The sequence below is a fragment of the Aequorivita aurantiaca genome, from assembly GCF_030410135.1.
In the GTDB taxonomy this organism is placed as follows: Bacteria; Bacteroidota; Bacteroidia; order Flavobacteriales; family Flavobacteriaceae; genus Aequorivita; species Aequorivita aurantiaca.
This window is the reverse complement of the sequence record NZ_JAUGQQ010000009.1, coordinates 1-57,671: the sequence shown is the minus strand read 5'-3', so window position 1 is coordinate 57,671 and position 57,671 is coordinate 1. Positions and strand designations below refer to the sequence as shown.

Annotated in this window: 37 protein-coding genes and 2 pseudogenes (1 of these 39 running past the window's edge); 25 read left to right on the top strand and 14 right to left on the bottom strand. The window is 39.3% G+C overall.

From position 1 onward, the window contains the following. From QRD02_RS12055 to QRD02_RS12035, 5 genes are all read left to right on the top strand, one after another. Positions 1–417 carry the 3' portion of a GIY-YIG nuclease family protein gene (locus tag QRD02_RS12055; protein ID WP_290255211.1) on the top strand. 177 nt of this gene lie to the left of the window's left edge, so the window shows 417 of its 594 coding nt (coding positions 178–594); its start codon lies off the left edge, out of view; it ends in the stop codon at positions 415–417. A gap of 23 nt (positions 418–440) precedes the next feature. Next, entirely contained in the window at positions 441–3,224 is a 2,784-nt protein-coding gene (locus QRD02_RS12050) for a sacsin N-terminal ATP-binding-like domain-containing protein (protein WP_290255210.1), read from the top strand. Between the two features lie 5 nt (positions 3,225–3,229). Then, on the top strand, positions 3,230–6,196 hold the full coding sequence (locus QRD02_RS12045; RefSeq protein ID WP_290255209.1) for a type I restriction endonuclease subunit R: 2,967 nt from the start codon (positions 3,230–3,232) through the stop codon (positions 6,194–6,196). 636 nt (positions 6,197–6,832) lie between these two features. Then, positions 6,833–8,194: a TIR domain-containing protein gene (locus tag QRD02_RS12040; RefSeq protein ID WP_290255207.1), complete on the top strand. Its 1,362-nt coding sequence runs from the start codon at positions 6,833–6,835 to the stop codon at positions 8,192–8,194. 23 nt (positions 8,195–8,217) lie between these two features. After that, positions 8,218–8,478: an RteC domain-containing protein gene (locus tag QRD02_RS12035; RefSeq protein ID WP_290255230.1), complete on the top strand. Its 261-nt coding sequence runs from the start codon at positions 8,218–8,220 to the stop codon at positions 8,476–8,478. A gap of 231 nt (positions 8,479–8,709) precedes the next feature. On the opposite strand, the gene QRD02_RS12030 is transcribed toward QRD02_RS12035, so the two are convergent. Together QRD02_RS12030 and QRD02_RS12025 are read right to left on the bottom strand one after the other, a co-directional pair. Beyond that, the gene (locus QRD02_RS12030) at positions 8,710–10,866 is read right to left on the bottom strand and encodes a T9SS type A sorting domain-containing protein (RefSeq protein ID WP_290255205.1); all 2,157 of its coding nucleotides are present in this window, start codon (positions 10,864–10,866) and stop codon (positions 8,710–8,712) included. A gap of 127 nt (positions 10,867–10,993) precedes the next feature. Beyond that, a complete protein-coding gene (locus tag QRD02_RS12025; RefSeq protein WP_290255204.1) occupies positions 10,994–12,343 on the bottom strand; it encodes a hypothetical protein in 1,350 nt (449 codons plus the stop codon). A gap of 497 nt (positions 12,344–12,840) precedes the next feature. On the opposite strand from QRD02_RS12025, the gene QRD02_RS12020 reads away from it, so the two are divergent. Then, complete coding sequence (locus QRD02_RS12020; RefSeq protein ID WP_290255203.1) at positions 12,841–13,998, top strand: zinc-dependent alcohol dehydrogenase; 1,158 nt, start codon at positions 12,841–12,843, stop codon at positions 13,996–13,998. A 434-nt stretch (positions 13,999–14,432) separates the two neighbouring features. After that, positions 14,433–14,849 carry a cupin domain-containing protein gene (locus QRD02_RS12015; RefSeq protein WP_290255202.1) on the top strand — a complete coding sequence of 139 codons (417 nt, stop codon included), beginning with the start codon at positions 14,433–14,435 and terminating at the stop codon, positions 14,847–14,849. A gap of 202 nt (positions 14,850–15,051) precedes the next feature. Here the strand turns inward: QRD02_RS12015 and QRD02_RS12010 are convergent, their stop codons facing one another. The 3 genes from QRD02_RS12010 to QRD02_RS12000 all read right to left on the bottom strand — a co-directional run bounded on the left by QRD02_RS12010 (position 15,052) and on the right by QRD02_RS12000 (position 22,392). Further along, entirely contained in the window at positions 15,052–16,782 is a 1,731-nt protein-coding gene (locus QRD02_RS12010; protein WP_290255201.1) for a hypothetical protein, read from the bottom strand. Position 16,783: 1 nt separating this feature from the next. Then, positions 16,784–20,257 (bottom strand): toxin-antitoxin system YwqK family antitoxin, encoded by a 3,474-nt coding sequence (locus QRD02_RS12005; RefSeq protein ID WP_290255200.1) that lies wholly within the window; start codon positions 20,255–20,257, stop codon positions 16,784–16,786. A gap of 800 nt (positions 20,258–21,057) precedes the next feature. After that, positions 21,058–22,392, bottom strand: coding sequence for a GIY-YIG nuclease family protein (locus tag QRD02_RS12000; protein ID WP_290255199.1), 1,335 nt, complete (start codon positions 22,390–22,392; stop codon positions 21,058–21,060). An 88-nt stretch (positions 22,393–22,480) separates the two neighbouring features. Here QRD02_RS12000 and QRD02_RS11995 point away from each other — a divergent pair, with 88 nt between their 5' ends. The 3 genes from QRD02_RS11995 to QRD02_RS11985 all read left to right on the top strand — a co-directional run bounded on the left by QRD02_RS11995 (position 22,481) and on the right by QRD02_RS11985 (position 26,084). Next, on the top strand, positions 22,481–24,526 hold the full coding sequence (locus tag QRD02_RS11995) for an ATP-dependent helicase (RefSeq protein WP_290255198.1): 2,046 nt from the start codon (positions 22,481–22,483) through the stop codon (positions 24,524–24,526). 250 nt (positions 24,527–24,776) lie between these two features. After that, the gene (locus QRD02_RS11990; protein ID WP_290255197.1) at positions 24,777–25,460 is read left to right on the top strand and encodes a site-2 protease family protein; all 684 of its coding nucleotides are present in this window, start codon (positions 24,777–24,779) and stop codon (positions 25,458–25,460) included. Positions 25,461–25,745: 285 nt separating this feature from the next. Continuing rightward, positions 25,746–26,084, top strand: coding sequence for a hypothetical protein (locus QRD02_RS11985; RefSeq protein ID WP_290255196.1), 339 nt, complete (start codon positions 25,746–25,748; stop codon positions 26,082–26,084). Positions 26,085–26,233: 149 nt separating this feature from the next. On the opposite strand, the pseudogene QRD02_RS14430 reads toward QRD02_RS11985, so the two are convergent. Next, positions 26,234–28,158: pseudogene (locus QRD02_RS14430) on the bottom strand (BCCT family transporter). A 341-nt stretch (positions 28,159–28,499) separates the two neighbouring features. Here QRD02_RS14430 and QRD02_RS11970 point away from each other — a divergent pair. Further along, entirely contained in the window at positions 28,500–28,943 is a 444-nt protein-coding gene (locus tag QRD02_RS11970) for a hypothetical protein (protein ID WP_290255193.1), read from the top strand. A 136-nt stretch (positions 28,944–29,079) separates the two neighbouring features. Here QRD02_RS11970 and QRD02_RS11965 read toward each other — a convergent pair whose 3' ends face one another. Then, complete coding sequence (locus QRD02_RS11965; protein WP_290255192.1) at positions 29,080–29,670, bottom strand: DinB family protein; 591 nt, start codon at positions 29,668–29,670, stop codon at positions 29,080–29,082. 392 nt (positions 29,671–30,062) lie between these two features. Here QRD02_RS11965 and gntA point away from each other — a divergent pair, with 392 nt between their 5' ends. The 4 genes from gntA (at position 30,063) to QRD02_RS11945 (ending at position 34,615) form a co-directional block, all read left to right on the top strand. Beyond that, positions 30,063–30,749 (top strand): guanitoxin biosynthesis heme-dependent pre-guanitoxin N-hydroxylase GntA, encoded by a 687-nt coding sequence (gene gntA, locus QRD02_RS11960; protein WP_290255191.1) that lies wholly within the window; start codon positions 30,063–30,065, stop codon positions 30,747–30,749. A 171-nt stretch (positions 30,750–30,920) separates the two neighbouring features. Continuing rightward, a complete protein-coding gene (locus QRD02_RS11955) occupies positions 30,921–31,535 on the top strand; it encodes an FMN-binding negative transcriptional regulator (RefSeq protein ID WP_290255190.1) in 615 nt (204 codons plus the stop codon). Further along, entirely contained in the window at positions 31,525–32,106 is a 582-nt protein-coding gene (locus tag QRD02_RS11950) for a DUF1989 domain-containing protein (RefSeq protein WP_290255189.1), read from the top strand. Before QRD02_RS11955 ends, QRD02_RS11950 begins: the two co-directional genes overlap by 11 nt. A gap of 358 nt (positions 32,107–32,464) precedes the next feature. After that, a complete protein-coding gene (locus QRD02_RS11945; RefSeq protein WP_290255188.1) occupies positions 32,465–34,615 on the top strand; it encodes a peptidoglycan DD-metalloendopeptidase family protein in 2,151 nt (716 codons plus the stop codon). Positions 34,616–34,761: 146 nt separating this feature from the next. Here QRD02_RS11945 and QRD02_RS11940 read toward each other — a convergent pair whose 3' ends face one another. Then, positions 34,762–35,748 carry an aldo/keto reductase gene (locus tag QRD02_RS11940; RefSeq protein ID WP_290255187.1) on the bottom strand — a complete coding sequence of 329 codons (987 nt, stop codon included), beginning with the start codon at positions 35,746–35,748 and terminating at the stop codon, positions 34,762–34,764. A gap of 144 nt (positions 35,749–35,892) precedes the next feature. Further along, positions 35,893–36,021: a hypothetical protein gene (locus QRD02_RS11935; RefSeq protein ID WP_290255186.1), complete on the bottom strand. Its 129-nt coding sequence runs from the start codon at positions 36,019–36,021 to the stop codon at positions 35,893–35,895. 183 nt (positions 36,022–36,204) lie between these two features. On the opposite strand from QRD02_RS11935, the gene QRD02_RS11930 reads away from it, so the two are divergent. The 8 genes from QRD02_RS11930 to QRD02_RS11895 all read left to right on the top strand — a co-directional run bounded on the left by QRD02_RS11930 (position 36,205) and on the right by QRD02_RS11895 (position 47,113). Next, positions 36,205–36,780, top strand: coding sequence for a hypothetical protein (locus QRD02_RS11930; RefSeq protein WP_290255185.1), 576 nt, complete (start codon positions 36,205–36,207; stop codon positions 36,778–36,780). 215 nt (positions 36,781–36,995) lie between these two features. Then, positions 36,996–39,128 (top strand): TonB-dependent receptor plug domain-containing protein, encoded by a 2,133-nt coding sequence (locus tag QRD02_RS11925; protein WP_290255184.1) that lies wholly within the window; start codon positions 36,996–36,998, stop codon positions 39,126–39,128. Between the two features lie 3 nt (positions 39,129–39,131). Continuing rightward, a complete protein-coding gene (locus tag QRD02_RS11920) occupies positions 39,132–40,535 on the top strand; it encodes an HmuY family protein (RefSeq protein WP_290255183.1) in 1,404 nt (467 codons plus the stop codon). A gap of 33 nt (positions 40,536–40,568) precedes the next feature. After that, positions 40,569–41,807: a T9SS type A sorting domain-containing protein gene (locus QRD02_RS11915; RefSeq protein WP_290255182.1), complete on the top strand. Its 1,239-nt coding sequence runs from the start codon at positions 40,569–40,571 to the stop codon at positions 41,805–41,807. A gap of 6 nt (positions 41,808–41,813) precedes the next feature. Then, complete coding sequence (locus QRD02_RS11910; protein WP_290255181.1) at positions 41,814–42,722, top strand: DUF6607 family protein; 909 nt, start codon at positions 41,814–41,816, stop codon at positions 42,720–42,722. Positions 42,723–42,797: 75 nt separating this feature from the next. Beyond that, positions 42,798–44,288: an ankyrin repeat domain-containing protein gene (locus tag QRD02_RS11905; RefSeq protein ID WP_290255180.1), complete on the top strand. Its 1,491-nt coding sequence runs from the start codon at positions 42,798–42,800 to the stop codon at positions 44,286–44,288. Positions 44,289–44,358: 70 nt separating this feature from the next. Continuing rightward, complete coding sequence (locus QRD02_RS11900; RefSeq protein WP_290255179.1) at positions 44,359–44,844, top strand: DUF2271 domain-containing protein; 486 nt, start codon at positions 44,359–44,361, stop codon at positions 44,842–44,844. Between the two features lie 76 nt (positions 44,845–44,920). Beyond that, on the top strand, positions 44,921–47,113 hold the full coding sequence (locus tag QRD02_RS11895; protein ID WP_290255178.1) for a PepSY domain-containing protein: 2,193 nt from the start codon (positions 44,921–44,923) through the stop codon (positions 47,111–47,113). An 80-nt stretch (positions 47,114–47,193) separates the two neighbouring features. Here QRD02_RS11895 and QRD02_RS11890 read toward each other — a convergent pair whose 3' ends face one another. Beyond that, positions 47,194–48,768, bottom strand: a complete 1,575-nt coding sequence (locus QRD02_RS11890) for a T9SS type A sorting domain-containing protein (RefSeq protein WP_290255177.1) — start codon at positions 48,766–48,768, stop codon at positions 47,194–47,196. A gap of 299 nt (positions 48,769–49,067) precedes the next feature. On the opposite strand from QRD02_RS11890, the gene QRD02_RS11885 reads away from it, so the two are divergent. Further along, positions 49,068–49,889 carry a helix-turn-helix domain-containing protein gene (locus tag QRD02_RS11885; protein WP_290255176.1) on the top strand — a complete coding sequence of 274 codons (822 nt, stop codon included), beginning with the start codon at positions 49,068–49,070 and terminating at the stop codon, positions 49,887–49,889. A gap of 313 nt (positions 49,890–50,202) precedes the next feature. Next, complete coding sequence (locus tag QRD02_RS11880; RefSeq protein WP_290255175.1) at positions 50,203–52,479, top strand: hypothetical protein; 2,277 nt, start codon at positions 50,203–50,205, stop codon at positions 52,477–52,479. Positions 52,480–52,582: 103 nt separating this feature from the next. Here the strand turns inward: QRD02_RS11880 and QRD02_RS11875 are convergent, their stop codons facing one another. The 4 genes and pseudogenes from QRD02_RS11875 to QRD02_RS11860 form a co-directional block, all read right to left on the bottom strand. Then, a complete protein-coding gene (locus QRD02_RS11875) occupies positions 52,583–54,526 on the bottom strand; it encodes an OmpA family protein (protein ID WP_290255174.1) in 1,944 nt (647 codons plus the stop codon). 18 nt (positions 54,527–54,544) lie between these two features. Then, a complete protein-coding gene (locus QRD02_RS11870) occupies positions 54,545–55,471 on the bottom strand; it encodes a PorP/SprF family type IX secretion system membrane protein (RefSeq protein WP_290255173.1) in 927 nt (308 codons plus the stop codon). Positions 55,472–55,487: 16 nt separating this feature from the next. Then, positions 55,488–56,855 (bottom strand): T9SS type B sorting domain-containing protein, encoded by a 1,368-nt coding sequence (locus QRD02_RS11865; RefSeq protein ID WP_290255172.1) that lies wholly within the window; start codon positions 56,853–56,855, stop codon positions 55,488–55,490. Positions 56,856–56,909: 54 nt separating this feature from the next. Then, a pseudogene (locus tag QRD02_RS11860) lies at positions 56,910–57,671 on the bottom strand (hypothetical protein); the annotation flags it as partial.

The window sequence follows — 57,671 nt, the reverse complement described above, 5'->3', positions numbered from 1 at the left end:
TTTAATGATATAATTAATACAATTCTTAGCAGTGGTCACAACTTGCTATATATAGGGATGGCCTCAATAAGCTTAAAGAAGAGATTGAATCAGGAATTATACGCAAAAGGTCCTGGCACTTTTTTTAGAACTTTAGGCGCTATTTTAAGATATACCCCGCCAATTGGGTCTTTAATCGGTAAAGCCAATCAAAAAAATTACAGGTTTTCTTATAAAGATCAATCAGAAATTATAGAATGGATTGAAACCAATTTGACAGTAAATTGGATTACAATAGATAATAATTTAAAATTAATTGAATCTACAATAATAGAAAATAATCGTCCTTTTTTAAATACTACTTATAATCCTTCCGCAATTGAAGAATTAACACTATTAAGAAGAGAGTGTAGAAAAATAGCTCTAACAAAATTTTAAATAATAATCACAACGCTAACGATATGGAAGAAAAAATTATTGGAATCGAAAAAATTATTTCATTTGAAGAGCAAATTAAGGAAACGGAAATTGAAAAGAAGTTAAGTATTCCTGCTAAAAGATTGATGGAGAAATTAGAGCCAATTCCTAGTAAAATTCAGTCACTTCAATATAGATGGTTTTGGGAATTAGTTCAAAATGCAAGTGATTTTAATGATGAAGTTGATATTGAATTAGAACTTAAGGAGGACAAGTTGATTTTTAGGCACAATGGTAAGCCTTTTAAATTGGTAGATGTAGAAAATTTAATAACACCAGATTCTGATAAAGATGATGATGATATTGATGAAGATTATATTGGGCGATTTGGGAGTGGTTTTATATCTACACACGTCCTTTCTGCTTTTATAACTGTTGAAGGTTTGGTTAAAGATAAGTATCGGGACACCGAACATTATAGTTTTAAGTTTGAATTAAATAGAAAAGATTATAATTCAAAAAAACTTTTAATTGATTCTATTAAAGAATCTGAAGATCAATTAAAGACTGATTATAAATCAGTGGATTATTTATCAGGATCATTCGACAACAAATTCACTTATGATTTATCCAATAGCTTACCTGGCTTAAATTCAAAAGAATACGCGCTGTCAGGTATTAAGTATGCAATTAAAGTATTGCCTTTAGTCTTTACTTTCTTACCAAAACTTAAATCTGTTAAAATTATACAGCACAAAAATGGTTTGGAAGAAAAATTATTTTATCAAAAAAGTAGAAACGAAGAAATAGGAAAATGTGAAATAGGCTTGAATATTAACTCTAAACCTCAGAATGATATTGAAGTAAGGTATTTTAAAGAAGCAGATGTAATTGTAGCAACAGAAATAGAAAATAATAGGGTAGTAGAGTATCAAGAAGAGATTGCAGTACTTTTTTTATATCTTCCTATGATTGGTTCCGAAAGATTTCCTTTTCCGGTAACAATAAATTCTCCAAAATTTAAACCTGAAACCGAGCGTAATGGAATAAATATATCAGACAATGATATTGAAAACAGAACCAACCTACTGAATGGAGTAAAAGCTTTTAAAAAATTGCTTGAGAACTTGGCTAATGATGAAATTGGAAATCTATATAATTTAGTTCAATTAAAAAGTGATAGGATAAAAGCTCTATCAAGTAATTCTGACTGGTTTCAGAAAAATATTGAAAAAGAAATTAAAATAGTTCTTGATGAAGTAGATTTTATTAATTGTAATGGTAAGTCCATTTCGTATTCCAAACTGAAACTTCCTTTTATACCCGAAAATAAAACTGAGTCAAAGGATTTGGAATTTTATGATATTACCCGTGATTTAATTTTAAATGAAGTTCCCGCCAGAGTAGAATATTTGAAATGGTTAAAAAATATTGACTTTACTATATTTAAATCCGTTCCTTTCAGATTGGAAGCAGCTGTAAAAATGGTTGAGGATAAAAAAAATTTAATACAACTTGCCGATTATATTAATAAAAATGAAGAAGATACAGTTGAGTGGTTAGGAAATTTTATTAAATATGTTAAAGTTAATGATGCCGGATTACTTACTAATTTTAAAATACTCCCCAGTCAGTCAGAAAAAGGTGATTTTGTAAATAGGGATGCTGAAATTTTTACTGATAAAGGAGTTTTTCCTGATTTGATAGAAGTATACAATAAAATGAGAGGTGAGGACTATAGAAATAAGCTTTTAAACAATGATATAAATAAAAAGATTCCTAATCTATTACCTGATAATAAATTTAAGACATGGAAAACTTTAGCAAAGGAAATTGATGATATTTTTAGAATTCGTCTTGATGCAAATTCTAGATTATCAAAACAGGAAATAGAAGGATTGAGCAAACTTTTAAAATGGTTAAAAAGTAAAGGATTTCCAAAATGGGGTGATTTACCAATTTATTTTCCAACTTTTAATAGTTCCTATACAAATTTTTTTCTTGAGAGTTTTGATGAAGAAGAAAGAGTAAAAGCGATAACAATTCGAGATAGTGGTAAGCAAGATACTTTAGTTAAACTTGCAGAATCTGAAGTTACTCAAGAAGAATTAAATAAGGTTTTAGACAATATATCTGAGATAAATCAAATTGTAAGTATAATTGATTCGGGAACAAATCTAACTCAGCTTAAAGAGCTAGCAGATTTATTCCCAAATACCATTCCTATAGCTGTAATGAATATTGCTCGTGAGGAGGGTGAAAAAAAACGTGACTTTGACACAAAGTCTTTGATAGGAAGTGATGTTGAAAAATTGTTTAAGTCAGCATTCGAGAAAATGCATTTAGGTTTAATTGTTGAAAAAGTAGATTTAGATGCAATTGATTTTGTTTATGCTGGGGGAGGGTCATATGATTTTAGGATAACTAATCCTGTAAACGGTAAGTCTTTCTACATTGAGATGAAGTCTGTTCGTCAAGGTAATACTGATTCGATAAAACTTGCCATTTCTCAATTGGAGAGAGCTGTAAATCCAAAATATAAAGAGCATTATTGTATTGCTCTCATTGAGCGCACAAAGGATATTAAAGATATGGACGAGGATTATGTTTTGAAAAATTTGAAGTTTATATCAAAACCAGGGGATTTTTTAGAAACAGTATATGATGATCATAAAAAGGTTGTGGAAAGCACTAGTAGGGCTAAAGAAGCGAAATTATTAATGCTTAATGCAGATTTTAGATGTAGCATAGATTACGAATTTCTGAAGAGTAAATCAAAATCGATTTTAGAGCTTGAAACTGCGATTATAAAAAGTCTAAAAGGATAATAAATATGGCCTTTAACGAGCTAAACAGTGTAGAAAACTACATCATCTACCAACTAAGCGGAAGCAATCTAAATCGACCAGATATTTCAGAGCCCAATGCAGCCTATGGCAAGCAATGGGTTTTTAAAACTGCCCAAGAATTAAAGCGTGGTGTAAATGAAGTGTTGCTGGAAAATGAGTTGAAAGAGTCATTAATCAGATTAAACCCTGAGATCAATCAAAACCCAACTTTGGCAGATGAGGTTATTTATAAACTTCGTGCTATTCTGCTTTCAGTAAACCAAACAGGTTTGGTACGGGCCAATGAGGAATTTTTTAAATGGATGTCTGGCGATAAAACCATGCCTTTTGGGAAAAACAATCGGCACGTTCCAGTAAGGCTAATAGATTTTGAGACCATAGAAAACAACAGCTATATAATTACCAACCAATATAGAATTCACAATAGGGAAACCAAGATTCCGGATATTGTAATGCTAATTAATGGCATACCAATTGTAATTGGGGAGGCAAAGACACCTATAAGACCTGCTGTAAGTTGGTTGGATGGTGCTTATGAGGTTCACGAAATATATGAAAATGCGGTACCACAATTATTTGTACCTAACATACTTTCCTTTGCCACAGAAGGAAAAGAACTTTATTATGGTGCAATTAGAACTCCTTTAGAATTTTGGGCTCCATGGCGCCTGGAGGCAGATAAGATGGATTTGGCACAACAATTAGGATTAGAGGGAATCGGCAAACAGTTGACTGATCTGTTAAGTCCAAAAAGGTTATTAGATATACTACAAAACTTTTCTCTTTTTTCAACCAATAATAAAAAACAGCGAATCAAAATTATCTGTCGCTTTCAGCAGTATGAGGGCGCCAATAAAATAGTGGAGCGTGTTAAAGAAGGATCAATTAAAAAAGGATTGTTGTGGCATTTTCAAGGTTCTGGTAAATCCTTATTGATGGTTTTTGCCGCGCAAAAGTTGCGGAGGGAAGCATCGCTTAAAAGTCCCACAGTTATTATTCTTGTTGACCGAACTGATCTAGACACTCAAATATCTGGAACCTTCAACGCTGCAGATGTAGCCAATGTGGAAACCACCGATAATATTAAAGACTTACAAAGGTTGCTGGAAAGAGATACGCGGAAAATAATTATCTCTATGATTCATAAGTTTCGCGATGCGAAACCTAATATGAATATTCGCGAAAATATTATTGTATTGGTTGATGAGGCACATAGAACCCAGGAAGGAGATTTGGGAAGACAAATGCGTGCAGCTTTACCCAATGCATTTTTATTTGGATTGACTGGAACGCCCGTAAATAAAGCAGATAAAAATACTTTTTGGGCTTTTGGGGCCGAGGAAGATAAAGGAGCCTATATGTCCCGCTATACCTTTCACGATTCTATCAGAGACAATGCCACCCTGCCATTACATTTTGAACCGCGATTGGTAGATGTTCACGTAGATAAGGAAACAATAGATAAAGCATTTAAAGAATTTGCTGAAAGCGCAGCGCTAAGCGATGAAGAAGCCGATGCCTTAAACAAGAAAGCCGCACGTATGGCAGCTTTTTTAAAAGCGCCCGAACGTGTGGAGCGCATTGTGAAGGATATTTCAATTCATTTTAAAGAAAAAGTAGCTCCGCAAGGGTTTAAAGCTATGATTATTACACCAGACCGTTATGCTTGTGTGCAATATAAAGAAGAGCTGGATAAATATTTTATTCCAGAAGCGAGTAGCGTTGTTTTTTCAACCTCTGCTAATGATTCTTTTGAATTTAAACAGCAGTGGGGGATTGATAAAAGTCAGCAAGAAAAAATCATAGATGAATTTAATGATCCGCAAGCGGAACTTAAATTTATTATAGTAACTGCAAAACTTCTTACAGGCTTTGATGCGCCGATATTGCAAACAATGTATCTGGATAAGTCCTTGAAAGATCATACGCTTTTGCAAGCTATTTGTAGAACAAACAGACTATATCCTAACAAAACATTTGGACGTATTGTGGATTATTTCGGAGTCTTTGATGATGCGGCAAAAGCATTGCAGTTTGATGAGGAATCAGTTAAAACGGTAATTACCAATCTATCCTTATTGCGAACTAAATTACCCGAAGCTGTAAAGAATGCTTTATCTCATTTTGAAGGAGTAGATAGAACGATTGAAGGTTTTGAGGGATTGGAAAAGGCGCAAAATGCCATTAAGGATGACAAGAAGAAAGATGCCTTTGCAAAAGATTATAAGTATCTATCCAAATTATGGGAGTCCTTATCACCAGATAGAATGCTCGATATTTATCAAGAAGATTATAAATGGTTATCTCAAGTGTTCGAGTCTGTAAGGCCTGCGGGTGACAATTTGGGTAAATTGTTATGGATAGCTTTGGGAGCACAGACTACAAAATTAATGCATGAAAATATCCACGTTGGCGATGTGCATACTTTGGAAGAATATAGATTGGATGCAGATGTAATAGAAAATATCTTTAATAATCCCGATCCTTCAAATGCTAAAAAGCTTGAAAAAATCCTCGTAAAAAGATTTAAGAGACACGCTGGTGATCCAAAATTTAAAAAGTTAAGTGAGCGGCTGGAAGCACTAAGAGATCAGGCGGAACAGGGGTTAATTACTTCAATTGAGTTTGTAAAAGAACTTTGTAAACTTGCCAAGGAAACAGTACAGGCAGAAAAAGAAATAGAAGAGCTGATACAGGAAAAAACGCCGCAAGCAGCATTAACGGAATTATTTATAGAGCTTAAAACCGATCAAACTCCCGCAGTAGTAGAACGTATCGTAAATGATATAGATGGTATCGTAAGAATGGTAAGTTTTCCTGGGTGGCAAACAACAAGTTCAGGTGAGCGGGAAGTTCAGCAATCGCTTAGAAAAGCGCTTTTAAAATATAGGCTTCATAAAGACCAGGTGCTTTTTGAGCGGGCCTATGCATATATAAAAGAGTATTATTAGATGCGTTTAATTAGGTAAATATATATTTACTCCAATGCTTACATCGATTTAAATTTTAAACTATACCTTCGAAATATTCGTAACCCAATTTTCTATATTTTTAATTACTAAAAATGAGTAATTTAGGTTTTCAACAATAGTTGTCCTTTTATAACGTCAATATTGTAAGCACGGCGAAGTTTTATCCAATATTGTATACTATAAAAGCTTTAAACTAAATTTCGATGGATGAACAATTTAAAATAAAACATCTTGAATTTATACAGAATGTTATCACCCGATTGAGCACAAATTCATTTCTAATAAAGGGATGGTGTATTACGCTCATTACTGGATTGATAGCATTAAGTTTGGATAAGCAAAAAGTAATAATACTCATTTCAGGGATACCAATAATTATTATTTTTTGGGTTCTAGATTCTTATTATCTCTGGTTAGAAAAAATCTATCGATTATTTTATACGAACGAAGTTGCTAGTCAACAGTCAAATTTAAATTTAGATATTACTGCCCTTAAGAAAAAGATATCCTTTTTGCCTATTTTGTTTAGATTCTCTATTTTCTTTTTGTATTTGATATTAATAATATTAACGTTAAGTGCATATTTGTTTTTATTAACCCTCAATTCGCAATAAAATGAAAATATTCATAAGTCATAGTCAAAGACAAAAGCTATTTATTAAAGAATTAAGAAAACATATGCCGGATTTTATTGAATTATGGATTGACGAAAAAAAACTTCTTATTGGAGAAGAAGTTCAAAACACTATTAAAAAAACTATTGAAGAGGATATTAATTTCTTAGTTCTAATTATTGATAGAAATGCGGTTGAATCTAATTGGGTTATGCAGGAATTTGATTGGGGAATTAAAAAGGAATTGAAACTTAGTAGGCCCTTCGTCCTTCCAATTGTTTTGGAAAAAGATATATGGGATTCTATAGAAGATTTAAATATAAAAAAAAGATTTTTCCTTCCATGCTATGAATTTTCAGATGAGGCTATTGCTTTGACCGCTAAAAATTTAATCCATCAATTATTTGCCTGGACCTGTAAGGAGCTATATGGCAGTGGCTTAGGTTCAGATCAAAAGTCCTCCTTAGATTTATTAGATGAAGCTGACCATTTTATTAAGGAAATTGCAGAAAAAGTAAGATTGTTAGTTTATCCATATCGTCAAAATAATCCTCTCGACTTAATTCAGCTTTTAGAGATGCTTAAAGAGCAAAATGAGTTAGTGGATATTTCTATTTTCTCTTTCAAAGATTTAATTACTCGAATAATAAAACAGAACCATTTAACCGGAATTGTAAGTGATGGTGAATATATTTGGGTTAAACAAGAACATTATTCATGGAAATTGGCAATCCATTCAAAAAATAAGGAGAAAATCGCAAAACGAGCAATAAAGTTTATTAATTCTAATTTTATTTTAGCACTAGACTCAGGTTCCACGACCTTAGCTATTGCGAAAGAAATTAATAAAGGCTTAGAAATGGGATTATGGGATAATTTAAAAATAGTTACTAATTCCATTCCTATAGCTCAGGAGCTTTTAACGTATTCGAGTAAGTTGGGTTTGGTTGATAATAATAATATTTTAAGTGTGTTTATGACAGAAGGTCGGATAAGACCCAATTCTTTAGCCGTTGTTAATGATGACGAAATTTATCAGAATGTTGATTCTGGTTTCCAAGAGACAATATCTAAACTTGGCGGGGCAGATATCTGCTTTGTAGGCGCGAATGGGGTTTATAAGAATGAAGGTTTTGCGGTACACAGCAATTACGAAATAAGGTCTAAAAGAGAAATATTGAAGAACTGCAAAAACAAATTTATTGTAATTGATTCATCCAAGTTAAAAATACAAGAGCAAAATAAATTCGTCGATTTTACGGATGATATTAAAGTAATTACAACCGAAGATCTTACTTCAAATGATTTACTCGAAATAAAGAAAATCGCAAACATCACGAATCTTGAATTAATAACTGTATAATTATGAATATATAGAGTTACACTCTGCATCACAATTGGTGGCCGGGCCAGAAAGTAGATCTCGTGGAACTCATCTACGCCCTCCAGGCCTCCGGTGTAGTGAATAACGGCAATATAGGCATCAGACAATTCGGTTCTACCCTCGAGCATATCTTCAATATCGATCTGGGCGATTGCTACCGCACCTTCCAGGAAATAAAATTGCGGAAAACCAATCAATCCAAACTCCTTAACCTGCTAAAAACAAGCCTCCAAAACCGGATAATCGATACTGATAGTTGGTAAATAGAACCCACAACCGTCCGGTATATTAAATAATAAACTCTCAGGTACTGTATCCGCCTCAGGCGGCTGTATCTAGCCACGCAATTAGTCACGAAATGTCAAGACGAGTGTCCGCCGTTGGTGAATGGATCGAGACTCTCCGTTCGTATTATCGCTAAAGTGATACTCAACACCAATAGTACCCCGTACTCACCTTCTCAGACGTAACTTGTCATTTCATAATAACAAAATTTAATGGTTCACTACCATTTTCCTTGTAAACTGCTTTCCATCTGCATTAAGGGTATAAAAATAAACCCCTGCATCCCAATCCGACACATTCAGATAAATGGAATGCTCGCCTGGACCTTTGGGTCCTACATTTATTGTATTCAATTCCCGTCCTAATATATCATATACTATCAGGGAAATTTCTGTTGGATAATCCAGTTTAAAGGGAATTTGTGTAATGGTGGAACATGGATTGGGAATATTCTGTTTCAACCCTACCCCCTGTAACGCAATATTGGTTTCTATTCCCAAATTGGAACCAATTTTATAAAGTCCCCCGCCATTGGTTCCCGCAAAAAGGAAACCATTGTCATCCACGGCTAAGGCACGGGTATCACGATTGAATAGCCCCTCGCTCAATCCCATCCAGGTCGTCCCATTATTGGTCTTGGTAAATACCCCGACATCAGTCCCCACAAAAACACGATTTTGCGCATTTATGCTGAGCGTTTGCGGATTTATGTCTGGTAACCCTGTTGCTATTTCAGTCCAATTGTCTCCACTATCATCCGAAAGGAAGATGGTCCCTAAAAAACTGCTGCCTGTAAACGTGGACGCCGTGGCATATATACGGTTATTGGCATCAATTGCAAGACTGTTTATATCCGTAATTGTCAGTCCGTTGTTCACCAGGGTCCAGGTGCTGCCGTTGTTGGTAGAACGAAATACCCCTTCTCCACATCCCGTGCTTCCGACAAATAGATCCCCGTTGGAATTGATAGTTAAGGCCAGAAGATTAATACAGCTAAGTCCGGAATTCATTTGCACCCACGAATCTCCATTGTCGGCCGACCTATAAACTCCATCATAGGCGGTGGCGGCAAAAAGATCTCCCTGGGGGTTTGCTACTAAGGCATTTATACCTGAGGCAATTGTCCCTTGGTTGATTTCTTCCCATGAATCGCCATTATTAGTGGAACGATACACACCGCCCTCCCCATCAATAAACTCGGCGCCTCCGAACAGCGTTCCATCAGGCGTTTTTGCAATTGTTTTAATAAACTTCGCGGCAAGTCCATTATTTATCTGTACCCAATTTTCCCCCACATCCACGGTTCGGAAAATTCCGGCACCATAAGTACCTACAAACATATTTCCACTGGCATCATCGGCTAATACTGCCCGTATATCAAGCGCAGTTATGCCTGTGTTTTCCTTACTCCAATTCCCCCCGTCATCATCACTTGCGAATAATGCATTTCCTAAAAAAGTGCCGGCAAAAATTCGATTGTCCGCATCCATTCCCAAGGTAGTTACTCTCGGATCGGTAAGTCCACTATTGCTTTCGCTCCAAGAATTTCCATAATCGGAAGAACGAAAAATTCCTGCTCCATAGGTTGCGGCTAAAATATCCCCATTATCTAAAATAAGGATTTCATAAACACTGTAATTTGTTGAGGTCCCCAAGGCCGGCAAATGATCCCAGGTATCACCATTATCCGTAGAGAGATAAATTCCATCATCAAAATCGGAGCCGACGAAAATATCTCCATTGGCCGCAATGGTGTAACATAACGGTATTTGACAGGAGGCGGGTCCCCCCACGGAAATCCAGTTATCTCCGTAGTCTGCAGATCGGAAGGTGCCTCCGCCGAAGGTGCCGGCAAAAATGTCCCCTGCAGTGTTTGCCGCAAAGGCCGTAATATAGTTAGTGCTAATACCATTGGAATGTATGCTCCAATTATCACCGTTATCCGTTGAACGAAATACCCCCCCATTGGTGGTGCCAGCAAATAAATACCCATTGGCCGTTGCCAGAAGTGCACTTATATTCACATCGCTTAATCCGCTGTTCACGGCGTTCCAACTAGCTCCATTATTGATTGATCGAAAAACACCTCCGCCCAAGGTCCCGGCAAAAACATTTCCATTCGGCGCGACAGTCAGCGACCATATCACATTGTTGGTTATCCCATCGTTCACATCCTCCCATTGGATGGCTCCGTCCATTGATCGAAACACTCCACCTCCTTGGGTGCCTATAAATATATCCCCGTCTTCATTTAGGGTCATGGCTTGAACACTGCCTCCAAAAGGTCCGTTAACGGGGTCCCAGGTTTGGGCAGAAATCAAACTGTGGATTAGCAACATTACCAGTAAAGTAGTTTTATGTATCATCTGTTTATTTATTTTAAAGTTCAAAAATTCATAAACAAGTTTACTGGATAAGAAGGTTTTAAGCAAAAAAACGCCTCCTCAAAATCTTCCCGATGCCCCTAAAATTTAAAAATGGCAACCTGTATAATTAAAAAGAGTCAAACCACTGGTAAATGTCCACATCTTTGGGAATGTCCAACTTCTTGCGGATCAGGTATTTTTTATTCTGTACGGTTTTCGGGGTAATATATTTGTACCGTGCAATGTCCTTGGTAGGTATTTTAAGCTTCAACAGGGAACAGAATTCTATTTCCGATTGCACTATCTGTGGGTTTATAGCCAACAGTTTTTTTGCAAAATCCGGAAACATCTCATCAAAATAATTCATATAGGAAGGGTCACCTTCTTCCAATAATTGGAGTAGCTGTGTGTAATTTCTGGAAATTCGGGTGCCGGGTAATTTCTCTAAATATTTCCGGCTTTCTTGTTCCTGCTGCCTATAAATTTTATTCTTCCTTAAAACCACAAACAAGATTCCTGCGAAAATTAGAAAGAACGATGTAATTACATAAACATAGGGAAACCGGTTTTCGCTTCTTTCATTCAGAAGATTTTGAAGCGACCTATTTTGGTTTTCGGTGATACGCAGTTTTAATGAATCCTTTTTTAATTCGTAAATCCTCGCGGAATCCAATTTCTTTAATTCTGTATAGGATAGAATAATGTTATTGTACAGATTTTCTATATTCAAATGGTTTTTATACCCTTCCATTTTCTCGGCTTCCTTAAAATAGCGCAATGCTTTTTTATAGTCATACTCCTTCATGGCAACACTGCCCAATACCCATAAATTGGTATTATTTGTATTGTCCTGTAAAAGGTGTTCATTTAATGACTGGGAAAGACCGGTAAAATATTTGGCCGAATCGAGTTTGTTTATTTCATTATATGCTGCCGCAAGATTAGCGTAATGAATATAAAGAAGTTTCTTTCTATAGACCTTATTTGGCATTTTTTCAAACTCTCGGCCCGCGCGGTGCAAAAATTTTAACTGTTCCCTATAATCCCCCTCCCTCGCGTAAAAATTGGACATAGCTATGCTCATATTTCCCCGGCTCACTAAGCTCAGGGAATCTTCCCTAGTCAACCCATTGGCGATTTCCAGACCCCGCTCCAGCTCCTCCAATGCTCTCTTGGGCAAGCCACTAAAAAAATAAGCCTCAAATAGATATCTTTTTGCCATTATTTGATAGGGAACCTCCTCATACATTTCCGCCTTCTTTTGTAACAGTTTGGCCCGTGTCATCATCTCCTTAAAATCATTTTTCCCCCTGTAATAAATACATTGTATCACTATGGCAGGCAATTCCGCCTCGTGGATATTTAGGTTTCGGGCTTCCATTTCTATGGTTTTCGATTCCCTAAATGCTTCTTCGGGACTATTCTCCAATAATTGAAAGCCTTTGTCAATTCGCTTCAACAGCAATTTGGAATCCATATTTTCCTGTGCAAATATTCCCAGGGTAAGGAGAAAAAATAACAGCGATATTTTAGGATGCATTCTCATAAATCCATGAAAAGTTAAGTAAATTTTAGAATCTATCTACGGCATCCATCTAGCCTTTCGCAAAAATATCCCGCTTCAAGCGAATTCGTTAGTTCTAAAGATATACGAATTCTACTTTACTGTTGCTCTGTAACATTTACTAGCCTTGCTCGTTCCTGATACTCTCTTTAACTCCATGCCTGTCAATTCGAGTATTTCCCAATTGTCAATGTATCGAAATCATCATTTTGTAAAAAAATCAAATAAACCTTCAAAGCAAAATGTAGAGTCGGGGGGCTGTAACCCATTGGATGATATGGACGGCCACGTCGGCAATATGGATTTGATAGAACTTTTTCTCAAACATTAAGTTTTATTTATCAAAATTTCAAGTTGGGTTATTTAATTTCAAATAAAAAATTCAAAGTTAAACCTTAAAAAGAAAAATTATGAAAGCAGCAGTATTCCACAAACCCAAGGATATTCAGGTAGAAACAGTTGATGATCCAAAAATTGAGGATAGTAAGGACGTCATTTTAAAGGTTACCTCCACGGCAATCTGTGGCTCCGACCTTCATATTTATAATGGTTATATCCCCCAGGCCAAGGATATGGTAATGGGCCATGAGTTTATGGGGATTGTCCAGGAAGTTGGCCAGGGCGTGCGCAATCTCAAGGTAGGGGATCGGGTAGTAGTGCCTTTTCCCATTTCCTGCGGCAGTTGCCATTTCTGCAATATGGCGCTTCCCACCCATTGTGAAAATAGTAACCCCGAAAACTACGGCCCCGAAGGTGGACTCGTAAAGGGCAAAGGAGGTGGCATTTTTGGATACACAGATCTTTACGGAGGATATAGTGGCGGCCAAGCCGAATACGTGCGCGTTCCCTATGCAGATAACGGCCCCCGCATTGTCCCTGAAAACCTCAGTGATTCCCAATCCCTTTTCCTTACCGATATCTTTCCCACAGGTTGGGCAGCCATCGATTGGGCAGAATTGAAAGGAGGGGAAACCGTGGCAGTCTTTGGCTGTGGCCCCGTGGGCATTATGGCAATGAAGTCCGCTTGGTTGCAGGGCGCAGGTCGTGTAATAGGAATTGATATTGAGGATTACAGACTCGAGATGGCAAAAAAGGCCGCCAATGTTGAAGTTATCAACGGCAAGAAATCAGATGCCGTACAGCTAATTCGCGACATGACCGGAGGCTATGGCGCCGATGTATGTGTAGATGCCGTAGGGATGGAAGCCGAACATGGCCTCCTGTCTAGAGCTAAAAACTTGATTCAGGGCGAAGTTGGCACCATGAAAATAATCGGGTACTGCTTAGATGCGGTAAGACGTGGAGGTACGGTTACCGTTGTGGGGGTTTATGGGTCTCCCTACGATAATTTTCCGGTGCATCAATGGTTCGACAAAGGCGTAAAGATTAGAGGCGGCCAAGCGTTTGTCCATAACTATATAGATCATTTAATAGATTTGGTAAATACGGGGAAGGTGGTGCTGGATGATATCATAACCCATAAGGTTCCATTGGCCGACGCTTCAAAGATGTATGATATTTTCAATAATAAAAAGGATAACTGCGTAAAAGTGGTATTGACTCCTTAAGCATCAACCATTATAAACTAATTTTATGATACACCGCCACTTTCCATTTAGAAGTGGCGGTTCCATTACTATCGCTAACAGCCAATAGCTACCTGCCCATTGCACTATAATCACTCCTTCGTCAACAATCTCCTAGTTTGGGGGAATAAATAAACCTGAAACTTTTACAAAATTTTAGCAACCACATCCCCTAAAATTTTAGAACTTGTAATTAAAATTATTAATAACTAAAACCAAATGTTATGGGAATTAAACCAGGTCCAAAGAAAACTGCAGAGTCCACGGGCAAGCCAGACAAACGTCAACGTGACAATAAGAAATCTCCAGGTAACACGCCTTCGCTAAAACCGCATAAACATACAAAAGGAGATTAATATGCCTGTTGTGGCATTTTTACGTTTTGATATAGAAATAAAATAATAAATTAACTTATCGTGGAATACAAAGCTAATGACGCTACTCCCCAACGCCCAGAGGGAAACCGGCTATTAAACGCCCCCTTGGTGGAAATGGACTTAATCGCTTTGATAGAACAATTAAAAGGGGAGGTATCATGGAAGGACAGCGATAGGAATTCCATTACCCTTTTCAAGTCAGACAGCCTTCGAATTGTTCTTATGGGCCTTCATCAAAACGCTGCATTAAAACCTCATAGATCAAACGGAGTGCTGAGTGTACAGGTATTGGAGGGTCTCATAGAAGTACTAACAGACAAGCAAAACTCCAAATTGAAAAAAGGCCAAATGGTGGCCTTGCAGAATAATATTCCATATAGCATAATCGCACTAACCAGTAGTTTTTTCCTGTTGACATTGGCAATTGAAGAAAAAGAAGAGTTTACATTCGACTGACGCTCCTTTATGCTGGATTCCAAAAAATGAAAGGAATAAATAATAAATTCCTACTACTATTTTCCACAATAAAAGAGCCCCAAAAGGGCTTTTTTAATTAATCGGGAAGGAAGTCGATTTGCCGATGTTGCTTCTATCATTAAACCTCATTCGTAAAATTTAAGCGTCACATTTATAAATATCTGTTTGGGTGGTGACTATTTCAATCCTCCCAAAATGCAATTTCATATTCTTGAATTAGTATAGTAGTGGAATGATCTGATTTTGTCTCGGTAATGGTAACTGGTTTTTCGATATTCCCATGATATTGATATTCATTAAAATTTGTGTTTCTTCGGTCGGAAATTGTAGAAAATGTTTTAATTCGATCACTATCATCGTATGTAAATTTATGATGATGCCTATTGTTATCCAAGTAGCTTTCTATTGGTTGACCTTTTGAATTTAATAATATATCCATGGGCGAACCTGTGTTTTTCTTCACGGCAATAACCTGTCCATCGTTATTGGTGAGTAAACAAAAATTGTAAGTGCAGTATCCATTGTCAGCAATATGTCTGCTTTGTATTGTTCTGTATTGGTCAAAATCCCCAACAACATTAAACTCTAAAACGTAACGGTAATTAGTATTATACGCAAAATGCTGTTCGTGAATATTTAAGTCCCTAAGTTCTTTGCCATAAGCATTTTGGTAGTCTTCAATCTCTATAGTTTGAACGTAGCTTAATAGGTCATTATCATAATTTTGGAGTTTCAGATTGTTGCCATAGCCTAAAATTCGAATATCGGTTAGCTGATTACTTTCGTTGTATGAATATTTTTCTTCTCGTGCTATATCATTTCTGTCGTTTCGTTCTTCTATTCTTAAGATAGTACCGTTTTCATCAAAGAGAAATTTTTTAGCTCCTATAAACTTTTTTATGGTATCGCTTTTCTGATAGTTACTTATCGTTAATGAAAAAGGCTTTTTATCGGTTTGGGAAAGAGGCAAACTTTCTAACAGCTGTAATTCTTTCGGTGCTCTGCTAAATCTTGATAAATCAAAGTTTTGGTCATTATTTAATATCTCGATTACAGATTTAGTGGGATGTTTTAATGGTTGCCTGAAAATTGGTTTAAAATCCGGAAAAACATCCAGTACCTCAGTGAGCTCTTTTCCGGTCACTAATACTCTGAAAGCTTTATTGTCAAAAATTCCGGATGATTTTGAATTGGCAGGAAACTCTATCATTAATCCTGAGAAATACGGGTAAACCAATGCTTCGGAATAATCAACACGATTAGAAAAATCTGGCAGCTTTTCCTCTTCGGACTGTGTTGCCCTTATTCTTTCTACATTACTTACCTCCAATTTTTTTGTTTGCAAAAGATACAGAGCCGTAAGTCTGGATAACGTACTTTTTTTTAATGCTTCCTGTTGCCTTACATTGGGAGCTTCATTTATTTCTATTACTTTATTATTTTGATAATCTGCTAAATAATAATTCTTTACGTGAACATCATCAAAGTTATATTGAATAAAGTAAACACCCCGATTATTCACAACGCTCACCAAATTAATTTTCAGGTTCTTAAATGAGGGATTGAATTTTGAACCTTCGTGACGCGGATTTTCAAGTCTTTTTAACTCTTCTAACTGTTTTAGGTAATTTACCGCTTTGGTATGCAATTGAAAGAAAGCTATTTCATTCTCAATTTGTTGCAAAGCAATCGTATTTAATTGGCTTTCTATGTTTTGCCAATTTTTGTTTTCCTCTTTATTCTTATCCTGATAAATTTCCAACTTAGATGGAGCATATTCTTTATTTGATGTAGCCTCTAAAACATAAGTAGAATACTCATATTCTTTATTTTGAAAAACATCAACAACCTGAGCATTTCCTGATAGGTGGTAAAAAATAATAGTAAGCAGTATGTACAATGATTTTTTCATATTATTTTTCTGCATAAAATTCAATCATTAGTCTGTTTTCAATTACTTCTGTTTTCACTCGGTAAAAACCATTTTGTTCTAATGTCTTTTGGAGGTTTTTAATATTGATAAGCCCCTTTCCGTCTGCAAGTGTAAATTCATCTTCCTTGGTCAGATTTCCACCCACAGATAGTCTACCCGCAACATAATTAGCGCCGGCAAGTATTTTATCGCATGAGGCTTCAACTTTTATCGCATCAACCATAAAACTGATAGCTGCAGCATTGATTTCCAATCCGTAAAATTGATTTGTTTCACTCGCCAAAAGTGGAACACCTGCATTGGATAATCTGTTGTGCGGCTGAATTTCTAAATTTGCGGTTTCAATTTTTATTTCCATAAAATCGTTGATAATCCCCAACGGATAACACTCATTTTTCTCTTTTGAGAAATGGATGGATTCTATCCCACTTGCATTGAAATTCATATAATCGGTATCAAAATAAGCGGTATAAACACTTTTATCCTTGGCATCGCCCAACGGATTGTTTTCCAAACCTACTGAAATTCTTTTGGGGCTTAATTGGGCGTACATTACTTCTTTGCTTTCAAAGTTGTAACTCACATTTGCATCTATATTGCCAATATATCCTTCTGTTTTACAAGGGTTCAGGGTTATATTAAGGTGGTTTTTTGTTGGGTAATAAAAAGAAAAATCATTAAATAACAAGAGTTTTAAATTTGTAGCACCACTTCTTCTGTCGTTATGGGTATTAAGGTTTACGTAGAATATTTTGTCGTAATTCCAAGCGTTTACTGGAAATATACTTTTTGGAATATAGGGTTTTATGGACTTGTAATCAGCAAAGTAGTTTAACAAATTGGCAAACCCTATTTTACCTCCTGCCAACGAAGTGTCATAACATCTGCAGCTGCTTTCGGCATTTTCAGTTTCAGCAATATCCTCAATGGAAATCTCACCGTCCTTGAAATACGAAATTTCTTCTTTTCCGTTTTCGTTGTAATTTATCCATTTTCCGTGTCGTTCCCCATCCTTAAAATTACCTGATGTGAGTAATGTTCCGCTTTCGCTATATTTTTGATAAACGCCGTGTGGCTTATCATTATTCAATTGGTGTGAAGTCTGAATCTGCCCATTTTCAAAATAGGTTTTTACATAGCCACCGCCTGTTGTCAAGTTGTACTGCCTGTCAGATTTCAACTTGTTATCATCATAAAACTGTCGCCTGATTATTATGGAATCTTTACTGGGTGCTAACAATCGATATCCTATAGTATCGCCTTTTGCGGAAAAGTGTATGTAGCTGCTCGAAGTATGGAAATTTCTATTTTTAATAATTCCGCCTTCATAATATTCTTCGGAAAAAGTCTGCTTACCAAGCGTATCGTTTTTTGTAACATTGCTAATCATTCCGTCATTATCATACCTGTAACTTTCTTTCAAATGGTGGTTCGGATAATATTCTTGTCGTAATTCAAGAGTACCATCTATTTTTTTTCTAACTAAACTTCCAACGGGAAATCCTTTGTGAAACTCGCCATAAAAAAGGGTGTCTTTAATAATCGGGTTGTGCAACATCCATTGTCCGTGCGACAGATCATCTTTAAATTCCAGTTCAAAGAACGCAGAGCCGTCAGCATATTTCCATTGGTATTTTCCATCCGGGAAATCGTCAGAAGCCAGTTTTTTATCTTTCCATTTTGGGTTGTATTGTTGAACAATTTTTTCAGCTGTTTCAATCGCTGTTTTGTTTTCAATACGTTTTCCGGTTGCGTCCACTATTTGAACCACATCACCGTTAGAAGCGAAATTTGCAGTTAAAGCAGGAAGTTTATCCATTGAAAATTGGACTCGTCGTACTTGTTGGTTGCTGAACAAATCAAAACCTAATGAGGATCCAGCCCAATGTAACCAATGAACGGAATTTAGTTGATGTGATTCGGAAAAAGTCAATTTGAATATATTGTTGACACCCATTTCCTTTCGTTTTCCATTTTCAAAATTGTGTTCTATAAGGTTTTTTCCTGTTTCGTCTGCATAAAACTTTCGTGTAATAGTTCCTGATTCATCATAAACTGTGTTCCAACCCACATTTTCAGAATTTCCTGTTCCAGCCCAAATATGTTTATTGTAATCCTCTGTCAGCTGCCCATTTTCATTAAATGTTTGGTAAGAACCGTGCAGTTTTCCGTTTTCAAAATGCATTATTTTTTCCAGCTGTCCATTTGCATAATAAGTTTTAGTTACTCCATTTTGCATTCCATCTTTCCATTCAACGATAGTTTTTATTTTGTTCTTTTCCCAATAGGTTTCAGTTCCTATTTGCTGGGAGACATTTTTTCCTTCTTTCTCCACAATTTCGTGAAAAGCTTCATACGTTTTGTTCCCTTCTTTGTCAAAACGCTCGACAGTTCCGCTCAATAGGTTGTCAATAATATAAGAACGCTCAGATAACTCGCCCGATTTATAATAATAATTTTCCTGAACGCCGTTCTTTTTAAAGTTCTTCCAATTTTCTATACGGTGTCTTTTTCCGTTTTCTTGGTAAACTTCAATGGTGCCGTCATACACATTTTGAAGAATCGTATCGCCAACTGCAATCTCACGATAATAGATCCCTTTTCTCTCTAAATTTCCATTTGAACGGTAATGAACATAAGTTCCGTGTTCCAATCCTTCTTTAAAAACCACTTCCGATTTTAAGGTATTGTTATTATCCTGGTGATATTCTTTGTTTAAGCCATCTTTTTTTCCGTTTTTGAAGGTGAAATCTGCTGAAATATTTCCATTGAAATCATAATATTTTACTTTACCGTGTAATACAGAAAGTTTTTTGGGTTCTTTTGGAATTCTTTTAATGTCTTCGCTTATGGCGTTTGTTTCTTTGGAAGGCTCAATGTATTTGGGATTGTCGATAATAATATAATTTTCATCTCGGAGCAATTTGCTATCAGCAGTAAAAGAGCGTTTGTTGCCAATATTTAGGTTGTCCTCATATGTTCCCTTTTCCCTTAGTTTTCCATTGTTGTGGTATAATTCGTATTTTCCATTTTTGATGCCATTTTTATAATGGGTAAATTCGGCGAGATTGCCATTAGAGTCAAAACTTTTATACACACCGTGTAATTTTGATATACCTTCTTTCGGAAATGCTTTGAAATGTTCAAGTCGAATCAAAGCTTCATTACCTTGTGCAAAGTATTCTACTTTTCCGTTGAGCAATCCATTTTTAAAATTTGATATTCGCTGTACCTCTCCATTGTTGTAGAACAAGGTTTGTTTTCCGTGTTTTTTGCCATTTTTTAATGCCGCAATTTCTAACGTATCCTTAGAAGCATTTCTGACAACTAATTTCTTTTTCAAAAAAATACTATCTGTACCACTTGAATAATTGTAAAAATTACCAGGCTGTGCAATGGCAATTTTCGAAAACAAGAGTAGAACTAGAGAAATGAAAAAAATAATTTTAGCCATAAATGTCAAGATGTTTTTGAGTGTAATTTTGAGGCTTGAGTTAATAAAAGCTCTGCTTTATTTGTGTAGTTATTAGAAAATAATCGGTGAGATTAGACGTGTTTTGTTTCTATTAAATTTTCCAATAGTATGGTATATTATAAAGGAAGTATCGATTTGAAATCCATTTTATTTTAGGCTACAAGTTATTGAATTAAAATAAAAAACGGTTCAAGTTTACACTCAAACCGATATTGCGTTTATAAATTGTTGGCAGCTGGGCTAATTTTCAATCTTTAAATAGGTTTAAAAAGGAAAAATCCATAAGCAGATATCATTGCGAACGAGCGACCAAAGGCACGACTGAAGCAATCTGCTGAGGTGTAGTTTCAATCATGATAACAAGCATCATCATGGGATTGCTTCGCTACGCTCGCAATGACGGTACTGCTCAACAATTCAACGATTCAACAATCCAACAATCCAAAAATCCATAAGCAGACGTCAATGCGAAGGAGACACGACTGAAGCAATCTGCTGAGGTGTAGTTTCAATCATGAGAACAAGCAGCATCATGGGATTGCTTCGCTACGCTCGCAATGACGGTACTGCTCAACAATCCCACCATCAAACAATCCCACAATCCAACAATCCATAAACAAACGTCATTGCGAAGGAGGCACGACTGAAGCAATCTGCCGAGGTATAGTTCCTAATCATGATAAAAAGCAGCCTCATGGGATTGCCACGCTGCGCTCGCAATAACGGTACTGCTCAACGATTCATCGATTCAACATTTCAACAATTAAACCATCAAACAATTAAACAATCAAACAATTATCCATTCTAAACCCCGAACAAAAATATTGATCAATAATTCTGGAAGTAAAATAATTATGGGCATATTTTTTAATGTATCCTTCAATATCAGCCACGGAATTGATTTGCTCCTCATTCCCAATAAATCCAAATCCTTGGTAAATTCCTTGTTTCACCAGGATGCAGGCAGATTCGTAAGAATTCCGACCTTTTAATTTTAAAATATAACTGGGTCTTTCATTCACTATATAATCAAGGGCTTGCTGCACCCGCGAATTATAAATATCTTTCCCTTCATCGCCAATACATATACCCCGGCAAAACTCTTTATCACTACACTGGGAGGCACTTCTTTCAATCCCCGTAAATCGGCGGCAAAGCCCGAACTTGCGTTGCACTTCCAGCATCTTCTTCAATACCGATTCCCGATTGTAATAAAACTCGTTCTCACTATCCACATAGGATTTCTGTACCAATTGTACTCGTAAAATACCCTTGCTATCCATTTTGGAAGTAATGATATAAGGGTTTATCAATTCCTTTTGGCTGGTGTTCAATGGGGGTTTAAGGGTAGTGATATAATGTGATTCCAATAGTAGCGCCAGCGTATCGTTGCCCGTCTCCTCAAAATCAACCGAGGCGGTTTGTTCGCACAATTCCCTTTCAAAAATCTGGGTTGCGGAAAAATGGCTCCGTACCCTTTTTAAAATATTGACCGCCTTGCCCACATAAAGCACTTCGCCTTCCTTATTCCGAAAGAAATATACTCCCGGGGTGGTGGGCAGCATGCTGAAATCTACCTGCGGCTCCCTTCGGCAAATGGGGGTAGGCATTTCTGCGACAGCGGTCTTCCTCTCCAAAAGGTCGAAAAATATTTGCTTCATGGCCCTGCATTCTTCTAAACAGGTGTCCAATTTCATTTTCAAATTCAGGCTTTGAAGGGCATAGGGGAGGGTGAAGGGCACTGTGGTGGGTTGGCGCTTTTTAAAAATCTGTTGTAAAAGATAAGTCGCCCTGCCCACGGGATATCCGATTTCCCTAAAACTCTTGATGAATATCCTTTCCGAAAATCGGTCCACAAAAATGGTCTGGCCGTTTTCCAATAAGGGAATCATTTCAATTGCCACATCACAAAAGGCCGATGCGGATTTTATCTTTGAATACTCGGCCGGAATACTATTTCTTTCAGCAAATGTCAACCGGGGAACTGGCTTTATATAGCTCTCAAATTTCCCAATAACATCGCCATCCTCCACCGCTAAGATAGTCACTTGTAATAATCTGGCGGTTTTAATGTTGTTGCTGGAAGCTTTTACGCTGACAAAGGAAAAATTCATTTTAACTTAAATTGGAAAAACGGCAAAATTATGGAATATTTCCAAGTATGGGTTATATCACTTATCTTTATGCCAAAAATTTATTGCGTTGGAAATATATAATCAAGAGCAAAAGGAAGCCATTCGTTTTGAAGGAAAACATTTACTATTACTTGCGGGGGCGGGCACGGGAAAAACAAAAACCATTGTTGGGCGGGCGGCACATTTAATCGAAAATGGCACCCCGGCTGAGAAGATCCAAATTCTCACCTTTACCAAACGTGCCGCAAGTGAAATAGTGGAGCGGGTGAAGGCTGGAATTCCGGGAAGGAATGCCCAGGCGCTCAACGGTTCCACCTTTCACAGTTGGTGCAACCAGCTTATCAGCAGCTTTCCAAATCTTTTTGGGGCGGCCAATTATACGGTAATCGACTCGGACGATCAGCTCAGCTTGATGAAAATGGCCTGTGGCAAGGACAAGACAATCTATGGCCAGATACGCATAAAGCCCCAAGAGATTCTGGATTTGTTTTCCTTTGCGCGCAATACCAGAACCAACCTCACCGAAACCATCAGAAAACAAATGTTCCGAGGCAAGGATGACGTTGAAACAAATGAGGAAATAGAGGAACTGAGACCGGTATTGGAACTGTTAATAAAGGAATACCAAGCCTTGAAAATGGAGCAAAAATATCTGGACTATGATGACCTCTTGCTGGTAGTGGGAAATAGGCTGCATAAAGATGAAGAGGCCAGGGCAATACTCTCCAAGGCTTATGATTATATTCTGGTGGACGAGATGCAGGATACTAATCCGTTGCAATGGTATTTACTGGCGCCTTTTGAAAATATTTGTAAACTTTTCTGCGTGGGCGACGATGCCCAGTCCATCTATTCCTTCCGAGGTGCGGATTTTAAAAATGTACATTCCTTCGGCGAACGCGTTCAGGATTCCGAAGTAAAGAAATTGAACAAGAATTATCGTTCTACGCAGGAAATATTGGACGTTTCAAATTGGCTGCTCGAGCGCTCGCCCATTATTTATGATAAGAAACTGACCGCCCATAGAGGCCCAGGAAAGATGCCCGTTGTTGTGAATGTATCAAACCAATTTGAGGAGGCCAATTATATAGCTGAAAAAATATTGACGGACTTCCGTGAGGGGGGAAAGATGTTTTCAGACTTTTTAGTGCTCAGTCGGTCCCAGTATTATACAAAACCCCTACAGGCAGTATTTTTGCAAAAGAAAATTCCCTATGAAACCTATGGCGGTCGCAAATTTTTGGAAGCGGCACACATCAAGGACCTGATTTCGATTTTAAGGGTGGTAAACAATCCATCAGACCAAATAGCTTGGATGCGCTATCTCACTTTTGCACATGGAATAGGCGAGGTAAGGGCGAGCAATTATTTGAAGGAGATAATGGGCGTGGATAGTGTTAAGCTGGATGGCGACTTTTTAAAAAGTATTATTCCCGGAAAGGAAGGCGAAAAAATAAAAACCTATTACAATGCGGTCCAAAACAACAAAGGCAATGTAAGGCAGGCCATAAAGGAATTGTATAAGGAGATGGAGCTGGACCTGGCCTTTAAATATGCAAAGGATTGGGAGGAAAAGAGAAAGGGGGATTTTCCGGTTTTGGAATTATTGGCCGAACACTATTCCACCCTCGGGGAATTTATTACCGAAGGTATTTTGGACAATTCAATTAGCCTAGGAGGCAGCCCGGTGTTGGAAGGTTCCAAAATAAAAACTACCGAACATAAGGATCATGTGGTTATTTCCACGGTGCATTCCGCTAAGGGTTTGGAAGCCGACGTATGCTTTGTCCTGAATGTATCGCCAAAAACCTATCCATCCTCCTATAGCTTGGGAAGCACGGACGAGATAGAGGAAGAAAGGCGCGTACTGTATGTAGCGCTGACAAGGGCCAAGAATGAACTGATTATTACCCGAACCACCGACTCCCTGAATGCACACCACAGCAATGCAATGAATCCCTTTTCCCAAGAGGAAATAAATAGCGCTTACTTTTTGGAAGGCCTTCCAGAAAATCTGGTAGTGCAGGAACAGCCGCATACTACTTTTTCCAAAGCTCAGGATGCCAAGAAGGAAAACAAAATTGATTTGGACTTTGGATTTGATTTTAGTTGAGGGATATATTCGTTTACTATTTATGCTTTAGTAGATGGCTTTTTCAGTGATTTAATTCAATCTCATCTACGCTAAAAGCTGAGATCGAATTCAAAGCTGGTTGATACCCAAAACCTGTTTCTAAATTCTGTTAATTTCTTTTTTTCGATTTTCATTTTCATAATATTTGTAGGTATTATTGCTTATATGCAACGTCTTAACCCATAAGAAATTGGGGATGTCTCTACGCCGCCCATAAAAAACAACGGAAATGTTTGAAATTAGCGACTTACCGAAATTCTTTCTCGCCTTCTTTTTGGTAATGCCGCTCATTTCAATTTTGCATGAGGGCGGCCATGTTTTTTTCGCATGGTTGATGGGTGGGAAAAACATTAAAGTGAGTGTGGGCACGGGTAAACCAATCTTTAAAGTGGGAATGATCGAAGTTCGTAAATATTACTTTTGGTACGGCCTGTGCACCTTTGAAAATTTACGCATTAACAGAAAATGGAGCAATATCCTGATATTCGCGGGAGGAAGCTTATTTAACCTGCTGGGGTTGGTTGCCGTAATCATTTTGATACAGCAACAGTTAATAGAAACCAGCATATTTACTTATCAATTTACCTATTTTTCCCTTTACTACATTTTTTTCGCACTTCTTCCCATGCCTTATCCCGATGGGAATTTTAGTGATGGTAAAATAATTTTGGATATTTTGAGGGGAAGAAATTCCATTCTAAAAGAGAGAACCTTTCGGGTGCAGTGGCACGGCGGGAAAAAGCAGTGGTACGTTTTCGACCATAACCAGGAATTGGTAAAAGCTTTTGACAATGAAGAGGATGCATGTAATAAGGCGAGGGAAATTGCCGAAAAGTTTCGCCCCAGTAAAATTCTTAATGTAAAGGATGGGCAGGAAAAGGAAATTCACAATTATCCGCGCATTCCTTTATAAAGCGGTTTGGCCTTTGAAAGACTGGCGCTTTTCGTTTGAACTGCTGATTAAAACTATAACCACCTTCTTCAAATCTAAAAAAGCTATAGCGTTTCGGTTATGTAGTAAATATCAAATTAAATTTTCAATGAATATGATATTGAAGGAAGGAAGTGCTTTATTGAAAACCAAACGAACCTTATCGGATAAATTGGGTTAAAAATTATCCAATTAACAGATTATATATTATTTTATCTATAATAGTGGTGTAATTTAGAAATATTAATAATAATAAAAATTACAGCTATGAACAATTCAAGAGAAAATCAGAACCAACAGAATCAGAACCAACAGGGTGATAATCAAAGGGATCAAAACCAGAGAGATCAAAACCAGCAAGGTCAAAACCAAAGAGATCAAAATCAGCAGGATCAAAACCAAAGAGGCCAAAATCAGCAGGATCAAAACCAAAGAGGCCAAAATCAGCAAGATCAAAACCAAAGAGGACAAAATCAGCAAGATCAAAACCAAAGAGATCAGAACCAGCAAGGTCAGAATCAGGCTGAGGATCAATGGGACGAAAGTCAGCGCGATCAAAATCAGCGCGGTCAGAACCAACGCGATCAAAATCAAAGAAACCAATAAAAATATTATTGGTAATAATGTTGAAAAACCTATATCAGTTTATGATATAGGTTTTTTTATTGGCTAGGATTATCTGCCTTTTATTTTATGGGAAGTATCGAATTATTTAATTATGGATGCATTCTGCATTGGTTATATTGAAAGAGGAATCAATACATCCTCTTATTGGCATCACTACTTACGAACAATTCATTTTCTTCCGCAGCAACAATTTCCAAATAGCGTTCGTAATGTTTTAAAACATCCGAAATCAATTCGTTTTTAGTGAAATATTGTACGTCATAACCTTCGCGCTGATCCCCGAAATAGGCTTCAGGAAAATAGCGTTTGCTATCTTCCACATTGGGCAGGTTGCTCTCCTCGATTACAAAGTTTGAAACTGTCTGCGATTGATTTTTTACCCCATAAAGGAAATTGTTCAATCGGTTATATTGTACCGTAATTTCTATGCGCGTAGGGTTTGACAATGTATTTATTTCCGTGGGAATTCCATTTTGCTGAAATTCCATCTGAAGATCCGTAAAGGCCGCCTTGACGGTAGTCTGAATAAAAGTATCGACGGACGGTTTATCGTTTATGGAGATAATCTGCTTTAACCTTTCCTTCCAAAATTCCCCAGACCAAGGAACGGTGTATGCCGAAAGTTTTCGGTCATAATAACTTTTGTCAACCATAAGTCCCTTCAAAAGACTTACCACAAAAAGAATCATTATAATTGAAAATGGAAGGGCGGTCAAAAGCGTCATAGTTTGCAGCGATTGCAACCCACCGGCGTTCAGTAGCAGCAATGCCAAAGCGGCTAAGGCCACCCCCCAAAATACCATCTGCCACTTGGGGGATTTCGGGAAATTCTTTGTAGAAATGCTGTTCATTACCAAAATTCCCGAATCGGCGGAAGTGACAAAGAAGATAATGATAATGGCAATCACCATGAAACTGGTAATGGAAGTAAGCGGCAAATATTCCAGAAGCCGAAAAGTAAGCGCATCGGCATTGGTGGCCAATTGGCTCAGCGCGCCGCCGGCCTCATAAAAATCTATCCAAATTGTACTATTAATACTGCCGCTATAAACTCGCGAATGGTTCTTCCCTTAGAAATCCTGGCAATAAACAGACCTACGTAAGGAGACCAGGAGATCCACCAAGCCCAATACAGTATTGTCCAATTATAAAACCACGGCAGGCGCTCCTCATTATACACATGCGTGCTAAAAGTGAGCTCCATAAAATTGCTGAGATAATAGCCTAAACCTTCGGTAAAGCTGCCTATTAAATATACCGTTGGACCAAAGACCAATACAAAAATCAATAGGCAAACCACGCCAATGATGTTTATGCTACTCAATACTTTTATTCCTTTATTCACCCCAGTTGTGGCCGAGAAAATGGCCAGTGACACTAAAGTTGCCACAATTAAAACCTGATATATAAATTCGGTAGATGGCAGGACATTGAGAATTTGCAGGCCGGCGTTTATTTGTACTACGCCAAAGCCCAGAGTAGTGGTAATTCCAAAAAAGGTGCTGCAGAGGGCAAAAATGTCGATGGCATTTCCCCAATTTCCCTTTATCCTTTCCTTTAATAATGGATAGAAACAACTGCGCAGGGAAAGTGGCAGTCTATAACGAAAGGCGAAATAAGAAAGTGAAAGCCCCACCACGGCATAAATGGCCCACGCATGGATTCCCCAATGGAAGAAGGTGAACAATTGAGCGTCTTTGGCACGAGCGGAAAACGGTTCCCCGGCAAACAATGGGTCGGAAAAGTGCTGCATGGGTTCCGCTACGCTGAAATACATCAACCCAATTCCCATACCCGCGGCAAAGAGCATCGCAATCCACGAGAAAAAAGAATGTTCCGGCTTGCTGTCGTTGGGTCCCAAACGAATCTTTCCGTATTTGCTGATCATTAAATAAATCAAAACCAGTACGAAGAAAGTTACAGACCAAACATAAACCCAATTGAGATTCCGAAAGATATATTCCTTGGCAATTTCCAAAAGGCTTTGGGTAAATTGTGGCAGAAGCGCCGATAGCAGGCTTAATCCTAGAATAAAAATTAGACTGGGTACCATAATTCCCCAGCTGAAGGTTGATCGTAATTTCTTTTTCATAGTCCGCAGTTTTTTATAACCATAAGGTAAATGAATATTTCCTTATTAATAAATAAAACCTGAGGATTCTCCAAATTTTTGGAATATCAAATTACTGCACAATCAAGAAAAAATATTTAAAAACACAAGTTTTTAAACTTAGTGAAGCGATTTTTTAGAAACTGGAAATTGTCGTCCTACTACGAAAAGACCTTTAAAGGTTTTTAATGAAAACGAAATAAATTTCAAACCATAACAAATTTTGCCAAAGGCCTCTCTATTATTATATTGTTCTAATTTTAAAAATTAAAAGGAAAGAAAATATGTCAATTAAATTCATTGCTATAGCTACGCTGTTTCTTTTTCCATTGATCCATTATTCCCAAAGCTATATCAGGGAAGGAAAGGGAGAATACAATACCGTTTTGGCTACTTGGGATGGCAAGTATCTCAGGCAGGGCAAGGGGAGTTATGAAACCGTACTATATACACTAACGGATAAGTACATCCGCCAGGGGAAAGGAGATTACAATACAGTTTTGGCAACCTGGGACGGCAAATATCTACGGCAGGGCAAAGGGGACTATAATCCCGTGCTATACACGTGGGACGGAAAATATGTGCGGCAGGGAAAAGGGGATTACGAAACCGTGCTGTATACGTGGGATGGAAAATATCTTCGACAAGGAAAAGGGGACTATAACCCTGTTTTATATACCGTATCAGGTGAAATACCCATTGAGATTTTGATTTTTATGATGCTATAAAGAAAAGCCCTATGCGATAAAAACTCACTTTATCCATGAATTTTTTCTTAATCCCGTTCTGGCCATTTATCGCCGAGTGTCCAGCACAAACCAATTGAATCCGCCAAGGCAATTGACTCTTACCCAGATTGTATCCCTAAAGCTTCTGAAATCCTGGTTCGGCCTTCACCTCTTCTATTTGCAAGGTATGCCGGGCTGTATGTCCGGCAAGAAAAAGTAAGTTTTGATAGGCATCCACCACTCCAGCGGGAGTTTCGGACACGTGGCTGCGTAGGCTCGCATCCGGAGTGGCGTCAATAAGTGCGAATATCTCCATTCGGCCTGATTGCAAATCTGAAAGCGCAGCATCGGGGGAGGTGTATTTTCCTTCCGGCACCAAGGCCTCAGGGGCTTTGTGTTTGGAACTTCTGTCCGTTACCATAGTCTGGATTTGTTCATCAGTATTCACTGGGACGCCCAAGGCGGTGTTCACCGGTTGCTCCAGATTGGTCTTTATCATATCAAAAATCATTTTCTCCGTTAGTATTATATGTTCCAAACATTGACTGATGGACCAACTTTCGGGCGTAGCCTTATATAACATTTGCGCCGAACTCAGGCCAGCAATGTCTTCTTGCAATCGGTTTTCGGTTTGGGCAAAATAATCCAACAGATACTGCTTATCGTGTTGTGCAGTGATGGGCAGGACAACTAATAAAAGAAAAAAGGTAGTGAATATAAATTTCATGGCTTTTGAATTTTGGGTTGAATGGATAAAGTTTTTGAACACTTGTCTAGATAATTCATTTTCAATTGTGTACTGTAAAAATAGAAAAGAATTTCTTCTAAATAATGGGGCATCTACGACAAAAAGCATGGGGCAATGGGAAATTTTTTACCGTATTCTCATATAGCATATTCTTAGCTTTTTACTAACCAACATTTAATATTGAAATAATTAAAAGAAAATATGAATTCCCTTTTTGGGAGTATATACATCTTAATTGAAATACTGACACTTTTCAAACAGCTAATAACACAAACCCTTTTCGCATCTTAAAAATCTATTAAACCTCTGCTAAAGGCTTATTAAAGTGGATTATTGTTCAGGATTTTCATTATAAATTTCAAATAAAAAAAATGAAAACGACTACTCCCTTGCACTCAAGCCAATACTTTCCTGAACAGATTGAAGAGAAATTCAAGAATTTCATTATTGAACAAAAGCATCCCTGTATTATGGCAAATACAGTATTCTCTATGGGCGACTATGAAATCCATGATTATGAAACATTTGGAAGCAGAACCACGGCTAAGGAAATCTTGAAGGACCTGAAAGTATATTTGGAAAATTATAATTTTACCGATAACAAGTTCAAAACTTTTATCGCAGTTTTTCCCAATGCGGAAACAGTTTCAGAAATAGAGTTTGAAAATCTTTTATGGCGGCAATTGCAATTTATCCACGAGAAGGATACGGATGAATGGGACCCGAACGTAAGTGATGATCCGGAAAATTCAAATTTCAGTTTCAGTATTGGGGGCCGCGCCTTTTACGTTGTAGGAATGCACCCAAAAAGCTCAAGGTTGGCAAGACGGGCTCCGTATGTAACACTAGTTTTTAACCTGCATTGGCAATTTGAAAAACTGCGCGAAATGGGAGCATATCATAAAGTGCGCGACAAAATTAGGCAACGGGACGCAGCGTTACAGGGAAATATAAATCCTGTTTTGGAAGATTTCGGAGAGAGCAGTGAGGCGCGGCAATATAGCGGTAGAAATGTGGGCGAACAGTGGAAATGTCCTTTCCATTCCGCAAAATCATAGAGTGCACATCGGCAGTAAATATGGTGGACTGGCAAATAATAAAGTAGGACTTTCTCCTGCGCCTTTTCAATATTAAAATTTTCATTACTTGTTTTTTCAAGCCGTGTTTGTAACTTTATTCCCCTAAACCATAAAATAATATCGGTTCTTTCAACAACACCAATTCGAAAAATGTACCAACCCCCCAAGTATAAAAATAACGATCCAGAATATATTTTTAGATCTATAAAGCAACATCCCTTTGCCACGGTGGTGATGCGAGGGGAGGAGCTTTTGGCCACGCATATTCCTGTATTGGTAGATGGCACGGCGTCCGACTATAAACTGTTTGCCCATATCGCGAATCATAACCCAATGCGGGAGCATCTTATGGACCATAAGGAAATGCTGCTCATTTTTAAGGGACCCGATGCTTACGTTTCCTCTTCTTGGTATGCGGATCCCAATATTCCCACTTGGGATTATACCGCTGTTCATATTAATGCCAAGATACAGTTGCAGACCGAGGAAGAGCTACATTGGTCCTTGGACCAATTGATCGATCATTTTGAAAAAGACCAATCCCATCCCATAGCTAGTAAGGATATTCCCGATGATATGTGGGCTGAAAATTTTAAGAATATAACCGGGTTTTGGTTATTTCCATTTAAGGCGGTGGGAATAGAAAAGCTCCATCAAGGTTTTGAAAAGAAAGATATTATAACCATCAAAAAAAAGTTGAATGACACTGCGGAATGTCCATTGCATCCCATAAGCAAACTTTTAAACGAAAAGCATGATCTGTAAAATCGAAAAACAATCCGGCGTTGCCTTTACATTGAAAAAGGGACAACAACTAAAAGTGATAGATCCCATAGGTGGACAGGTAAGCGACATGGTACTATTCAATGCTTCCGATACCCGGGAAAAGATTTCGTCAGGCAAAACTCTGGATTTTGAAGAAACAATTCTCATTACCACCAACCATTATTTATGGAGCAACAGAAGCAACAAAATGATGCGAATTTTGGAGGACACCAATGGCCGTAACGATTTTCTGTTGGCCCCCTGCAGCCCCGAAACATTTAAAATAATGTATAATTATGGAGGCTACCATCCCAGTTGTTTCGAAAATTTGTACACCAATCTCAAACAATTTGATATCCAACCAGATGATGTACCAACGGCCTTTAATATTTTTATGAACGTACAGTTTGCCGCCGATGGGAAATTAAGTGTATTGCCTCCCTTAAGCAAAGCCGGGGACTTTGTATTGTTCGAAGCCGAAATGGACCTCATCGTGGCACTTACGGCCTGTTCAGCGGAAGATAGCAATGGCGGCAGGTTTAAACCGATCCATTATGAGATTTTGGAATAATCAATTTTTGTGAAGAAACAATTTTTTGGGTTTGAAATATAATAGCCCTTATAATTATCAAATTCCTATTCATTCATTTGTCTTACAAATAGGTGCGTTTTTTCGATACAATATTAGTGGACCTAACTTTTGTAATATTAGAATTTTTGCACTATAAACAACATAAAATTATTTTTTATTTAAAAAAATAATTTTAAAACAATTGGTATTCAGTAATTTACTACATTTACGTTGGTCAGCATTTATATACTGCTAACCAAATGAAACTCTCCTCTTTTAAGCCTCGTGCTTCTTATTCGGTAATTTTCCTTCCGAGTTGTTTCTTACATGTTAACTAACTCCATAAACTGTTGAAACTATGACTGCCAAGAAAACCATTATGGCGAAGGCTTCCGAAAAAAAGGTAGCTTCCGCAAAAACGACAACCGCGCGAAAGCCGGCTTCCAGGTCTATCATCAAACCAGCTGAAAAATCGCCTATCCGAAAAAATCCAATTGGAAAATCGGCAAGGGTTTCTGCCACTACCTTAAAAAACGTGGGAGCTATAGCTCAAGTAAGACATTTCAAATTTACCGAGGACAAACCAACGCGCTTTGATCCTAAAATGGTGCATGCCCAGGTTTTTAAACGAGGAGCCAATTCCCCTGACAACATCGAGTTTGTAATGGAGCCAACGGAAGGTGACGTGGTGCTGTTTCACCCTACGCCGGGCTTTACCAACCAAGAACCACCTTTAGCGCAATTGTCCATTAGGGTAAGGATATATAATAAAGGCTCGGAAACCGTTGATCTGGACAAGGTGGTGCTTGAATACAAAACTGAAAATACTACGGTAAAAAAGGATGTTTTTCTGCCTTCCGACAAGCTTGTTATAGAGAAGGATCATTCCGCCACGTGGCAGAACAGCCGCGAATACCATGAAAATGGAGATGTGGTTTTCTTGGATGCGCCCTATCCCAATAAAGTAAAGCTTAGCTTTCATTTTAAAAATTATACCGGAGCCCTTTCCGTTACCAAAAACATTCAGCCTTATTCCCACGCCCTCGCCCTGCCCTTCAGCAAAGCCGATTTTGGAGAGAATGAGTTTGTTTCCGGCTATTCAATGCACGGTGGCGGTAGTCAGGTTTTTGCATATGATCTGGGCGTGGCAGGCTATGATAAAAAGTTTACCGGCCTGTGGGATGATAAGAAGAAAAATGAATCGTATCGCATATGGGGCAAACCCATAAGGGCAATGGCTGATGGCACCGTGCTCCATTTTGAGAACAACATCCCGAACAACTGGAAACCCGATGGATCCGATGCGGGAATGAAAAAACAAAAGGACGAACTTTGGGGCTCTTTTGATTTTGGCGGCGGCGGCAACCATTTCTATATCCGTCATGGCAATGTGGTAGCCTTGTATGCCCATATGCAAAAAGGTTCCCTCACCAGTAGCTTAATGAAAAACGGAGCGAAGGTAAAGAAAGGAGACGTGCTTGGAAAGGCTGGCAATTCGGGCAATTCCACCGCACCGCATTTGCACATTCATTTAAAAACCTATAAAAGCGATAGCGAACCGGACAGTGGCGCCTTTAGACCTTTATTGTTCAACACGGGTTATACCATTGGAAAGGAGCACTACAAAACCCCAAAATCCAATATAAACTGGTCTAAGCTCAATAATCAAGGGATTCCTGGGAAGAAGAGCAAGGCGTCCTATGTTTCCATGGACCATCCGTATTGCGAATATCCGACGCATTGGGGCGAGGTGGCAAAGCACGGAATTTCCAATGCCAATTATCAATCGGAATTCGATAAAATTTGGACCTGTGGCTATTATCCAATTTGGGTAGATGGATTTGATGTTAATGGCGAAACCTACTTCAACGTAATTTTCCGTCCTTCCAAAAATGTGGCATGGGTAGCCCGCCATAATATGGACGGCAAGAAATACCAAACAGAGTTTGATAAATGGGTAGAGGCCGGATATAGGCTGATAAACATCAATTCCTATTTGCTGAAAGGCAAGTTGCGCTATGCGGCAGTTTGGAAAAAGGACAATGCCGTTAAGTGGATGGCGTATCACGGCCAATCGCTTACCTGGCACGAGGCGAACTTTGAAAAGCACCATAAGGCCGGGTGGGTACCCGCAAATGTTTCCTGTGTGAGTATTGGTTCAAAAACCTATGTTACCGCTCTGTGGGAGAAGAAAAATACCGGCGGTTTTTATTTACGTCCGGATATGACCCTACAAAGTTTTAAGGATGCCTTTAAGGATTATACAGAAACCAAAAAGTTTAAATTGGTGTATTTGGATGCCTACGTAAAAGCCGGCAAACCACGATTGAGCGGGATATGGTATAAAAATGCACCTGACTACAATGCCTGGTGGGAAAAGCACCATTTATCCGGAGCCCAATACCAAACAGAATATACTGACATGCTTTCAAAAGGTTATTATACCCGATGTGTAGTTGGTTATGAGGATGGGAATAAAGCCCGTTACGAAGGTATTTGGTCCAAGTAGAATTCCACTGAAAAAAAGCAGGCCGAATAAATATAAAGCCTGCTTTTCCTTTTTTGGTTATAACCTACAGGGAAAATTGGAAGCTCTTCACGCTTTGTGGGATAAGGGAAATTTAATGGGACGTTTTAGGCTTTAGGATAAAAGTTTTATTCAATTTCCGCCTTTTCATAAATTAATCCTTCTTTCTTCAATTCCTTCCAAAATGCCTTTGGGATTTCACTTTTCCAGGCCCGCACATTGTCTGCAACCTGTTCCGGCTTGCTTGCTCCGGGAATAATGGCGGCAAACTCCTTTGTGGCAAGCACAAAATGTATGGCCGCCGCAATAATATCGGTGCCATGACTTTTTGCGATCTTCGCAATTTTGTCGCGCTTCTTTTCCATACCTTTCGGTATGTGGGGCTTGTAATTGTAACGCTCCCGTCCTGCAATAAAGCCAGAATTATAACCCGCGCCGGAAACTAATTTCACTCCATGCTTCCGCACGGCAGGCAATAGCCTATCCACTGCCTCCTCATGTTCTAAAATGGAATATTGGGTTGCCGAAAGGCAAATGTCCGGATCAGCAGCTTCAATACAATCCAAAATGGGTTTTATCTTGTTAACGCCTATTCCCCAAGCTTTTATGATGCCCTGCGATCTATAATCGGATAAGATTTTAAAGGCACCTTTCTTAGCAATTTCCAAATGGTAATCATACCGGTCGCCAACCTGATCCTCGGAAAGGTCGTGAACAAATACGATATCAATGCTATCGAGTCCCGTTCTTTCCAAGCTGGCCTCAATGGAACGCTTAACCGCATCAGCAGAATAGTCATGTTTAAAATCAAAATTCAATGGATTTTCCCACATTGTTGGCGGCACCTCGCTTTGCTCCACCGGGTTGAACAGGCGCCCTACTTTGGTGGAAAAAAGAAATTCCTCCCGCGGCTTTTTTCTTAAAAAAGCACCAAAGCGCCGTTCACTTCTGGTAAGCCCGTACCAAGGAGAAGTGTCAAAATAACGGATGCCCAGGTCCCAAGCTTGTTCCAAAATGCTTTCGGCACGCTCATCGCCTATATCTTCAAAGGCGGTACCAATGGCCACGCCGCCAAGGCCAAGGGAATGGGCCTTGTTTATTTCTAATTTTTTCATAGCAATTCACTAATTTGATAAAGGCGTAAATTATGTCAGCCTAAATCGTTATAATTTTAAAATTAGAAACTTCGCTATTTCTTGGGCGTTAATAAAAGGTTATATTTAAAAAAAAGATTGGACTTGGTTCTACGTAAGCTGGTGTTACTCTTCCTCTCCATCCAATTTTCCGTCTCTTTTATCCTTTCTGTATTCACGTTCCTGTTTCGCATTGTTCTTTTCGGGATCAACGGGACTTTGTTCTGGTCGTGTTTCTTCTTCTTTATCATCCATAAGGCAGAGTTTTTTAATAGTGGATATAAAATTTATTTGTGTTACTTGTTTTAAAAATGAATTCTATAAAAATAATATTTCCGAAGTTTGAATCACTAAATTTACGAAAGAAAAATCCCTTCTACAGAAATTATCCGCCCCTTTCAAGTAAAACAATACGTAAAGAGCAATTGAAAAATGAAGATGTCACAGAATATCGAACGTTTACAAATTTTGAAGTTGAAGTTGCAAATGAGATTGGAAGCAGAGGATTTTCTTAAGACCCAAGTTCTTCCCTTTAATGAGATTTTGGAAACGCTGCAGCGAGCAAATATCGAGTATACGATGGTGGACCTTGTGGGCATAAAAGAAGAATGGGCGCCACACTTAAAAGATGCTCTTTCGAAAATCCCCGATCATCCTTATACAATGGCTTGGGGAGAATCGATGGCATTTAACCAACTTCCCGTTTTGTTTGATCAATACCCCAGCATCAATCCGTTGCGGTACGTACCGCCTTTAAAGCCAATAGGTTCCATTGAATCTGCAAGTGATGCATTAACAAAAGCAATAACAAGATTGGGGCTGCGGGACGAGGATGTATATCTGCATTATTTGAACTTTGCCCCATTGTTAAAATTGAAAATGGCAGATTTGGCCGAAAAGGCATCTGAAGAGCTCTTCAATTTATGGTATGGAGATGTGGTTATTTTTCCGGAAGACCTTTCGTGGCTCGTTTCGCATTCATTGGAAGAAGAATGGTATGCCGGCCGGAACTGATTTTTCCTTTAATCATAATTTGATTTGATTGGATTGGTGGCGAGACCTTCACTCCTCAAGAATTTATTTCACTGTAACATAGGCATCTTTAGCCTGTAAACCAGTCGCATTCCTGTGAAATGGTATTTGATCCCCTACATTTGGTAATAATTATTCACTATTTTAATTTGTTCTAAATAAGAATAAATCATAGTTTTGTGCCGAATTAGTAAAAAATGGGTCCACAAAACTTTCTTTTCCTCGCTTTATTTTTATCAATTTTTAGCTTGTATTCTCAACAGGCCCCGGCCATAAAGGATACAACCAAAGTTGAAAGCCTTGATGAGGTGGTGGTTACCGGACAGCACAATCCACAATCCGTGCGCAAATCTGTTTTTGAGGTAAAGGTAATTTCCCGCAATGATATTGAAAGGCAAGCGGGAAATAACCTGGCCGACATTCTCAACAATACATTAAACATCAATATTTCGCCGAACACCGCCAATGGAAAAAGCGGAGTGAGTCTTTTTGGGCTGGACAGCCAATATTTTAAGGTACTTGTGGATAATGTGCCAATCATTAATGAGGAAGGCATTGGGAACAATACAGATTTAACCCTTATCAATTTGGACGATGTGGAGCGCATTGAAATAGTGGAAGGGGCAATGGGCGTGCAATATGGCGCTAATGCGGTTTCGGGAATAATAAACGTGATAACCAAAAAATCCGCCAAAAAGAAATGGGAAATTGGAGCCTATGTGCAAGAGGAAACTGTGGGCGAGGAATACGAATGGTTCAACCGTGGCCGACATATACAGAGCATTCATTTAGGCCACAACTTCAATGAAAACTTTTATGCCAATGCGGTTTACACACGCAATGATTTTGCCGGGTTTTGGAATGGCCGTTTCGGTGAAAAATATGATAAGGATGATGGCGGCCGAGGGCACGAATGGTTGCCCAAATTACAGCAGAACGCAAAAATGCTGCTATCATATTCCAAAAATAACTTTAGCATTTTCTATCGCTTCGATTATTTGAACGAGCAGATTGAGGAATACAGCCAAACTGTCGATCCGCGTGAAATAGGCTCCACAGGCACCTCCAATCCTGTTGCACAGGACCGGATGTTCACCAACAATCGCTTTTATCACCATCTTAACGCAACCGGCAGTTTTGCGGAAAGAATAAATTATAACATTTCGGTAAGCTATCAGGAACAGACTAAGGATGTGGAGCGCTACACCTATGTGATAAGAAAAGATGAAAAACAGAATGTGGAGGAAGGCGAATATCAGGCCCGAAGTGCTTTCTTTTCCCGTGGTACCTTCAGCAATTTTATCAAATCGAAATTGGCAAGCGTGGAGGCAGGCTATGAAATCACCAACGAGCGCGGCAGTGGCTCTGCCATTTCGTTGGAAATTAACCAGGGCGGGCAAACCGTAACCCAAAATCTTGATAATTATGATGCCTTTGCATCGGCTGAAATTGCTATTTCGGAAAATCTATCGCTTCGGCCGGGCGCAAGAGTGTCCTTTAGCAATATATTTCAGCCGCAGTTTATGGGTTCCCTTAGCGCAAAACAGACGTTGCAAAATGATTGGGAGCTCCGTGCCGTATTGGGCTCAGCAAACAGAACCCCGAATTACGACGAATTGTACACCTATTTCGTAAACATAAACCACATTGTACTGGGCAATCCTGACTTACTGCCGGAAAGGGGGCTTTCCGCCTTCCTTCATATTAAGAAAAGCAGTGAACTTGGAAATGGGAAAATTCGACTGAAGAACAAACTGAGTTTTAATTTTTTGGGAATAAACGATAGGATTGAATTGATAGTGGTGGAGCAAAACCCACTTAAATATGAATACAGCAATATTGACAGTTACCGTACCATTGGCGCGTTCACGGAAAATGAAATTTTCTTCGGAAACTTTAAGGCCCAACTTGGCGCATCCTTACAGGGTATTTCAAAAGTTTTGGAAACCCGGGAAACTGATGATGATTATCTTTTCAACCTGCAGCTAAATGCGAACCTTGCCTATACTCTTCCAAAATGGAACACCACTTTTTCAGCGTTTTTTAAATATACAGGAGAACAGCAACAATTTGTTGAAAAAACAAATGCCGCGGGCGAACAGGTTTTTGAGACAGGAGTAATTGATGCCTACAGTTGGATGGATGCCACCATCACAAAATCCTTTTTCCAAAACACATTTGAAACAACCCTTGGTTGCCGCAATCTTTTTGACGTTACATCGGTAAATTCCAGTGCTTTTGATGGCGCGCACACCGGCACGCTGAACCAAGTGCCCTTGGCCTATGGCAGGTCCTACTTTTTGAAACTGGCCTATAATCTAAACTTTTAAATTATGAATATTCTAAAACAAATTCTCTTTATCTGCCTTGTTGCCTTGGGTATTTCCTCCTGCAGCTCAGACGATAACTATCTAACTTCCGATCCGTTTGTAGTGGCTTTTGTTGAACCTTCCAAAAACTTGGGAGCAATCAATGGTTCCGAGAATATTGCAATTATCTATTCCGATTACGCCGAAAGCGATGGGGTTTTCACCGTATCCGTCAATGCAGAAAATGCAACTTATGGCATCGACTTTACCACGGAACCCGCCAGTGTTGATGGTAAGATTACCCTACAGATATCGAAGGGCCAAAACACGAATGCCATTGCGTTCCATAAACTTAATCCGGACCTGGATGAAACTACACAGTTAACATTTACCGTAACCAATATTGAATATCCGAATGCTGCCATCCGCGGATACAACACTTTCAAACTAAACAGTTCAGCATCCGAGGGCGGTGGCATTGCCCCGGAAGTTGGTGGGCCGAACCAGCAATTTCAGGTTTATGTGGATTTAAGCAATAAATCGACAATAAAAGTACAGCGCGATAGTTGGGATCTGGCGTTCTTTTCCAAGGATGGATTCCGAGTGGGCATAAACGGTTCCATTTTTATGGCCGCCGCCCAATTGAACGAAACAAATATTGACAATATTAGCCAAGACGATGTGGAAGACCTTATGCCACAAGTGGCCGTGGGCACATTTGAACCTTCCAATGAAGCTTATATTGATTATCCGGATGGTGATATAAACCGAACCGCGATCAGTGAAATTAGCTTGGATGAAGCCGAAAATAAAGTCTATTTAGTGAACCTTGGCTTTGAAGTGGGCACCGAAGTCCCGGCAAATGGAAGTGTGGCCCTAACCGGAAATGCCCGTGGCTGGAAGAAGATAAGAGTGCTTCGCAATGGCGATGGCTATGTTTTGCAATATGCCAACCTCAACGACACTACACACCGGGAAATAAACATTAATAAATCGCCCGAGTATAATGCAACCTTCTTCAGTTTTACTTCCAATTCAGTAGTAAATGTGGAGCCGGAGGCGGATAAATGGGACTTGAATTTTACGGTATTCACCAATATTATTGATGGTGCCGGTTCCTATGGCTATTCCGATGTGGTCTTGCACAACCGTAAAGGCGGCGTTACCGCCTATAGTGTTACTACCGATCAGTATGAATTTGACACTTTCCTGCCAGGCAACATTATCGACAGCAATTTTAAGGCAGACCAACGCGTGATTGGTGCTAGCTGGCGTGATGTGATGAATAACGAAAAAGATTTGGTGGATACCATTTTCTACATCATTAAGGATGCCAACAACAATGTTTACAAACTGAAGTTCACGGCACTTTTAAGCGAATTTGGAGAGCGCGGTTATCCGGAATTCAAATACGAGCTATTGCAATAAAAACCAAACTAAAATCAAAATAAACCAATACAAATGAAAAAAGCATTACAAATAGCGGCTTTCGCGCTCATAAGCCTTACGGCGGCGGCGCAACAAACCAACGTTACACTTTCCATGGGCGCCAACTATAGCAATGAAGTGTACTACAAACTTTCATCAGGAGAAAGCCATACTTATACCGCAGCAAGTTGGGACATCGCCTTTTTGCGAAACAACACTTTCAACCACGGTATCCGCGTGAATGGGGGCATCGGTATTCAAGTTTTTGAGGCGGCAAATAGTGCTTCGGACTGGAACAATATTAGCGTAGCGGATGAAGCAAGCTGGATCCCGCTTTATAATGACGCCACCAATTGGGACAATGGCGCCTTTATGCAAGGTTCCGCTACATATGGCTGGGGCGAATACAACCCCGCCAACCACCACATTAGCGGAAGCATTGTTTTTGTTCTAAAATATGCCGATGGTACCTACCGCAAATTTATAAATGAAGATTATTTTGGCGAATATACCTTCAAATACGCCACTTGGAATGGAACGGCTTGGGTGGGTGAAACCACCGTTACGTTGTCCAACACCAGCAATCCGGAAAATCGCTACAACTACTATTCGCTGCAAAACAACACCGAAGTTGTTGCCGAACCTGCTGAAAACGCGTGGGATATGGTTTTCACAAAATACGTTACCGATGTTGGCGGGGGAATGTTTTACGGCGTTACCGGAGCGCTCCACAATCCAAACGTGACCGTGGCGAAAAATGAAGAGCCCACCGGAAATGGAAATCCGAATGGATTGTTTTATTCCGAAGAAATAAACACGATCGGGTACGATTGGAAAACCTTCAATGGAACTGAATATGATATCAATTCCGATATGGCTTACTATATTAAATATGACGAAAACACTGTGTATCGTTTGGTTTTTGAGTCGTTCGAGGGAACTTCCACAGGGAACCTCAGCTTCAACTTTGAAGATGTTTCAGGGCTTTTGGGCTTGGAGAATATCACCGAAGGCGTTACTTTCGGAATGTATCCTAACCCTTCAAACGATAAAAAAGTAAACCTCGTTTACGATTTGAAGAATGCCACCGCGCAGGAAAACCTGATTTCGGTTTATAACATCCAAGGCCAATTGGTACATACTTCAAAAGTGGAGGCAAACAACGGCTTCTTCAGCAAAACCCTTGACTTGTCTGCCCTGCAAAACGGAATGTATATAGTGCAGTTTAAAGCCGGAAACAACAGTATTTCAAAAAAACTTATCCTAAATTAATTTAAAATGAAAAAGCAAATTTCCTTCCTTCTTGCCCTGTTTTTTTCAGGAATCGTGCTTCAGGCACAAAACAAAAAAGAAATGGACAAACAATCCATCAAAGACATGTGCGGGTGTTATGAAGTTACCTTCAATTTTACCGAAACCTTTAACTACAGCAAGGATTCGCTCTACAAACCTTCGCATGACGAAATTTCATCCGGTCTGGAATGGGCAGAAATGATAACAGATGAAGACAATAAAATAGTAATCCAACATTTGCTGCAAGTTGGCAATCCCGCTGAACCCATGGTGGTGAAGCACTGGCGCCAGGACTGGCTTTATGAAAACACGGAATTTTACACCTATAACGCCAACGATAGCTGGCAGTATGTTACCAAACCCGCCGCGGAGGTAAAGGGCCAATGGACCCAAAAAGTATATCAGGTTGATGACAGTCCGCGTTATGAGGGTTCGGGAACGTGGGTGCATGTGGATGGAAAAAATTACTGGGAAAACACCAGCGAAGCTCCATTGCCAAGACGCGAAATCACCACCCGCAGTGATTACAATCTCACCCTTCGCCGAAATCGCGTAGAAATTACCGATAACGGTTGGATACACGACCAGGACAACGATAAGATTATTCGTGAAGCCGGCAATGAAGATGTTCTATTGGCGAAAGAAAAAGGATATAATACTTACGTGAAAGTAGATGACAGCAGATGTGCCGTGGCCGCAAAGTGGTGGAAGGACAATTCCCAAAAATGGGCCTTGGTGCGTGATAAATGGGACCAGGTTTATGCCCGCAAAAAGGATCTTTCCCTTGAGGAAAAAGTTGACAATAAACACCTATACAAATTTTTGTTCCAAGACGAAGGTTATAGTGACAAAGCCTCAATTGATGGGGTTATTGATTCCTTTGTAAAGAAATAAAAAAACATCCCCACCCAACCTCCCCTTTTATGGGGAGGCAAGTTGGGATGTTTTAAAACGATATAAAATAAGATTATGAAACTTTTCATCAAAACCTTTCTTTTTTTAATAGCCTTTAGTTCCTTCGCACAACAAAAAAATGTTTTTTGGGAACGTGCTTTTTGGAAGGAAAACCCAAGCGTGGCAACCGTAAAACAGAAAATTGCTGAAGGCAATGATGCCACCGCATTAAATGAAAATGGTTTTGATGCCACGGTTTATGCATTGCTGGAGAAGGCAAATGACGAGGTCATTAACCATTTATTGGCTTTGGAAGGTAACTCGGTGGATAAACGCACCCACGACAGCCGCATTTATCTGCACTGGGCAGCCTATGCCGGAAAAACCGAAATGGTCAAAACGCTTTTGAAGAAGGGTTCATCAATAACTGCTTTGGACAGTCACGGTGCCACTCCTTTAGCCTTTGCAGCAGCCTCGGGCCTTACCGATACTGACATTTATGATTTGTTTATTGCAAACGGCGTAAATCTTTCCGAAGAAACAAATCAGGATGGTGCCAATACGCTTTTGCTCGCCGCGCCCTATTTTAAGGAAGTAAAGGATATGGATTATTTTATTGTAAAGGGAATTTCCCTCAACAGCACTGACAATGACGGCAACGGTGTTTTTAATTATGCAGCAAAAAGAGGGAATATAAATTTGTTGAAGGCGCTTGCCGCCAAAGGTGCTGATTATAAAACATTAAATAAAAAAGGCGGGAATGCCTTTCTATTTGCGGCACAGGGCACCCGTGGCTTTGAAAATAACCTGGAAGTTTATGAATATTTAAAAAGCCTGGGGCTTCAGCAAAACGTAGTAACCAAGGAAGGATACACCCCTTTGCACCGCTTGGCTTACGCAAATTCTGACAAGGCGACTATTGAATTTTTTATTGCCGCAGGCGCAGACGTAAACCAGAAGGATGCTGAGGGAAACACCCCATTTTTAAATGCGGCGTCCCGAAATAAATTTGAAATTGTAGAATTGCTTTCCAAATCAGTGCAGGATTTCAATGTGGCAAACAATAAAGGCCAAACCCCTGTTATGTTAGCCGTTAAAGGCAATGACGCCGAGGTAGTGGCATTTCTATTGCAAAATGGAAGCAACGCAATGGCCAAGGATGCCAATGGCAATTCCGTGGCTTATTATTTGGCTGATTCCTTCGATGCCACAAAGCCGGAGGATTTCGAAAAGAAACTGAAAATGCTACAAGAAAAAGGTGTGAAATTGAACACCGTTCAAGAGGACGGCAACACGCTGTACCACTTTGCGGCAAAGGAAAATAATCTTGAGCTACTGAAAGCAATCTCAAAATTCGAAATACCGGTGAATGCCACCAATAGCGAAGGATTAACGGCATTGCACCAAGCAGCGATGAAGGCCCAAAATAACGAAATGATGAAATTTTTAATCTCCATTGGTGCCGATAAAAATGCAAAAACCGACTTCGGGGAAACTGCTTTCGATTTGGCAATGGAAAATGAAATGTTGCAAAAGGAAAATTTAGATTTGAATTTTTTAAAATAAAATTTTCACTTCGGAGTCCGTGGTTTTTCCACGGGACGACCGGTGAAATCATTTTTAAATGAATAGCGAAATGAAGAATATCTTAAAAATAATTCCCGCATTATTGATTGTCAGTTTTCTAATCGTAGGTTTCACAACGGTTGAAAAGAAATCGGTAAAATGTATGATCCAAATGACCAATTATACCGGGGAAGGCGCATACATTATAGTTTCCTTAATCAATCCCAACGGCGAATATGAAGAAACTTTACAGGTTTTGGGAAAGGACCCCGAATGGTACAGTGAGATTAGCGAATGGTGGAAATTCTATGGGAAGCGTCGGCCAAATATCGATGCAATTTCGGGAGAAACCATCAGCGGCGGTGAACGTACGGTGAGCGTGCTTCAAATTCCCACTGATAAAATTGACAAAGGCTACAGTTTGCGTTTTGAAACTTCCGTTGAGGATGTAAAATATTATAAAGACGATCTGCAGTTTCCGCTTACCTCAGAAAATTTGAAAAGCAAGCAGGAGGGCAAAGGTTTTATCCGTTACGTTCGAATGCTCACACAATAAATAGCATTTGGAATTAGGGATTTGGTATTAGTTTGCATAACAAATCCCTAATTCCCAATCCCTAATCCTTCGAAATATGACCCTTTCCATTTGGAGGTACAGTCATTTAGTACTCGCCATCGCTTCGTCTATTTTTCTGCTGGTTGCTTCGGTTACCGGGGTTATTTTGGCGGTGGAACCCATTTCGCATCAAGCAAAGGGGTTTGCTGTGGAAAATTTGGATGAGGTCACGCTGGCCACTGCAATTGAGGGTTTAAGAAAAAACTATGACGAAGTATTTTCATTGCAGGTGGAATCGTCCGGCTTCGTAAAAGCCTCCGTTCTAACAGAGGATTGGGAGACGAAGGATATTTATATCAATCCGAAAACGGGCGAAAAGATTGGCGAAGTAGCCAAACGCCCCGAAATCTACAGTTTTGCCACCAATCTTCACCGGTCGTTATTTTTGAAGAGTATCGGCCGCTTTTTTGTTGGCCTGGTGTCATTTCTGCTTTTTCTGATTGCCGTTACCGGAATTTTGTTACTCGCGAAAAGACAGGGCGGATTCAAAAAATTCTTTTCCAAAGTGCAGAAGGAATATTTTGAAATGCGCTACCACGTTGTTTTAAGCAGGATATTCTTCATCCCAATTATAATTGTTGCGTTTACCGGAGTATATCTTTCTGCGGAAAAGTTTGATTTACTGCCGAATGCTCCGTTGGAATTTCAAGAGAATATTACTTCCGAAGAAACGCAGCTTTTTGAAGATCTTTCCCAAATTCCCTTTTTTATGGAAACAAACCTTTCCCAAGTTAGAAAAGTGGATTTCCCTTTTTCTGAAGATCCCCAGGATTTGTTCAATATTGCATTAAACGATAAAGATGTAAAACTCAATCAGCAAACGGGAGCTATTGTTAGCAGTGCTGAATATCCCTTCGTGGTGCTCGCATCCCGATTGAGCTTGGTTTTGCACACGGGCGAAGGTAATGTGGTTTGGGCCATCATTCTTTTGGCGGCCAGCGCTTCCATTGTTTTTTTTATGTATTCCGGGTTTGTAATGACCTTAAAACGAAGAAAAAACACCATCCCCACTTCATCAATAACTGATAAGGATGATTGTGAAATTGTAATATTGGTGGGCTCAGAAACGGGAACAACTTTCGATTTTTCGCGAAGACTATACAATGCCCTCGTGCTTTCGGGCAAAAAGGTTTTTTTCACTGAAATGAACAATTACGCGAGCTATGCCAAGGCGAAACAATTGATTGTTTTAACAGCAACTTACGGCGAGGGCGAGCCACCAACGAATGCGCGCAAATTCATCACGCTTTTTAAATCGGTTCAACAGCCAAATGAAATTCAGTATTCCGTTGTAGGTTTTGGATCTTTGGAATATCCAAATTATTGCCAATTCGCCATAGAGGTGGAGGCCGATATGAAATCCAAAAAAGGATTTCAGGCTGTTTTGCCCCTTTACAAAATTGACAATTCCGATTTTAACGATTTTCAAAAATGGGGAAAAAAATGGAGCGATGCAACGGCAATCCCGTTGCAAATTGAACCCCCCAAACGGAAGAAAAAATTACGCCAATTTCCATTTGAAGTAATCCATAAAACGGAGCTCAATCTGGACGATACATTTTTACTACGGCTAAAGCCAAAGAGACGAGTGAAATTTACATCGGGCGATTTGTTATCGGTTTTTCCACATAATTCTCATATCGCACGACAGTATTCAATCGCGAAAATGGGTGATGAAATTCTTTTGAGCATAAAGAAGCATGCATTCGGAAAAGGCTCCACTTATTTATACGAATTGAAAAATGGGGATATTTTAAACGCGGCCATTGAAACTAATTCCCACTTCCATTTTCCGAAGAAAAATAATTCCGCAGTATTGATAGCCAACGGAACGGGAATAGCCCCATTTTTGGGAATGATGGACCAGCACAAACACGCTGCCATAAAATTGTTTTGGGGCGGCCGAACAAACGCCTCCGCAACTATTTATGAGGAAATTTTGAATACCGTAGATCCGGAAAATAGTGGAGCAGCAACTCAAAAATGCTATTCACGGGAACACCCAAACCAATATGTGCAAGATTTGGTAATGGCACAACGGGAAATTATTTTGAAAAATATTGATAACGGTGGGGTAATAATGATTTGTGGTTCCCTAACCATGCAACACGGGGTGCTTGGCGTTCTGGAAAAAATATTGGAACAACGGGAATCGCTCTCCATGGAAGTGCTTATGCAAAGGAATTTTCTAAAGATGGATTGTTATTAATGATATCGAAAAAAAAGACCCTTCATTTAAGGAGGGTCTAAAAATGCCAAAAAGGATTAATATTTCTCTGAAGGGGTTTATTATTTCACCAATAATTTTTTCACTTCGGTTCCCTTCTCATTACTAAACCTTAAAAAATATGTACCAGGAGCAAGACTGGTTGCCACTTGTGTTGTGCCTGTTAATGATTGGATGCCAATGCGTTTTCCCAATATATCCACAATTTCCAAGGTGCACGGGGAATCAATTGCCACGGTAAATATTCCGTCAGAAGGATTTGGATATACACTTATATTGCCAATTGAATTGGTGGCAGTACTTAAGTTTGTATTAATCCCTTTTTCATAAAAAATCTCCCTTTCGTCAAAACCCTGTCCATCATCAAAACGATAATCGGACCACACCACATGCAGGTTTCCGTCAGTGTCAAAACGTGCGGATGGGGCATCCAAACCTGGATTTTCCTGATTTATGATGGTGGGACTGCCAAAACCGGTAGTGGGGTAGTAGTCTAAAAATGTATTGATTTGTGCAAGGAAATCGGTGAATACAATTCCACATTCTCCGTCTTCATTACAGTCAAGGTCAATTCGCTTTAAAAGACCCCCAGCATTTGCGGCCATTTCGTAACTATTGGAGGAAAGGCTGAAGGAGTCACTTGCGTGGTCATAATCATACATTTGCAGCACATCGCGATCGGGAGCTACAGCTTTGTGAATGGTCATCACCATTACCTCGCCCGTCCCGGAAGTGGCAAGCACATAATTATTTGACATTATATTATTGGAAGTGATAGCTTTTGCCGGACTAAGGCTATGGGTGGTTTCGTCATAAATCCTATACCGAAGCTCCATAGAACCGAATGCTCCTTCGGCATAAACTATCATTGCCATATTGTCGCCAATGCTTTTAATATAGGGGTAACCTGCGTTTAGATTATCAGCCACATCGGAAACTGCCGTATCGTTGCTCCAATTGCTTCCGTCAAAATAAGTCATGTATATTTCCTCATTTGTATTGTTTTCACGGAAATCATATCCCCAAACAACCACGGGAAGGTTATCATCAGTGCTATAAATATCGTGATGGCTTTGAGTATGGTTCACCGTGCCTCCGAGGTCGGAAATTTTTAGGCCATCACTCCAGCTGTCAGTGGCGCTATTATAATAAGAATAGCCAATATAATTTCGAACGTTCTCCATAGCCCAAACGTTATAAACCACGTGAAGGTCGCCATTGGTCGAGGCTGCTATGGCAGGATAATGGTTGTTGCGACCGCCAATCTCGCCACCTGTATCCACGAAGATTGGAGCCGTCCATTCCTGGCCGACAACCTTTTTTCGAAACATTATTTTTTGCAGGCCGTTGGAGTGATTGTCATTATACACAACATAAGCATTGCCGCCATTGCCAACTGCCAAACGAACTTCCCACGAATCCTTGGTTGGGTTGTTTGAAACATTAAAATCTGGATTGCTCCAGTCCAGTTCCAATACCGAAGGGCCGGAATTATTTTCGGGGGAATCTGTGGGATGGATTGCCGTTGCGGTATAAAAAAGTTTACCGTTGGCGTCTATTTCATAACTGCCATATTGTTGTGAAAAACTGATAAACGCAAAAAGACAAAAGATGAAGGTGAGTAATTTCATTTTCATAATAAGGGAGGTTTAAGTTTATTTTTTTCTAAATATAATTATTTTTTTTGGTGAAAATGCTTTTGAATTTGTAGAACTATATCAATCTTACAGGATGTTTCAAAGTGAGGTGATATTGTTTTTGGGATCAAAATTTACTGACTATCAATTATTTATTAAATTTGTATGATTCGGTTCAACAGAAGAATTATACGAATCTCCTCTTTCAAGCGCAGCTTATAATTCGATCATTACTTCGCCATTTGTTTTTTGTTCCGGCAGCATTTCAACATTTCATCACCCAGATTTAGAAATAAACATTGCCGAAAATAATCAATATACCGCCCCCCATTTCCTTGGCGCCATTTGTGCGGCATTACAGTTTTTTGCAATTCAACACACATAGTCGGGAAGTGCGTTGGCCCCGATATTCCGGACCGGAAATGTGCCTGTTATTTTTTCTCGAAGCCCTGCCCAAGAGTATTGGAAAGGATCATCCGGCTTTATGTAAAAGTGAATCCACTTGCAGTTTGTTAAAAGGAATTTCTACCCGCTTTAACGGCACATGGATTTTTTGTGGCGAATATTCCATTTTCAGAATTCACTTTACGCCAAATGGATTTTATGCGCTTTTTCAATTGCCCATACAGGAATTCAGGAATAAACTTATTGGTGCCCAGGAGGTTTTCGGAAAAACCATTGTGGACCTCCACGTTCGATTGCGGAATGAATTATGCACTGTCGAAATGGCTACCTTAACTGATGCATATTTGGAAACTTTTTTATTGAATTGCAACAGCCGCCGTGCTAAAAATGACTTGTCATTTATTGCCAACAGTATTTTGAAAAATAATTGCACCATACCTATTGAACAATATGCTGCAATGATGAAAATGAGTGTCCGTAATTTTGAAAGGCAATTTGCCCGGCAGGTGGGAGTTTCGCCCAAACTCTATTGCCGGTTGCTGCGGTTTAATCGCGCTATTGAAAAAAAACTAATGGATCCAAGCAAGGGTTGGACAGAAATTGCGCTGGATTGTGGCTATTATGACCAAATGCATATGGTCCATGATTTTAAAAAATTTACAGGCAGCAATCCTACGGCTCTTTTTCAGGACATCACTGCCAATGCTTCAAATTGAAAGTTTAGAAAGATGAAAGAAGATTTCATTTTTGGTTGCGGTGTTTTTTCTTAAAATAATCCGTCGTTTTTGTACTATTACAGCCAAATATCCCTTTGTACTTTTCCAACTTATTTGATGGCAAGAAAATAAACCAACCGAATTTCCCTCCTCTATTCGAAGCATTCGCTTGCGTTGGTAAAAATATACATTAGAGACTTCCCAATTAATGCTACATGCTTGTTGACTTTGTTAATAGACAACATTAATGAACGGAGTATGCCCAAAATCCAATTTCAAAACAGAGTAGGCGCTAACCTAAAACAGAGTAATCATGGCTAAAAATCCTGAATACACCGACAGAAATTTCAGAATCCGAGTAGATTTTGAACAACCACCTCAAGTAGATTTACCGCTTATTGGCTTCCTTTTCAATTGTAAAGGATTATTGCTTCAATGGCAATATGTGAAGGAAAATTTCCTGGAATTCAATCTAGAAAATAGGTCCGAAAAAACTATGGAAAGGAAATTGGATCCAGAGCAGTTTCGTCTATTTATTGCTCCCGCATCCGATAAGAAAATTACCCGCGTTAAAACCATGGAACAGTTGCAAGGTTTCAAAGCCTATGAGCCAATCCTGCGACTGAATGACAACCATGTTTTGGACATCCTACCCATTCCGGAAAGGCTTTCCATTTTTTGGCTTAAGTGTAAATGCCGGGTAAGTGGAAAAGTATCAAAGTGGTTCAATTTCGGCAATGGTTGGGAGGATCTTCCTGTTTGCCGTGCAAGGGTTCATATTTGTGAAATTGATCCTATTAATTATTGGATCCAAAAAATACCCGATCACATTATTGCGAAAATACCCGATGCGATATTGAACCCAAAATTTGAAGTGCCCATTCCCATTCCCGATCCCGATCCATTTAGGCGATTGGAACGTTTTCCCAATATAAGCGGGCAGGAGGAAGAGAATATTTTTAAAACCCAATCGCTCCAGCAAATTCGAAACGAAACACTTTCGGTTTTGCCAGAATTGGGTGCTGATATAAAGAAACAATTATCTTCAGGCAATTTGAATAGTATTAGGGAAGCCATCGTAAAAAACTACGCCCTTTTTCATCCATGGTTTTGTTACTGGCCGTGGTGGTGGCCACATTTTTACCGATGCCAGGAGTTGGCGGTGGTAGAGACCAATGCCGCCGGCAGGTTTGAAAAAAATATCTATTATCATTGTTTTGGGGACAAGCCGGACATTTATATTTGGGTGGAATATATGATTGGAGGGGTATGGACTACCGTGCATAAACCACCCAAGCCCTGCAATACCCATTGGAACTACGTGTGCGGTACCGACATCAATATTCATGTGTCCGATCCACGGGTGGCTGGCGATTGTTGCTGCGATTGCGAACTTATAGGGGAAGATGTTTGGATTCGTACCGTTGGCCATACTAGCGTTTCGCATATAAAACAAACGCATCAATTGTTGGCACCACCAGGACAGACCGTACCTTACGATAGAATAGGACTAACGGATGCAGCTGCAGCTGGCGATAGTTTTATAACCACAACAATAGATGATTACAAAAGACCCTTTGGCGGCAGTCCTGTGCTGCGAATGGGGTTTGCTCCCGCATTGCCAAACTCGAATGTTTATTATTATCGATGGAGTTATAGACAACGTGCCAATGCAGATTTAACGATTGTTGGAGATACCTATAATCCTTTGCCGCCCAAAGGAGGTGAAGTGCGAAAAGGATACGAATATAGATACACGGATAGCAACGGCGATTGGCAATGGGCACCGGAAAGCAAAAAATTGGGACCATTTTCGGTGGGTCCAAATGATAACCTCTACATAATTCCACCAGAGGAGCCAACAATGGCCCCGTTTAATGTGCCGGCTGCGTCGCACCCGCATTGGCACCAGCAGACTTACAATATGGATACCATCCACTTTGATACTACTGTTGTAGACGATTTTGAAAATGGATTATACGAGTTAAAGTTGGAATTATTTGACCAAGCTGGGAATTTATTACAAAATATTCCCAAGGCTAACTTTAAAACACCAAGGCATGACGATGCAAGATATAGTGAAAATGCGCCGAACATACTATTGGAAAATCCAACTACCTCCAATGCGGATGCCTTTAGAATGCTTATAAGAATTGACAATGGGCAGTGCGAAGGCGCGATCTACACAGTAAATGTGGGCGGTGTTCCGGCATCGTCCACCTGTTGTGGTTTTGTGAAGTACAAACCCGAGGGTGTGGAGGCCGATCTTGAGCTGAGCTTTAAGGCAACCCATCCCACTGATTTTGCCGAGTTCAGTTTTGGCGTAATAAAAGGAACTTGCATGGGAGGTTCCATTGCAAATGCAAGAGGAATGGTGATAGACAGCGCTGATGGCTACCATTTAAATACGATGTCCGGCGTTTACAGCAAATCCTTCATGCCAGCGGATTTATTAGGGGTGTGTTATGAAGAAGGATTTGGAAAAGCAGCCTTTGCTGAAACCTTGCACATTCTTTCCACTGCTACGGATGGTATATGGCGCGTTGCGCAGGATTACCACCAAACTGCAGCCTTTGCGTTGGAGCCTTAGGAAATTAGTATTAAAATAAAAAACCCGTACAGCTTGTTGTACGGGTTTTTTTCTCTCTGAAAAATCAAGCTAAAGAAGGCGTTTTTCCGCAAAATCGTGTTGCTTAATTTATGACAATAAATTCCGATCTTCTGTTTAGTTGGTGTTTTTCTTCCGAACAGGGAACATCGTCGCTACATTCGTTTAATAATTCACTTTCGCCTAAACCTTCTGAGCTCAATCTGCCTGGTTCGATCCCTTGGGCAAACAAATATTCCTTTGTTGCTGTTGCCCGTCGTGCCGATAGTTGTTGGTTATAGTGAACACTTCCGCGACTGTCGGAGTGTGCGCGTATATTTAATTTTAAATCTGGATATTCATTCAGGGTTATAAATATTTTTTCAAGTTCAACTTCTGCATCTGGGCGAATGTTCCACTTGTTGTAATCAAAATAGATCAATGGAATGTTTAGCACTTTGGCCAAATCAGTGCCTCCAGTTATCGCTACTTTGTTTGGCTGCAATTGGAAATTAATCTCTTGTTCCTCTAAATTGAGCTGTGATTGTTTTTCATCGGTATCATAATTATCGTGACTGGCCTTTACATAATAGCGTTTTGTTTTATTCACTTTAACGCTATAATTACCTTCTGCATCGGTTACCGCATTTATTATGGGATTTCTTTCTTCGTCCGTAATAGTTATGGTTGCACCTGCAATGGCTTGGCCTGTTTTAACGTCCGTAGCCTTACCATGGATAGTTCCCAAATATAAATTCTGAATTGGTTTTAGTTCCAAGAAATTATAGATGTTGCTATGAACAAAATGCCCGACAGCCTCGGCTCGGGTTGAGCTTACAAATCCTCTACGATTTTTATTATCTATACCAAAGGCAAAGTCATCTGCATAGGAATTAATTGGCTCTCCCACGTTCAGCAAATCGCCATAGTCTTCTGGGTTTAAATCAATGTAGAATACATCCAACCCTCCAAGGCCGAAATGACCATTGGAAGAAAAGTATAATTCATTATCTACCGAAACAAATGGAAAAGTGTCTTTGCCACTCGTGTTTATTTTAGTTCCCAAATTGATTGGGGTGCCCAAACTGCCATCTTCATTTATTGCAGCTTTGTAGATATCTGTCTCGCCCGCGCCGCCCGGTCTATCTGAGGCAAAATAGAGAGTTTTTTCATCGGGACTTAAACTTGGATGGGCATTGGAAAAGTGATCGCTATTGAGCAACAATTCCTGCGGCTCACTCCATTTGCCATCTTTTTTTACGAGTCTATATATTTTAAGATTTTGGTTTTCTCCATCCTTTGGTTTCAAATTATTATTGGAAGTATAGTAAATCGTGTTTTGGTCCTTGGTATAAATTAATGAGGATTCGTGATACTTGCCTTTAAAATTGTTCGATAGTTTGGTGGGTTGGCCCACGGCATTATTTTCATTATCAACCTCAATTTCAAAAATTGACAAAAAGTTCAATCCGTCCCATGCACTTTTGCGGTTAAAGAGACCTTTGGAATCATGGGTGGAGGCGAAAATTAATTTCCCGTTAAGCTTCGTATTGCCGAAAGCAATGTTGTTCGGGTCAAAAATCGACGCCATTTTTTGAAATTTATACCTATCCGAATTTTCCTTTATTAACTGCATGTAATCAATGGCGGTATCAATAGTGGAGTTTACTGGATTCAGTTTTAAATATTGGTTGTAAAGGGTTCTGGCCTTTTCATTGCTGCCGATAGCATTTAAAGCTTGTGAATAGCGAAGAAGCAAAGCACTATTGTTGGGTTCTGGGTTTATGGTGAATAGTTTTTCATACCATTTTGCGGCCTGGTCATATTGCGCGTTGAAATAGTAGCTATTGCCCAATTTGATGTAAATTTCTTCAGAGCCGTAGCCTTTTTCAGCAACTTTCTCATAAATCTTAAGTGCATCTATATATCCATAATTTTCATATTTTTCATTCGCTTTTGTAAGTTGGGGATTTTGGGAAGTTCCCTTGTTTATTGGAGCCAGCGATAGTAGCAATACAAAAATTAGACGTAAGTAATATTTGATTTTCATTTGTGCTATTGTTGAATATTAAAAGAATCGTGGACTCATTTTGGCACTATACAAGGATCCTACTTCAAAGCGCAGGAATATTTCGTGCGATCCGTTATTAAAATCCTGTAGTTCGGAGGTGCTGTAATCATAGGCGTATCCTATCATTATTTGGTCTGTAACCCGGAAACCGGCCAGGGCACTCACCGCCGCATCAAATCTGTATGCCAATCCGAAATTAACTTTGTTATAGATAAGTGCATTTGCGGACACATCAAATGCCATTGGGGCGCCAACAACTCCTTTTATCATTGCGGATGGCTTCAATTTTAAATTATCATTTATGGCAAAAACGTAGCCGCCAAGCATATAAAAATGTGCTTTTTCAGTTGCTGTGGAAACCTTTACTTCGTCATAAAATTCCGTTTCCAAAAAATTGGGAGTGGATAAGCCCAAATACCATTTGTCTGAATACAGATATAAACCACCGCCAATCATTGGAGAAGCGTAGCCTTTTTTGGCCAGATCATAATCGTTTGGATTATAGGCTGTAAGTTTTGAAGGGTCTATGTCCAGCAATGACAGACCTCCTTTTATACCAAAAGCCAGTTTTACGTTTTCTGCAAATGTTATTGTATAAGAAACGTCCGCCGTGATTATGTTTTCAGATGAGGCACCAATTTTGTCGCTCATAAATCCTATTCCTAGGCCAATGCCTTGTGAGCCCAGCGGGGTGTGGGCTGCAAAATTTAAGGTTTCCGGAGCGCCATCCAGTCCTACCCATTGTGCACGATACAATCCCAGCATACTTAAAGAACCTCGGGAACCAGCATATGCCGGATTGATGCTAGAGGTGTTGTACATATATTGGGTGAATTGGGATTCTTGTTGGGCAAATGCTTTAAATCCAACCGAAAGCAAACACACCAAGAGAAGAAATGATAATAATTGTATTTTAATTTTCATAAAAAATCTTTTGAGGTTAATTTCCGCTTAGGTTCAAAAATCCTGCTTTTCTATGCTGGTCTACCCCGGAACCGGATTCATACTGATAATCCAATATGTAATAATAAGTGCCACTGGGCAATTGCTTCCCGTCGTTTAAGGTCAAACGGCCCGCGGAATAACCGTCAAATAAATCACCTCCCAATCCATAATTATTGGATTCAAAAACTTTAACGCCCCAACGGTTGAAAATCATAACGTTAAGACTTTTGGCACAATCGTCATTCCCAACATCAATTCTGAAATAATCATTTACATTGTCGCCATTAGGGGTTACGGCGTTATAAACCATTACATTGCAAGGCAAGGTTTGGGCTTGGTTAATGCGTGCCAGTGTATAAATCCCATCGGATTTTATGGCAGTGGTTACGGATTTTGTATCCATATTGGCTACGCCGCCTTCATCAATCCACATGTTGCTTGCTTCATCCCAGCGCACTATAGTTATGCCGTTGCTTGCGGCAGCTGCGTAAATGGAAGGAGGCGTTGTTTCCTCATCCCAAGAGAGGGATATTAAAACTTCTTCATCATGAGGAATATCTTTTGTGAGAATCCAATATTCGGCATCATCAATATTTTGAATTCCATCCGGCTTTAGGATGTGGGGGTGCAGATTGTTTGAATTCTCCAGAAAATAGGTGGCATTAAATGTGGCTGCTCCAGGTATGTCGGCAATGCTCGCCCAGCGATAATGGCCTTCTTTTCCAATTGGAAAGGTGAAATTGCTTTTTCCTATTTTGTAAACCGATCCTTCTACATAGCTGAAATTGGAGGTGTTGGTATGGTCCGCATTTTCGTGAAAGATTAGCCGACCAATATAATTTGTATTGTCCACAATTCCGGAGTTAAAATCTGCCAGGCCATAAATATTCACGTCATTATTCAAATGGAAGCTGATGCCGGAAACCGTATTTGCAAACAATACATGGTTTAAATTTATGGGGGCGCTGCCGGCCAATTCTTGAACCAGATTTCCTTCAAAACGTGTATAACCTTCGGAAGATGCGGAAAAACCTGTGGTGCCATAATTTGAAAAATCGGCTTTAAGGATCAAATTGCCATCATTCGTAAGTGCTCCGGTTTGTTCATTTGTGAAATCGTCAAGCGCAGAAACTATAGTAGACGGTTCAATTTGAAAAATCCCTTCATTTACAACTTCCCCATTTTGGGCTAAACTGCCTAAATTTGCCATTAGCATTAGAAATAAAGTTGTTGCTCTATACGAAGAAATATTATTTAAGGTAAAAATTTCATTGCTCTTTTTGAAAATGCTGCTTCGGTTATGGCTGATGCCGGGAACCTTTTCGTTTCCAAAAAGTATGAAGTGAAGTAAAATATTTTTCATATAAAAGTGGATTAGAAATTAAACCATAGGAAAGTATTGCTACTCAGCATTATCCTATTTTACTTGATGGATTGTAAAATGCGTTTGGTTGCTGCCCAATAGTTGAAGGTTAACCAACGGTACCTTCGTTCCAAATCTAATTTGATCTCCTGCGTTAAGTTTTACTAAAGTTTCGGTGGAGCGGGTTGGGGGAGAAACATCTATACTCAATAATCCAAGATTGATATTTATGCTTAGGTATCTTTCTTCGGCTATCAATTCATCCACCCCGGAACCATTCGCTCTTTTAAAAATGCCCACGCCGAATTCTGCAGCGCTGATCAATCCGCCGGAATCGGCTTGAAGAAAAATGCTATAAATGCCATCTTGTTTGGCGGTAAATACAGAATTTGTTACATCAAATTCATTGTTCTCATCAAAGACAGTTTCGGTAAAACGAGCCAGTTTATATCCATTTAAAAGAACGAGCCCGAGGGTTAATGGAGATCTTGCCTCACACTTAACGAATGATTTTAATGGACTTCCATAAATTTGGATAATTTCATTGTAGATATCTCCCTGGTTTTGGATGTTTGTCACAACATCGGCAATTACATCAATGGTAATAGTCTCGCCGTTTTCATTGGTGAAGGTATATGAGCCATTTCCATTGTTTACGAAGGTAAGGGTGTTGGCATCAAATGTAACCACGGTACCATCTGCGGCGGTATGGGTGAAAGTGCCATCGCCGTTGTCCACAAAAATATCGGTGGTACTGTTGATGATTGAGATGATCTCGTTATAAATATCCCCCTGGTTTTGGATGTTGGTCACTAC

Excerpts from the sequence above, each read along its gene's own strand:
- QRD02_RS12050 (WP_290255210.1), top strand. The coding sequence starts at position 441 with ATGGAAGAAAAAATTATTGGAATCGAAAAAATTATTTCATTTGAAGAG.
- QRD02_RS12045 (WP_290255209.1), top strand. The coding sequence starts at position 3,230 with ATGGCCTTTAACGAGCTAAACAGTGTAGAAAACTACATCATCTACCAA.
- QRD02_RS12040 (WP_290255207.1), top strand. The coding sequence starts at position 6,833 with ATGAAAATATTCATAAGTCATAGTCAAAGACAAAAGCTATTTATTAAA.
- QRD02_RS12030 (WP_290255205.1), bottom strand. The coding sequence starts at position 10,866 with ATGATACATAAAACTACTTTACTGGTAATGTTGCTAATCCACAGTTTG.
- QRD02_RS12025 (WP_290255204.1), bottom strand. The coding sequence starts at position 12,343 with ATGGATTCCAAATTGCTGTTGAAGCGAATTGACAAAGGCTTTCAATTA.
- QRD02_RS12020 (WP_290255203.1), top strand. The coding sequence starts at position 12,841 with ATGAAAGCAGCAGTATTCCACAAACCCAAGGATATTCAGGTAGAAACA.
- QRD02_RS12010 (WP_290255201.1), bottom strand. The coding sequence starts at position 16,782 with ATGAAAAAATCATTGTACATACTGCTTACTATTATTTTTTACCACCTA.
- QRD02_RS12005 (WP_290255200.1), bottom strand. The coding sequence starts at position 20,257 with ATGGCTAAAATTATTTTTTTCATTTCTCTAGTTCTACTCTTGTTTTCG.
- QRD02_RS12000 (WP_290255199.1), bottom strand. The coding sequence starts at position 22,392 with ATGAATTTTTCCTTTGTCAGCGTAAAAGCTTCCAGCAACAACATTAAA.
- QRD02_RS11990 (WP_290255197.1), top strand. The coding sequence starts at position 24,777 with ATGTTTGAAATTAGCGACTTACCGAAATTCTTTCTCGCCTTCTTTTTG.
- QRD02_RS11985 (WP_290255196.1), top strand. The coding sequence starts at position 25,746 with ATGAACAATTCAAGAGAAAATCAGAACCAACAGAATCAGAACCAACAG.
- QRD02_RS11970 (WP_290255193.1), top strand. The coding sequence starts at position 28,500 with ATGTCAATTAAATTCATTGCTATAGCTACGCTGTTTCTTTTTCCATTG.
- QRD02_RS11965 (WP_290255192.1), bottom strand. The coding sequence starts at position 29,670 with ATGAAATTTATATTCACTACCTTTTTTCTTTTATTAGTTGTCCTGCCC.
- gntA (WP_290255191.1), top strand. The coding sequence starts at position 30,063 with ATGAAAACGACTACTCCCTTGCACTCAAGCCAATACTTTCCTGAACAG.
- QRD02_RS11955 (WP_290255190.1), top strand. The coding sequence starts at position 30,921 with ATGTACCAACCCCCCAAGTATAAAAATAACGATCCAGAATATATTTTT.
- QRD02_RS11950 (WP_290255189.1), top strand. The coding sequence starts at position 31,525 with ATGATCTGTAAAATCGAAAAACAATCCGGCGTTGCCTTTACATTGAAA.
- QRD02_RS11945 (WP_290255188.1), top strand. The coding sequence starts at position 32,465 with ATGACTGCCAAGAAAACCATTATGGCGAAGGCTTCCGAAAAAAAGGTA.
- QRD02_RS11940 (WP_290255187.1), bottom strand. The coding sequence starts at position 35,748 with ATGAAAAAATTAGAAATAAACAAGGCCCATTCCCTTGGCCTTGGCGGC.
- QRD02_RS11935 (WP_290255186.1), bottom strand. The coding sequence starts at position 36,021 with ATGGATGATAAAGAAGAAGAAACACGACCAGAACAAAGTCCCGTTGAT.
- QRD02_RS11930 (WP_290255185.1), top strand. The coding sequence starts at position 36,205 with ATGTCACAGAATATCGAACGTTTACAAATTTTGAAGTTGAAGTTGCAA.
- QRD02_RS11925 (WP_290255184.1), top strand. The coding sequence starts at position 36,996 with ATGGGTCCACAAAACTTTCTTTTCCTCGCTTTATTTTTATCAATTTTT.
- QRD02_RS11920 (WP_290255183.1), top strand. The coding sequence starts at position 39,132 with ATGAATATTCTAAAACAAATTCTCTTTATCTGCCTTGTTGCCTTGGGT.
- QRD02_RS11915 (WP_290255182.1), top strand. The coding sequence starts at position 40,569 with ATGAAAAAAGCATTACAAATAGCGGCTTTCGCGCTCATAAGCCTTACG.
- QRD02_RS11910 (WP_290255181.1), top strand. The coding sequence starts at position 41,814 with ATGAAAAAGCAAATTTCCTTCCTTCTTGCCCTGTTTTTTTCAGGAATC.
- QRD02_RS11905 (WP_290255180.1), top strand. The coding sequence starts at position 42,798 with ATGAAACTTTTCATCAAAACCTTTCTTTTTTTAATAGCCTTTAGTTCC.
- QRD02_RS11900 (WP_290255179.1), top strand. The coding sequence starts at position 44,359 with ATGAAGAATATCTTAAAAATAATTCCCGCATTATTGATTGTCAGTTTT.
- QRD02_RS11895 (WP_290255178.1), top strand. The coding sequence starts at position 44,921 with ATGACCCTTTCCATTTGGAGGTACAGTCATTTAGTACTCGCCATCGCT.
- QRD02_RS11890 (WP_290255177.1), bottom strand. The coding sequence starts at position 48,768 with ATGAAAATGAAATTACTCACCTTCATCTTTTGTCTTTTTGCGTTTATC.
- QRD02_RS11880 (WP_290255175.1), top strand. The coding sequence starts at position 50,203 with ATGGCTAAAAATCCTGAATACACCGACAGAAATTTCAGAATCCGAGTA.
- QRD02_RS11875 (WP_290255174.1), bottom strand. The coding sequence starts at position 54,526 with ATGAAAATCAAATATTACTTACGTCTAATTTTTGTATTGCTACTATCG.
- QRD02_RS11870 (WP_290255173.1), bottom strand. The coding sequence starts at position 55,471 with ATGAAAATTAAAATACAATTATTATCATTTCTTCTCTTGGTGTGTTTG.
- QRD02_RS11865 (WP_290255172.1), bottom strand. The coding sequence starts at position 56,855 with ATGAAAAATATTTTACTTCACTTCATACTTTTTGGAAACGAAAAGGTT.